The organism is Micromonospora reichwaldensis (genome assembly GCF_031845925.1).
Lineage (GTDB): Bacteria > Actinomycetota > Actinomycetes > Mycobacteriales > Micromonosporaceae > Micromonospora > Micromonospora reichwaldensis.
Map to the genome: position 1 here is coordinate 57,672 of NZ_JAVRFL010000002.1, position 57,671 is coordinate 115,342.

7 protein-coding genes (2 of these 7 cut by a window edge) are annotated in these 57,671 nt (G+C 76.5%); all 7 read left to right on the plus strand.

What is annotated here, in order from left to right; genetic code table 11:
- On the plus strand, nt 1–274 hold the final stretch of the coding sequence (locus RM555_RS01850) for a PrsW family intramembrane metalloprotease (protein WP_311410117.1). 1,097 nt of this gene lie to the left of the window's left edge; 274 of the gene's 1,371 nt are visible here — the last part of the coding sequence; its start codon lies beyond the left edge, outside the window; the stop codon is at nt 272–274.
- Nucleotides 275–331: 57 nt separating this feature from the next.
- Complete coding sequence (locus tag RM555_RS01855) at nt 332–1,075, plus strand: hypothetical protein (RefSeq protein ID WP_311410118.1); 744 nt, start codon at nt 332–334, stop codon at nt 1,073–1,075.
- A gap of 867 nt (nt 1,076–1,942) precedes the next feature.
- A complete protein-coding gene (locus tag RM555_RS01860; protein WP_311410119.1) occupies nt 1,943–12,016 on the plus strand; it encodes a type I polyketide synthase in 10,074 nt (3,357 codons plus the stop codon).
- 43 nt (nt 12,017–12,059) lie between these two features.
- Nucleotides 12,060–26,669: a type I polyketide synthase gene (locus RM555_RS01865; RefSeq protein WP_311410120.1), complete on the plus strand. Its 14,610-nt coding sequence runs from the start codon at nt 12,060–12,062 to the stop codon at nt 26,667–26,669.
- 41 nt (nt 26,670–26,710) lie between these two features.
- Entirely contained in the window at nt 26,711–37,894 is an 11,184-nt protein-coding gene (locus tag RM555_RS01870) for a type I polyketide synthase (RefSeq protein ID WP_311410122.1), read from the plus strand.
- 61 nt (nt 37,895–37,955) lie between these two features.
- Nucleotides 37,956–52,088: a type I polyketide synthase gene (locus tag RM555_RS01875; RefSeq protein WP_311410123.1), complete on the plus strand. Its 14,133-nt coding sequence runs from the start codon at nt 37,956–37,958 to the stop codon at nt 52,086–52,088.
- An 11-nt stretch (nt 52,089–52,099) separates the two neighbouring features.
- A protein-coding gene (locus tag RM555_RS01880) for an SDR family NAD(P)-dependent oxidoreductase (RefSeq protein WP_449560137.1) crosses the window boundary here: on the plus strand, nt 52,100–57,671 show its 5' portion. The gene runs 5,411 nt beyond the window's last position; only the first 5,572 of its 10,983 coding nucleotides appear in the window; it begins with the start codon at nt 52,100–52,102; its stop codon lies off the right edge, out of view.

A 57,671-nucleotide genomic window follows, 5' to 3' on the forward strand; every position in this document is an offset into this window, starting at 1 on the left:
CCCGCGCGGCGCGATCACCCCGGCCGAGGTGCCCGTACTGGTGAATCCGTCGCTGCGCCTCCGGATGCGGCTACAGGCGCTCCTGCGTGGTGACCGCCCGGCCTACAGGCGGATGAAGCGTCTGCACTCCGCGCAACTGGACCTGGCATTCGCCAGATGGCGTCGCCACCGGGGCGACCCACAGTCGCCAGGTGCCGAAGACACGCTGCGGCGGCGGATCCGCGATCTCAGGACGCAATCCTCTCCGGTCCCGCCGGCCGCCGGCCAGCGGTAACTTCGGCACGGGCAGGGAATCTGGCCGTCCCTAGTGGAGCTGTGCCACACTGCCCGGGTGACGCTGCCTCCGACGTCCGATGTGCCTGACGACCAGGGTGTTACCCCACCGGGACCCGGCAACGCGGCACCACCGCCACCGCCACCGCTGCCACCGGCGCCGCCGACGAAGAACAACGGACCTCTCATCATCGGTGTCATCGCCGGGGTGCTGGCACTGTGCCTGCTCGGTACCTGCGTGGTCGCGGCCGGTGCGCTGGTCGTCGCCAACAGGGGCGACGACAGCCGGCCGGTGGCCGTCGCGGACGGAACCTCTCCCGTGCTGTCGCCGACGGCACCCCCACCACCGTCCACGCGGGAGACGTACTCTCCGCCTGTGGCGCCGCCCACGACCGAGGCGGCCCCACCACCGCCGCCCGCGAAGATCGGGCAGTGCATCGTCGTCAGCGAGTACGGCGACTTCCTGGGTGTCGGCAACTGCAACGGCACGCGGGGCACCTATCGGGTGGTGTCGGTGGACTACGACCAGGGCGCGTGCGCTGATCCCAAGTCCGCGTACATCGGGGAAGGCGGCTATCGCCTGTGTCTCGAGCGCCATCTGGTGCGCAACTACTGTTACAAATTCCCAAAGGGCAATGGCTGGATCGTCGGCGCGTCGAAGTGCAAGGCGAAGGGCACGGTGCACATCGTCGACATCGTCCCAGGGGCGGCCAACGACAGAAACTGCACGCGGGACTACCGGTGGAACCGCTGGTACCGATTCACGCATCCGACTGTCGTCTATTGCGTGATGCAGTACTAGCGGGTTTCGGTGACGATCCCACGGAGTCGTTGGTTCTGGTGATGACGACAGTTTCGTTGGCTTCGCAGCACACCTGACGGCCCATTCCGCGACACGCCGCGGGCGACGGTCGACGGCGGTTCACGCGAAGCGGCCGCCCGCCGCTGGATTACCCGGCCTTCCGGTGGGCGTCCTGGCCGCCCTGCCCGGGACGCTTGCGGCCCTGCTCGCAGGCGAGGCGTGTCCCGGCGGTCAACTCCCGGGGTCGCCTGCCAGCCCGTGCCCCGGTGACGACGCCACACCGGCGCCGAACCAGCGGTACGAGGTCCGCCACGGCGCGAACCCCCCGGGCTGATCCCGCCCGGGGCCCGGTCCGGACCGTCGCATGGCCGGCATCGAGGTGGTCGGCGAGGCGGCCTGCCGGACCCCGTCGATGATCTGCCGTTTCGTCCGGTATGGCGGAGGCCCTCGGCCCGACACCCGCAGGCCGGACGAGCCGCAGCCACGCCCACCGGGCGTCGTGCACGTCATGACGCCCCGCAGCCGCTACCCTGGCGCCAGGTCGCCGGTCGGTCGTCGATTCGCTCGGTGGCAAACCGATCTGCCGGAGCGCCGCTCTTATCGATCACCGCCACGCCGGGCCCACCTCCCCGCCCGGCAGTCCCTAACGAAACACGGGCTAGGGGCACCCGTAGGGGCACGCTAGGGGTTGTGACCGCCGTCCGCCGACAATTACCTTTCGTCCGGCGCGTAAGACCTGGTGGGGGCTGAAACGCTTTTTGTCTGGCAATTCGTGGTCGGCTGAATGGGCTTAGATCTTCGCGGCTTGTGGCGTCTGTGGACGGTATTGGGTCGCCTGTTTCTTTCCGGCCCGAAGAGGTGGCGTCAATGGCGACTGAAGATACGCTCCGGGAGTACCTGAAATGGGTGACGGCGGACCTTCACCAGACCAGGAGGAAGCTCGGCGAGCTTGAGGCGGCCAACCGGGAGCCGATCGCCATCGTCGGCATGGCCTGCCGGTTCCCGGGCGGGGTGGGCTCGCCCGAGGAACTGTGGGAGCTCGTCGACTCCCGCCGCGACGCCTTCTCCGCGTTCCCCGCCGACCGCGGCTGGGACCTGGCGCGGCTGTTCCACCCGGACCCCGACCACCCCGGCACGTCGTACGTCGCCGAGGGCGGCTTCATCGACTCCGCCACCGAGTTCGACGCCGCGTTCTTCGGCATCTCGCCGCGCGAGGCGCTCGCCATGGACCCGCAGCAGCGGCTGCTGCTGGAGGCCGCCTGGGAGGCGTTCGAGCACGCCGGGCTCGACCCCTCGGTGTTGCGCGGCCACCAGGTGGGAGTGTTCGCCAGCACCACCGGCCAGGACTACGTGGGTCTGCTCCAGCAGCCACCGCCCGGCACCGAGGGCTACATCCTCACCGGCACCGCGGCCAGCGTCGTGTCCGGCCGGATCTCGTACGCGCTCGGCATCGAGGGCCCCGCCGTCACCGTCGACACCGCCTGCTCGTCGTCGCTGGTCGCCCTGCACCTGGCCTGCCAGGCGCTGCGGCAGGGGGAGTGCACCCTGGCGCTCGCCGGCGGCGCCACCGTCATGTCCACCCCGTCCGCCTTCATCGGCTTCAGCCGCCAGCGGGGCCTGGCCATGGACGGCCGGGTCAAGTCGTTCGCCGCGGCCGCCGACGGCACCGCCTGGGGCGAGGGCGTCGGCCTGCTGCTCGTCGAGCGGCTCTCCGACGCGCGGCGCAACGGCCACCCCGTCCTCGCGGTCGTACGCGGCAGCGCGGTCAACCAGGACGGCGCGAGCAACGGGCTGACCGCCCCCAACGGCCCGTCCCAGCAGCGGGTCGTGCTCCAGGCGCTGGCCAGCGCCCGGCTCGCCCCGGAGCAGGTCGACGTCGTGGAGGCGCACGGCACCGGCACCACCCTCGGCGACCCCATCGAGGCGCAGGCGCTGCTGTCGACGTACGGGCAGGGTCGGCAGCCGGACCGACCGCTCTGGCTCGGCTCGGTCAAGTCGAACATCGGGCACACCCAGGCCGCCGCCGGCGTGGCCGGGGTGATCAAGATGGTGATGGCGCTGCGGCACGAGACCGTGCCGGCGACGCTGCACGTCGACGAGCCCACCCCCAACGTGGACTGGACGGCCGGCGCGGTGTCGCTGGCGACCGAGCCGCAGCCGTGGCCCGCCGGGGAGCAGCCCCGCCGCGCGGGCATCTCCTCCTTCGGCATGAGCGGCACCAACGCCCACGTGATCATCGAGGAGGCGCCCGCCGCCGACCCGGCCGCGGTGGACGCCCCGGACGGTGCCGCCGCCGCGACCGACGCGGGCACCGTGCCGGCCGCCGCCGACACCGCCCCGGTCGACGGGGCCGGCCTCGTGCCGGTGCTGGTCTCCGCCCGCGACGCCGAGTCCCTGGCCGCGCAGGCGACCCGCTGGGCCGACTGGCTCGACGGGCGCCCCGAGCTGCGGCTGACCGACGTCGGCTGGTCGTCGGCGCGGACCCGGGCCAGCCTCGAGCACCGGGCCGTGCTGCTCGCCGCCGACCGCGCCGGCCTGGCCGACGGCCTGCGCGCGCTCGCCACCGGCGGCGACGCCCCGGGCCTGGTCACCGGCGCCGGTCCGCGCGGCGGCAAGCTCGCGTTCCTCTTCTCCGGGCAGGGCGCGCAGCGCAGCGGCATGGGCCGCGAGCTGGCCGCCGCGTTCCCCGTCTTCGGCCGGGCGCTCGCCGAGGTCTGCGCCGAGCTGGACCGGCACCTGCCCCGACCGCTCACCCCGGTGCTCTTCGCGCCCGAGGGCGACGAGGCCGCCGGGCTGCTCAACCAGACCCTCTACACCCAGGCCGGCCTGTTCGCCGTCGAGGTCGCGCTGTTCCGGCTCCTGGAGAGCTGGGGGATCGTCCCGGACGTCCTGCTCGGCCACTCGATCGGCGAGCTCTCCGCCGCGCACGCGGCCGGCGTGCTGTCGCTGCCCGACGCCGCCACCCTCGTCGCCGCCCGGGGCCGGCTGATGCAGGCCCTGCCTGCCGGCGGCGCGATGCTGGCCGTCCAGCTCCCCGCCGACGCCGTCCGGGCCGCCCTGGCCGGCGTCGAGGACCGGGTCGCCGTGGCCGCCGTCAACGGGCCCACCGCGGTGGTCGTCTCCGGCGCTGCCGACGCCGTCGAGGAACTCGAACGCCGCTGGGCCGACCAGGGCGTACGCACCAGGCCGCTGCGCGTCAGCCACGCCTTCCACAGCCCGCTGATGGAACCCATGCTCGCCGAGTTCGCCGCCGTGGTGCGCGGGCTGGAACTGCACCCGCCGACGCTGCCGATCGTGTCGAACCTGACCGGCACGGTCGCCGACCCCGACGAGATCCGCACCGCCGAGTACTGGGTGCGGCACGTGCGGGAGGCCGTCCGGTTCGCCGACGGCGTCGACCAGCTGCGCGCCCTGGGTGTGCGTACGTTCCTGGAGGTCGGCCCCAGCGGCGTACTCACCGCGCTGGCCCGTGACGTCCTGACCGCCGCCGGCGCCGACGACGACACCGCCGCCGTGGCGCTGCTGCGCCGCGACCGCCCCGAGCCCGCCTCCGCCCTCACCGCCCTCGCCGAGCTGCACGTCGGCGGGGTCGAGGTCGGCTGGGCGGAGCTGTTCGCCGGCGCCGACACCGCGCGGGTGCCCCTGCCCGCGTACGCCTTCCGCCGGCAGCGGTTCTGGCCCGAGCCACCGCCCGCCGCCCCCGACACCGTGGCGGCGGACGGCGACGACGAGTTCTGGACCGCCCTGGAGCAGGCGGACGCCGACACCCTGCGCGGCGAGCTGGGCGACGACGACGAGCAGGTCCGGGCGCTGCTGCCGGCCCTGCCCGTGCTCACCTCCTGGCGCCGCTCCCGGCGGGAACGCTCCCTCGTGGACGGCTGGTCGTACCACGTGACCTGGCAGCCCGTGCCGGTCGAGGACGGCGACGGCCCGGCGGGCCGCTGGCTGGTCGTGCTGCCTGCCGACGACGCGCCGGCGTGGGCCGACGGCCTGACCGGGCTCTTCGGCGACGACGAGCCGCTGGTGCTGCGCGTCGGCGCGGCGGACCTCGACCGCGCGGCGCTCGCCGCCCGGCTGCGGGACCTCCTCGACGGCCGGCCGGTCGACGGCGTGCTCGCCGTGGTCGCCGGCCAGGACCGGCTGCTGACCGAGCACCCCGGCGTGACCCTCGCCGCGGCCAACACCCTCGCCCTGGTCCAGGCGATGACCGACCTGGACCTGGTGGCGCCGCTGTGGTGCGTCACCAGCGGCGCGGTGGCGGCGGCCCCGGGCGACCGGGTCGCGCACCCGTTGCAGACCGAGGTCTGGGGCCTCGGCCGCGCGGCGGCCGTCGAGCAGCCGCACCGCTGGGGCGGCCTGGTCGACCTGCCGGCCACCGTTGACGACGCCACCACCCGGCGGCTCGCCGCCGTGCTGGCCGGTCACGTCGGCGAGGACCAGGTGGCCGTCCGGCCCGGCGGGACCTGGGCCCGCCGGCTGACCCCGGCCCCGCCCGCGGCGGACGAGCCCCCCGCCGGCGACTGGTGCTCCGGCACCGTCCTGGTCACCGGCGGCACCGGCGCCCTCGGCGGCCACGTCACCCGCTGGCTGCTCGGCCGCGGCGCCGGGCGGGTGGTCCTGGCCAGTCGCCGGGGCACCGCCGCCCCGGGCATGGCGGACCTGCTCGACCGGTACGGCGCCGACGGGCGGGTCACCGTTGCCACCTGCGACGTCACCGACCGGAGCTCCGTGGCGGACCTGGTGGACGCGCTGCCCGACCTGACCGCGGTCGTGCACGCCGCCGGCACCGACCAGCTCACCCCGCTGACCGACACCACCCTCGACGAGTTCTCCCACGTCGTCGCGGGCAAGGTGCTCGGCGCCCTGCACCTCGACGCCTGCCTCGCCGAGCGCGAACTCGGCGCGTTCGTCATGTTCTCCTCCATCTCCGGCGTGTGGGGCAGCGCCGGGCAGTGCGCCTACGGCGCCGGCAACTCCCTGCTGGACGCCCTGGCCGTCAACCGGCGCGACCGGGGCCTGCCGGCCACCGCCGTCTCCTGGACGGCCTGGGGCGGCGAACACGGCATGGCCGCCGAGAACGTGGCCACCGAGCAGCTCAACCGGATGGGCCTGCCGCCGATCGACCCGGAGAAGGCGCTCGTCGCCCTCGACCGGGCGCTGCGCCGCCCGACGCCCTGCGTGACCGTCGCCGACGTCGACTGGAGCCGGTTCCACCCCGCGTTCACCGTGGCCCGGCCCAGCCCGTTCCTCGGCGGCGTGCCGCAGGTGCGGGCGCTCGTCGCGCAGGAGGAGGAGGCCGCCGCGCCCACGGGCGGGGTCGCCGCGCCGCTGCGCCACCTCGCGGCGCTGCCGGCGGCGGAGCAGGAGCGGGAGCTGCTGCGGCTGGTCAACGAGCAGACCGCGGCGGTGCTGGGCCACGCCACGCCCGACGAGCTGCGCGGACGCCCCTTCAAGGACCTCGGCTTCGACTCGCTGACCGCCGTGGACTTCCGGGGACGGCTGAACGCGGCCACCGGCCTGCGGCTGCCCACCACGCTGGTCTTCGACTACCCCACCCCCGCCGAGCTGGCCGCGCACCTGCGCGAGCTGGTCTCCGGCGCCGCCCCGGCCGACGCCCCGCAGACCGTCGTCGTCGACGCCGACGAGCCCGTCGCGATCGTCGGCATGGCCTGCCGCTACCCCGGCGGAGTCGACGGGCCGGAGGCGTTCTGGCGGCTGGTCGCCGACGGCGTGGACGCCATCTCGCCGTTCCCCACCGACCGGGGCTGGGAGATCCCCGAGCCGGCGGAGGGGACCCACCCCCCGGCGGGCGGCTTCCTCTACGACGTGGCGGACTTCGACCCCGCCTTCTTCGAGATCTCGCCCCGCGAGGCCCTCGCCATGGACCCGCAGCAGCGGCTCACCCTGGAGACGTCCTGGGAGGCGCTGGAGCGGGCCGGGGTGGACCCCGCGTCGCTGCGCGGCACCCGTACGGGCGTCTTCGTGGGCGCCTCCACCTCCGGCTACGGCACCGGGCTCACCGAGGTCCCCGAGGGCGTCGAGGGCTACCTGATGACCGGCGCCGCGCACAGCGTGATCTCCGGCCGGGTCGCGTACGCCCTCGGGCTGGAGGGACCCGCCGTCACCGTCGACACCGCCTGCTCCTCGTCGCTGGTGGCGCTGCACCTCGCCGGGGCGGCGCTGCGGCGCGGCGAGTGCGACCTGGCGCTGGCCGGCGGCGTGGCCGTGATGGCCACCCCCACGGCGTTCCAGGAGTTCTCCCGCCAGGGCGGCCTCGCCTCCGACGGGCGGTGCAAGTCCTTCGCCGCCACGGCGGACGGCACCGGCTGGTCCGAGGGCGTCGGCATGCTGCTCGTGCAGCGGCTCTCCGACGCCCGGCGGCAGGGCCGGCGCATCCTCGCCGTCGTACGCGGCTCCGCCGTGAACTCCGACGGCGCGTCGAACGGCCTGACCGCCCCCAACGGCCCCTCCCAGCAGCGGGTGATCCGGCAGGCCCTCGCCAGCGCCCGGCTGGCGGTCACCGACGTGGACGTCGTCGAGGCCCACGGCACCGGCACCGTCCTCGGCGACCCGATCGAGGCGCAGGCGCTGCTGGCGACGTACGGGCAGGACCGGGGCGACGCGGGCCCGCTGCTGCTGGGCTCGGTCAAGTCGAACATGGGCCACGCGCAGGCCGCCGCCGGCGTGGCCGGCGTGATCAAGATGATCCTGGCGATGCGGGAGGGCACCGTCCCGGCGACGCTGCACGTGGACGAGCCGTCGCCGCACATCGACTGGTCGGCCGGCGACGTGGAGCTGGTGACCCGGTCCCGGCCGTGGCCGGCGGTCGACCGGCCCCGCCGCGCGGCGGTCTCCTCGTTCGGCATCTCCGGCACCAACGCCCACGTGGTCGTCGAGCTGCCCACCGACGCGCCCGCCGACGCCGAGGCGGCCGACACCCCGACGCCGCCGGCCGCCGATGCGCAGGCGCGGGAACGCGCCGCCGGGCTGGTCGCCGCCGACGTGGTGGTGTGGCCGGTCTCGGCCCGCTCGACCTCGGCCCTGGCCGCGCAGGCGTCCCGGCTGGCCCGGCACCTGAGGGCCCACCCCGGCCTCGCCCCGGCAGCGGTCGGCTGGTCCCTCGCCGCGACCCGCTCGGCGTTCGACCGGCGTGCCGCGGTGCTCGGCGCGACCCCCGGCGAGCTGCTGGCCGGCCTGGACGCGCTCGCCGCCGGCACCCCGGCCGGCAACGTGCTGACCGGCACCGTCGCCAACCACGGCGCGGGACCGGTGTTCGTCTTCCCGCACACCACCCCGGCCGGCGCGGCGGCCGGACTCGTGGGCCGCTGCCCGGTCTTCGACGACACCCTCGCCGAGTGCCGGCAGGCCCTCGCCCCCTGGGTCGACGTCGACCCGGCCGCCCTGCTGACCGGCGCGGACGCCTCCTGGGGCGAGCGGCCGGAGCTGGCCCGGCCCGTGCTGTTCGCCGTCGGGGTGGCGCTCGCCGCCGTCTGGCGGCACGCCGGGCTCACCCCGGCCGCGGTCGTCGGCGACGGCGACGGCGAGGTCGTGGCCGCCCACGTGGCGGGCCTGCTGTCCCTGTCCGACGCCGCCCGCACGGTGGCGCTGCGGGCCCGGGCCGCCGCGGGCGAACTGGACCCCGACGGCCTCCGCGTCGCCCTGGCGGGGCTCGCCCCGCAGCCCGGGACCGCCCGGCTGGCCTCCACCGTCACCGGGGACTGGGCCGACGCGGCCACCCTCGGCGCCGACCACTGGGCCGGCGTGGCCGGGGGACCGGAGCAGCTCGACGCCGCCCTGCGCGCCGCCGTCGACGCCGGACACGTGACCTTCGTGGAGATCTCGCCGGAGCCGGCGCTGACCGACCGGGTCGCCGCCGTCCTCGACGCGACCGGCGTCACCGGCCACGTCCTGGAGACCCTCGCCGGGTCGGACGACGCCGCCACCCGGCTGCTGACCGGCCTCGCCACCGCGCACACCCTCGGCCTGGCGGTGGACCAGCGCCGGTTGCTGCCCGAGGCCGAGCCCGTCGACCTGCCCACGTACGCCTTCGACCGGAACCGCTACTGGCTGGAGCGCACCGGCGCGCACCGCTCGGTCCTGCCCGCCGTGGGCCTCGACGTGGTCGACCACCCGCTGCTCAGCGCGGTGGCCGACCTGCCCGGCGACGAGGGCCTGCTGTTCACCGGCCGGATCACCCTCGCCACCCACCCCTGGCTGGCCGACCACGCCGTGCTGGGCACGGTGCTGCTGCCCGGGACGGCGCTGGTGGAGCTGGCGTCCTGGACCGGCCGGCAGGCCGGCGCGGCGACCGTCGCCGAGCTGAACCTGGAGGCGCCGCTGGCGATCCCCACCGAGGGAGGGATCGACCTGCGGGTCCGTGTCGGCCCGCCGGACGAGACCGGGCACCGGCCCGTCGCCATCCACACCCGGCGCGACGACGACACCGGACCCGACGGTTCCCGCGCCTGGCAGCGGCACGCCTCCGGCCAGCTCGCCGACACCGTCGACCCGGAGCCCGCTCCGGCCGCCGTGTGGCCGCCCGCCGACGCCGAGCCGATCGCCCTCGACGGGCTCTACGCCCGGCTCGCCGCCCAGGGCTACCACTACGGCCCGGCCTTCCGGGCGCTGCGCGCCGCCTGGCGGTCGGGCCCGGACATCCTCGCCGAGGTCGCCCTGGACGCCGACGCGTCCACCGACACCACGGCCTTCTCGGTGCACCCGGCCCTGATGGACGCGGCGCTGCACGCCATCGGCGCCAGCGCCACGGCAGGCGCCACCGACGCCACGGCCGGCGACCCCGCCGGTGGCGCGTCGGGCACCGAGGGCGGCCCCGACATCCGCCCGGGTCTGCCGTTCACCTGGTCGGGCGTGACCATCCGGCCCACCCGCGCCCGCGAGCTGCGGATCCGGCTGCGCGCCACCGACGCCTCATCCGTGGCCCTGACCATCACCGACACCGGCGCCACCCCGGTCGCCTCCGTCGACGGTCTGGTCCTGCGGCCCATCTCCGGCGAGCAGCTCAGCGCCGCCCGCCGGTCGGCCAGCCGGTCCCTGCACCGCCTCGACTGGGTCGCCCCCGCCACCGGCCGCGCCGACGGCACGTCCCGGCTCGTCGCCCTCGGCGACGACTGGCCCGGCGTCGACCGGCACCCGGACCTCTCCGCGCTGGTCGCCGAGGTGCGCGCGGGCGGTCCGGTGCCCGACGCGGTGCTGGTGACCTGCGCCGGACCGGCCGCCGACGAGCCGCACCCGGCCGCCCAGGCGCACCGCGTCGCCCACCGCATGCTCGCGCTGGCCCAGCAGTGGCTCGCCGAGGAGTCCCTCACCGCCGCCCGGCTGGTGGTGGTCACCCGCGGCGCGATCCGGGTCGACCCGGACGAGCGGATCGCCGACGTGCCGGCCGCCACCGCCTGGGGCCTGGTGCGCTCCGCCCAGTCGGAGAACCCCGACCGGATCGTGCTCCTCGACGTCGACGACGACGCCTCGGCCGCCGCGCTGCTGCCGGCGGCCCTGGCCACCGGCGAACCCCAGCTCGCGGTACGCGCCGGCCAGCTCCGGGTGCCCCGGCTGACCCGGCTCGGGCCGCCCCCGGCCGAGGCGTCCGGCCCCGACCTGGCCGCCGGCACCGTCCTGGTGACCGGGGCGACCGGCCTGCTCGGGCGGCTCGTGGCGCGACGGCTGGTGACCCGGCACGACGTACGGCACCTGCTGCTGGTCAGCCGCAGCGGAGCGGACGCCCCGGGCGTCGCCGCGCTGGTCGACGAGCTGGCCGGACTGGGCGCCACCGCCCGGGTGGTCGCCTGCGACGTCACCGACCGTGACGCGCTCGCCCTGCTGGTTGACCAGCTCCCCGCCGACCTGCCGCTGACCGGCGTGGTGCACGCGGCCGGGGTGCTCGACGACGGCGTCCTGCCCGCGCTCACCCCGGACCGCTTCGACACCGTGCTGCGCCCCAAGGTCGACGCGGCCTGGCACCTGCACGAGCTGACCGAGAAGCTGGACCTGGCCGCGTTCGTGCTCTTCTCCTCGGCGGCCGGCCTCTTCGGCGGCCCCGGGCAGGCCAACCACGCGGCGGCGAACTGCTTCCTCGACGCCCTCGCCCAGCACCGGCGCGACCGGGGACTCCCGGCGCTCTCGCTGGCCTGGGGGCCGTGGGTCAACGACACCGGCGACGGCCAGACCGGGCACGTCGACGAGGCCCGGATGAACCGGGGCGGCTTCGTCCCGCTCGGCGCCGAGGAGGGCATGGACCTGTTCAGCGAGGCGCTGCGCTTCGCCGAGCCGGTGGTCGTACCGGTCAACCTGGACCTCGCCCTGATCGGCCGGCACGGGCCGGCGGCGGTGCCGCCGGTGCTGCGGTCGCTGGTCCGGCCGGCGACGACCGGCGCGGTACGGGCTGCCGAACGCGATCCCGCCGAGGCGCTGCGGGAGACCCTCGCCGCCACGGCGGAGGCCGACCGCGACCAGGTGCTCTCCGACCTGGTGCGCACCCACGCCGCCGCGGTCCTCGGCTACGCGTCGATCCGCTCGATCGACGTCGAGCGCGGCTTCGTCGAGCTGGGCTTCGACTCGCTGACCGCCGTCGAGTTCCGCAACCGGCTCAACGCGGCCACCGGGCTGCGGCTGCCGTCCACGCTGATCTACGACCGGCCGACCACGGCCGCGCTGGTCGAGTACCTGCGGGGCGCGCTGCTGGCGGAGCGGAGCACGTCCGCGCTGACGGTGCTCGGCGAGCTGAACAAGCTGGAGCACGCCATGCGGGCGGTGGCCTCCGCCGACACCGACCGGGCCGCCGTCGGCGCCCGGCTGCGTGAACTGCTCTCCCTGTGGACCTACACCGAGTCCGGTGCGGACTCCGCCGCCGACGAGGGCGCCAGCCTCGAGTCGGCCTCCGCCGAGGAGATCTTCAGCCTGCTGGACGAAGAGTTCGGCTCGGCCTGATCCGGCATGTCGCACACCTCGAACCCCGATACGGAGTGGCCCGATGCCCACTGAGGCAGAGTTCCTCGACTACCTCCGGCGTGCGACTGCCGACCTGCGCGATGCGCGTCGGCGGGTGCGCGAGGTGGAGGCCAAGGACCGCGAGCCGATGGCCGTCATCGGGATGGCGTGCCGGTTCCCGGGCGGCGTGTCCAGCCCGGCCGAGCTGTGGGACCTCGTCGACCGGGGCGGCGACGGGGTGGGCGACTTCCCGGCCGACCGGGGCTGGGACCTGGAGCGGCTCTTCAACGTCGACCCGGACAACCCGGGCACGTCGACCAGCAGCCAGGGCGGCTTCCTCTACGACGCGCCGCAGTTCGACCCGGGCTTCTTCGGCATCAGCCCCCGCGAGGCCCTGGCGATGGACCCCCACCAGCGGCTGCTGCTGGAGACCTCCTGGGAGGCGTTCGAGCACGCCGGCATCGACCCGCAGCGGCTGCGCGGCAGCCGGACCGGCGTCTTCGCCGGGGTGATGTACCACGACTACGCGTCGCGGGTGCTGGACCTGCCCGACGGCGTCGAGGGCTACATCGGCACCGGCAACTCCGGCAGCGTGGTGTCCGGGCGGGTGGCGTACACCTTCGGGCTCGAGGGCCCGGCGGTCACGGTGGACACGGCCTGCTCGTCGTCGCTGGTCGCCGTGCACCTCGCGACGCAGGCGCTGCGCCAGCGCGACTGCGACTTCGCGCTCGCCGGCGGCGTGACGGTCATGTCCACCCCGGGCACGTTCGCCGACTTCTCCCGCCAGCGGGGCCTGGCCTCGGACGGCCGGTGCAAGTCGTTCGCCGCCGCCGCCGACGGCACCGGCTGGTCCGAGGGCGTCGGCGTGCTGCTGTTGCAGCGGCTCTCCGACGCCCGCCGCGACGGCCGGCGCATCCTCGCCGTGGTCCGGGGCAGCGCCGTCAACCAGGACGGCGCCAGCAGCGGGCTCACCGCCCCGAACGGCCCGTCGCAGGAGCGGGTGATCCGGCAGGCCCTCGCGAACGCCCGGCTGTCCCCGGCCGACGTCGACGTGGTCGAGGCGCACGGCACCGGCACCACCCTCGGCGACCCGATCGAGGCGCAGGCGCTGCTGGCCACGTACGGGCAGGACCGGGGCGAGGGCGGGCCGCTCTGGCTGGGCTCGGTCAAGTCGAACCTGGGCCACACGCAGGCCGCCGCGGGCGCCGCCGGACTGATCAAGATGATCGAGGCGATCCGGCACCGGACCATGCCCGCCACCCTGCACGTCGACGAGCCGTCCCCGCACATCGACTGGTCCGCCGGGCAGGTGTCGCTGCTGACCGAGGCACGCCCGTGGTCGGCCACCGACCGGCCGCGCCGGGCCGCCGTGTCGTCGTTCGGCATCAGCGGTACGAACGCGCACGTCATCCTGGAGGAGGCGCCCGTCGACGACGCCCCGTCCACCGACGAGGCCCCGTCCGCCGCCGACGCGCCGGTGGCGCTCCCGCTCGCCCCGGTGTTCCTCTCCGCCCGTACGCCCGAGGCGCTCGCCGGGCAGGCCGGCCGCTGGGCCGACCACCTCGCCCGCGTCGACTCCCCGCGCCCGGTCGACGTCGCGGCCTCCTCGGTCAACCGCGCGGGGCTCGAACACCGCGCGGTCGTCCTGGCCGGCGACGCGGACGACCTGCTCGCCGGGCTGCGGGCCCTCGCCGCCGGCGAGCCGACCGGCACCGTCACCACCGGGGCGTCGGCCCCGCGCGGCCGGGTGGCCTTCCTCTTCTCCGGCCAGGGCGCGCAGCGCGCCGGCATGGGTCGCGAGCTGTACGCGGCCTTCCCGGTCTTCGCCGCCGCCCTCGACGAGGCGTGCGGGCACCTCGACCCGCTGCTGCCGCGCGCGCTGCGCGAGGTGCTGTTCGCCGGGGCGGGCACGCCCGAGGCGGAGCTGCTGGACCAGACGGTCTTCACCCAGGCGGGGCTGTTCGCCGTCGAGGTGGCGCTGTTCCGGCTCGTCGAGTCGTTCGGGGTCGCGCCGGACCTGGTGGCCGGGCACTCCATCGGCGAGATCGCGGCGGCGCACGTGGCGGGCGTGCTCTCCCTGGCCGACGCGTGCGCGCTGGTCGCCGCGCGGGGCAGGCTCATGCAGGCCCTGCCGGCGGGCGGCGGCATGCTCGCCGTGGCGGCCGACGAGGCCGCGGTGGCCGCCTCCCTGGCGGGGCTGCCCGGCCGGCTGGACGTGGCCGCCGTGAACGGCCCCGCCGCCGTGGTGGTGGCGGGCGACGTCGAGGCCCTCGCCGAGGTGCAGCGGGTGTGGTCCGAGCGGGGCGTGCAGACCCGCCGGCTGCGGGTCAGCCACGCCTTCCACAGCGCGCGGATGGACCCGATGCTGGCCGAGTTCGCGGCCGTCGCCGAGGGACTGACGTTCCGGCCGCCGACGATCCCGGTGGTGTCGAACCTGACCGGCCGCGTCGCCGACGCCGACCAGCTCTGCGACCCGGGCTACTGGGTGCGCCACGTACGCGGCACGGTGCGCTTCGCCGACGCCGTCGACTGCCTGCGCGCCGAGGAGGTCGACACCTACCTGGAGGTGGGGCCGAACGGCGTCCTGACCGCCATGGCCCAGAACTGCCTCGCCGAGCGGGCGGAGGACGACACCGCGCCCCTGCTGGCCCCGGTGTCGCGCCACGACCGGCCCGAGCCGCAGGCCCTCCTGGAGGCCCTCGCGCTGCTGCACGTGCACGGCGTGACCGTCGGCTGGGCCGACCTGCTCGACCGGGCCGGCGGCCGGCACCTGGACCTGCCGACGTACGCCTTCCAGCACCAGCGCTACTGGCTGGAGCCGGCGGGCCGGTGGACGGACGTCTCCGGGGCCGGCCTCGGGGCGGCCGGACACCCGCTGCTCGGCGCGGCCGTCTCCGTGGCCGGCGAGGACATGGTGGTGCTGACCGGCCGCCTGTCCACGTCGACGCACGCGTGGCTCGCCGACCACTCCGTCTCCGGCGCGGTGATCGTGCCCGGTGCCGCCCTGGTCGAGTTGGCGGTGCGGGCCGGCGACGAGGTGGGCGCGTCGCGGGTGCGGGAGTTGACCGTGGCGGCGCCGCTGGTGCTGCCGGAGGCCGGCGCGGTGCGGGTGCAGGTGCGCGTCGGCGCGGCCGACGAGGCGGGCACCCGGTCGGTGACCGTGCACTCCCAGCCGGAGGAGGCCGTCGACCCGGAGTGGGTCCGGCACGCGGAGGGTGTGCTGGAGCCGGCGTCGGCCGACGAGCCGGGCCTGGGGGAGTGGCCGCCGGCCGGCGCGGCCGAGGTGGACGTGGCGGGCTGGTATCCGGCGCTGGCCGAGCGCGGCCTGGCGTACGGGCCGGTGTTCCGGGGGCTGCGCCGGGTGTGGACGGCCGGCGGCGACGAGGTGTTCGCCGAGGTGGCGTTGCCGGACGAGGTGGCCGGCGACGCGGCCGGCTTCGGCGTGCACCCGGCGCTGCTGGACGCCGCCCTGCACCCGATCGGGCTGCTGCACGGTGCGGAGGGTTCGGGCGGGGCGCGGGTGCCGTTCGCCTTCGAGGGTGTGCAGGTGCACGCCTCGGGTGCGCGGGTGCTGCGGGTGCGGCTGTCGCGCGCGGGCTCGGCGGTGCGGCTGGTCGCGTGCGACGAGTCGGGTGCGGCCGTGGTCTCGGTGGACTCCCTGGCGCTGCGGGAACTGACCGGGGTGTCGTCGTCCCCGGACGCGTCGGCCCGGTCGCTGTTCGAGGTCGCCTGGCAGGCCCAGGAGGTCACCCCGGCCGGCGAGGTAGCCGGGTGGGCGCTGGTGGGCTCGCCCGCCGCCGCCGACCTGCCGGCGTACGCCGACGTCGAGGCGGTGACCGCGGCCGCCGGGCCGTCGGGCGTGACGCCGCGCCTGCTGCTGGTGCCGGCGGGCAGCCTGCGCCGATCCCACCACGCCGGGACGGAGACCCTCCCGGTCCACCGTGAGGCGCACGACGAGACCGCCGACCTGCCGGTGGACGCCGCCGACAACGACCCCGACGCGGTAGGCGCGGCGACCACGGCCGTGCTGGCGACCGTCCGGTCCTGGCTGGCGGCCGACGCGCTGGCGGAGTCGCGGCTGGTGGTGGTGACCCGGGGCGCGGTGGCGGTTGCGGCGGACGACCGGGTGTCCGATCTGGGTGCTGCGGCGGTGTGGGGTCTGCTGCGCTCGGCGCAGTCGGAGCACCCGGGTCGCATCGTGCTGGCGGACGTCGACGGTGACGTGGACGCCGGGCTGTTGGGTGTGCTGGCCACGGTGGCTGACGAGCCGGTGGCGTTCGGTGGTCAGGTTGCGGTGCGTGCGGGTGGGGTGTTCGTGCCGCGTCTGGTGCGTGCGGTCGCCCCGGCGTCGGACACGCCGGTCGTGGGTGACGGTGCGGTGCTGGTGACCGGTGGTACGGGTGCGCTCGGTGCGCTGGTGGCGGAGCACCTGGTGTCGGTGCACGGGGTGCGGTCGCTGGTGCTGGTGTCGCGGCGTGGCCCGGAGGCCGCGGGTGCGGGCGAGCTGTCGGAGCGGTTGTCGGCGCTGGGTGCGTCGGTGCGGATCGCCGCCTGCGACGTGACGGACCGGGACCAGGTCGGCGCTTTGGTTGCCGAGGTCGCCGCCGAAGGTCGGCTGGCGGGTGTGGTGCACACCGCCGGCGTCCTGGACGACGGGATCGTGGAGGGGCTGACGGCCGAGCGGCTGGCCGGGGTGCTGGCGCCGAAGGTGTCGGCCGGGTGGTTCCTGCACGAGGCGACGGTGTCGCTGGATCTGGATCTGTTCGTGGTGTTCTCGTCGGTGGCGGGTGTGCTCGGTTCGCCGGGTCAGTCGGCGTACGCGGCGGGCAACGCCTTCCTCGACGCCCTGGCGGTCCACCGGCGGCAGCTCGGGTTGCCGGCCGTCAGCCTGGCGTGGGGCATGTGGGACACCCCCGGCATGGGCGCCTCCCTCGACGAGGCGGACCGGGCGCGATCGACCCGGGGCGGCGTCACCGCGATGAGCGCCGAGACCGGGCTGCGGCTGTTCGACGCCGCCCTGACCGCCGACCGGCCGGCCCTGGTACCGGCCGTGATCGACCTGGCCGCCCTCCGGGCCGCGGCCGGCGCCGGCCTGGTGCCGCCGATGCTCCGCAACCTGGTCGGTACGACCACGACGCGCCGCCAGGCGGGACAGGGCACCACCTGGGCGACCCGCGTCAGCGGCCTCGCCGCCGACGAGGCGCGGGCCCAGATCGACGTGCTGGTACGCGGCCTCGTCGCGCAGGTGCTCGGGCACGGCGGCGCGGAGGCCGTGCCGGCCGACCGGGCGTTCCGGGAGCTGGGCTTCGACTCGCTGACCGCCGTCGACCTGCGTAACCGCGTCAACGCGGCCACCGGTCTCCGGCTGTCCTCGACGCTGGTGTTCGACTACCCGACGCCCCAGGCGCTCGCCGCCCACGTGCACGCCGAACTGGCCGGCGCCGCCGCCGTTCCCGCCGCGTCCGGGGCGCGGGCCACGGCCGGATTCGACGAGCCCATCGCCATCGTCGGCATGGCCTGCCGCTACCCCGGCGGCGTCGAGACGCCCGACCAGCTCTGGGCGCTGCTGGCCGCCGGCGGCGAGGGCATCGGGGAGTTCCCCACCGACCGCGGCTGGGACCTGGAGAGCCTGTTCGACCCCGACCCCGACCACCCCGGCACGTCGTACACGCGCCACGGCGGTTTCCTGTACGGCGCCGGCGAGTTCGACCCGGGCTTCTTCGGGATCTCGCCGCGCGAGGCCCTGGCGATGGATCCGCAGCAGCGGTTGCTGCTGGAGGCGTCGTGGGAGTCGTTCGAGTCCGCCGGTCTCGATCCGCAGCGGCTGCGGGGCAGCCGGACGGGTGTCTTCGCCGGCGTCATGTACCACGACTACGCGTCGCAGCTGATGGAACTGGCCGGCGAGGTCGAGGGCTACGTCGGCACCGGCAACTCGGGCAGCGTGCTGTCCGGCCGGGTGGCGTACACGTTCGGCCTGGAGGGCCCGGCCGTCACCGTGGACACCGCCTGTTCCTCCAGCCTCGTCGCGCTGCACCTCGCCGCGCAGGCGCTGCGCAGCGGCGAGTGCGATCTCGCCCTGGCCGGTGGCGTGACCGTCATGGCCACGCCCGGCACGTTCATCGAGTTCTCCCGCCAGCGGGGTCTGTCGCAGGACGGCCGGTGCAAGTCGTTCGCCGCCTCGGCCGACGGCACCGGCTGGTCCGAGGGCGTCGGCGTGCTGCTCGTGCAGCGGCTCTCCGACGCCCAGCGGGAAGGCCGGCGCATCCACGCCGTGCTGCGGGGCACGGCCGTGAACCAGGACGGCGCCTCGAACGGGCTGACCGCCCCGAACGGCCCGTCGCAGCAGCGCGTTATCCACCAGGCACTCGCGAACGCGCGCCTGACCCCGGCCGACGTCGACGCTGTCGAGGCGCACGGCACCGGCACCACCCTCGGTGACCCGATCGAGGCGCAGGCCCTGCTGGCGACGTACGGGCAGGAGCGTCCGGGGGACCGGCCGTTGTTGTTGGGGTCGGTGAAGTCGAACATCGGGCACACGCAGGCGGCTGCCGGTGTGGCTGGTGTGATCAAGATGGTCATGGCGATGCGGCACGGTCTGGTGCCGGCGACCCTGCACGTCGACGAGGCGTCGCCGCACGTGGACTGGACGGCCGGGGCGGTGGCCCTGGCGACGGAGGCGACTCCGTGGCCGCAGGTGGGTCGGCCGCGTCGGGCGGCGGTGTCGTCGTTCGGGATCTCCGGCACCAACGCGCACGTGATCATCGAGCAGCCGCCCGCCGAGCCGGTCGACGCACGCGCCGCCGACCGTCCGCGCGCCGGCGTCGTACCCCTGCTGCTCTCCGCCGTGGACGCGCCGGCGCTGCGCGAACAGGCGGCCCGGCTGGGTGCGCACCTCGCGGCGCACCCGGAGCTGGAACCGGCCGACGTCGCGCACGCCCTGGCGACCACCCGGGCCGCGTTCGGGCACCGCGCCGTCGTCCTCGGCCGCGACACCGTCGGCCTGACGCGGGCCCTGGAGTCGCTCCGCCTGGGCGAGGCCACCCCCGCCACGGTCACCGGCACCGCGCTGCGCGGCGGCGACCCGGTCCTCGTCTTCCCCGGCCACGGCGACCCGTGGCCCGCCACGGCCGTCGAGCTGCTGGACCGGTCGCCGGAGTTCGCCGCCGCGATCGCCGCCTGCGAGGCGGCCCTCGCACCCCACGTGGACTGGTCGCTCACCGCCGTGCTGCGCGGCGCGGACGGCGCCCCGCCCGCGACGGACCCCCGGGTGACGCACCCCGTCCGGTGGGCCGTGGCGGTCTCGCTGGCCCGCTGGTGGCGCTCGCTCGGCGTCCGGCCCGCCGCCGTGGTCGGGCACGCCCACGGCGAGGTCGCGGCCGCCTGCGTGGCCGGCGCGCTGTCGCTGGAGGACGCGGCGAGGACGATCGCCCTCGGCAGCCGGGCCGACGCCGACCCGGACGCGCTGGCCGGGACCACCCTCGGGGCGGCCGAGGTGCCGCTGTACTCGGCCGCGACCGGCGGACGGGTCGACACCGACGGCCTCGACGCCGCCCGCTGGTACCGGGGGCTCGCCGACGGCGTCGACGTCGACCCGGTCGTGCGCGCCCTGCTCGACGAGGGCCACCAGGTCCTCGTCGAGGCCGCCACCGGGCCCGTGCTCGCCGCCCGGATGGGGGAGACCGCGCAGGCCGCCGACGCCGTCGTGGTGGCCGCCGCCGACACCGACGCCGGCGGTTGGCCCCGGATGCTGACCGTCCTCGCCGGGCTGCACGTGCACGGCGTGCCCGTGGACTGGACGGCCGTCCTGGGGGCCCGCACCGGCCCGCCGGTGGAGCTGCCGACGTACGCCTTCCAGCGCCAGCGGTACTGGCCGCAGGCGCAGGTCACGACCGGCCCCGCCCCCGCCGGCCAGGACGAGGCGGACCGGCACTTCTGGGAGGCCGTGGAACGCGCCGACCCACAGGCGTTGGCCGCCGCCATGCGGATCGACGAGACGGCGGCCCGGTCCCTCGACCCCGCGCTGCCGCTGCTCTCCTCGTGGCGCCGACGCCGCCGCGACGAGTCCACCGTGGACTCCTGGCGCTACCGGGTGACCTGGAAGCCGGTGACCGTCGCGCCGGAGGCCGCCCTGTCCGGCGCCTGGCTGCTGCTGGTGCCGGCGGACGGCGCCGCGCACCCCCTGGTCGACGGCGTCGCCCGGGCCATCACCGAGGGCGGGGCCGAGGTCGTCCGGATCGACGTGCCGGAGACGGACCGGCAGGCGCTGGCCGAGCGGCTGGCGCGTACCGGGGCCGTCGCCGGCGTGCTCTCCCTGCTCGGCCTGGACGACGTCGCGCACCCGACCCACCCGGTGGTGCCGGCGGGCCTCGCCGGCACGTACGCCCTGGTCCAGGCCCTCGGCGACGCCGGTGTCACCGCCCCCCTGTGGTGCGCCACCACCGGCGCGGTCTCCACCGGCCGGGCCGACCCGCTCGACCGCCCCCGCCAGGCGATGCTCTGGGGCCTCGGCCGGGTGGTCGCCCTCGAACACCCGGACCGCTGGGGCGGCCTCGTCGACCTGCCCACCGAGCTGGACGACCGGGACCGGGGCCGGCTCGTGGCGGTGCTGGCCGGCGTCGACGCCGAGGACCAGCTGGCGCTGCGCCCCTCCGGGGTGTTCGCCCGGCGACTGGTCCGGGCCCGCGCCGAGCGCAGCGCGACGGGGGACTGGCGTCCCGCGAGCGGTGCCGTCCTGGTCACCGGCGGCCTCGGGTCGATCGGGGCCCAGGTGGCGCGCTGGCTGGCCCGCGAGGGCGTCGGCGAGCTGGTGCTGACCGGCCGTCAGGGCCCCGCCACGCCCGGCGCCGACGAGTTGGCGGACGAACTGCGCGCCGCCGGCGCCACCGTCACCGTGGCCGCCTGCGACGTCGCCGACCCCGCCGCCGTGCGGGCCCTCGTCGAGCGGCTCGCCGGGCAGGGCACCCGCATCGGGGCCGTGTTCCACACCGCTGGCGTCGCCCACGCCGCACCGGTCGCGGCCACCGACGTGGCCGACCTCGCCGACGCCCTGCGGGCCAAGGTGGCCGGCGCGGTCAACCTCGACGAGGTGTGCGGCGACGAGCTGTCGGCGTTCGTGCTCTTCTCCTCCGGCGCGGGCGTCTGGGGCGGCGGGCACCAGGGCGGCTACGCCGCGGCCAACGCCTTCCTCGACGCGCTCGCCGAGGACCGGCGACGGCGCGGTCGGGCCGCCACCGCCATCGCCTGGGGCGCCTGGGACGGCGGCGGCATGGTCGACGCCGAGGGCGCCGCCGACCAGATGTTCCGCTCGGGCGTCCGGGCCATGCGCCCCGACCTCGCGGTCTCCGTCCTGGCCGAGGCGCTCGACCACGGCGACACCACGCTCACCGTGGCGGACATCGCCTGGGACCGGTTCCTCCAGACCTACACGCTGGCCCGCCCCCGGCCGCTGATCGCCGACGTCCCCGAGGTGGCCCGGCTGCTCGCCGCCGGGCAGCGCGACGGTGACGGGCCCGACGCGGCCTCGCCGCTGCGTGGCCGGCTGGCCGGACTCGCCGCACCGGAACGGCGCCGCGTCCTGCTCGACCTCGTACGGGTCCACGCGGCGGCGGTGCTGCGCCTGTCCTCGCCGCAGGCGTTGGCGGCGGACCGGTCGTTCCGGGAGATCGGCTTCGACTCGCTCAGCGCCGTCGAGATGCGCAACCGGCTCGCCGAGGCGGTGGGGCTGAACCTGCCGGCGACCCTGGTCTTCGACCGCCCGACGCCCGACGCCCTCGCCGAGCACCTGGCGACCCGGCTCACCGGCGACGACACCCCGGCGGCCGAGCCCGTGCGGGCCGCCACCGCGCTGGACGAGCCGATCGCCATCGTCTCGATGAGCTGCCGTTACCCCGGTGGCGTCGCCGGCCCCGAGGACCTGTGGCGACTCGTCGCCGAGGGGCGCGACGGCATCGCGGAGTTCCCGGCCGACCGGGGCTGGGACCTGGCGGCCATCTACGACCCCGATCCCGACCGGCCCGGCACCTCGTACGTGCGGGAGGGCGGCTTCCTCACCGACGCCGCCGGCTTCGACGCCGCCCTCTTCGGCATCTCCCCGCGCGAGGCGATGGTGATGGACCCGCAGCAGCGGGTGCTGCTGGAGAGCGCCTGGGAGCTGTTCGAGCGGTCCGGCATCGCGCCGGCCGACATGCGGGAGACCAACACCGGCGTCTTCGTCGGCACCAACGGCCAGGACTACGCGACGCTGCTGATGGCCGCCCGGGTCGAGACCGAGGGCTACCAGGCCACCGGCAACGTCGCCGCCGTCATCAGCGGTCGGCTGGCGTACCACTTCGGGTTGCAGGGCCCCGCCGTCAGCGTCGACACCGCCTGCTCGTCGTCGCTGGTGGCGCTGCACCTGGCCTGCCAGTCCCTGCGGCAGGGCGAGTGCGACGTCGCCGTCGCCGGCGGCGTGACGGTGATGGCCACCCCCGGCCCGTTCCTGGAGTTCGCCCGGCAGCGGGGGCTGGCCCTCGACGGCCGGTGCAAGTCGTTCGCCGGGGCCGCCGACGGCACCGGCTGGGGCGAGGGCGTCGGCCTGGTGATGTTGCAGCGGCTCTCCGACGCCCAGCGCGACGGCCGCCGGATCCTGGCCGTCGTGCGCGGCTCGGCGATGAACCAGGACGGCGCCAGCAACGGGCTGACCGCCCCCAACGGACCCGCGCAGGAGCGGGTGATCAGCCAGGCGTTGGCCAACGCGCGGTTGACCGCCGCCGACGTGGACGCCGTCGACGGGCACGGCACCGGCACCCGCCTCGGCGACCCCATCGAGGCGCAGGCGCTGCTGGCCACGTACGGGCGGGACCGGCCCGCCGACCGGCCGCTGCTGCTCGGCTCGGTCAAGTCGAACATCGGTCACACCCAGGCTGCCGCCGGCGTCTCCGGCGTGATCAAGATGGTGATGGCGCTCCAGCACGACCTGCTGCCGCCCACCCTGCACGTGGACGAGCCCTCGCCGCACGTGGACTGGTCGGCGGGCGCGGTCGCGCTGCTGACCGAGGCGCAGCCGTGGCCGGAGGCGGACCGGCCGCGCCGGGCCGGCGTGTCGTCGTTCGGGGTCAGCGGCACCAACGTGCACGTCATCCTCGAACAGGCGCCCGCCGCCGCGCCGGCCGACACCGGGACGCCCCGGCCGGCCGACGGACCGCCGGTGCTGCCCTGGGTCGTCTCGGCCGACACCGCCGGCAGCCTGCGGGCCCAGGCGGCCCGGCTGGCCGACTGGCTGCCGGGCACCGCGACGCCCGCCGCCGACGTGGCCCGGGGACTGGCCACCGGACGCTCCCCGCTGCGGCACCGCGCGGTGCTGCTCGCCGCGGACGCCGACGCGGCCCTCGCCGGCCTGCGGGCACTCGCCGCCGGCGACGAGCACCCCGGACTCACCCGGGGCGTCGCCGAGCCCGGCGGCGCGCTGGCGGCGCTCTTCTCCGGCCAGGGCGCCCAGCACGCCGGGATGGGCCGTCGCCTGTACGAGACGTTCCCGGTCTTCGCCGCGACGGTCGACGCGGCGTGCCAGCACCTGGACGCGTACCTGCCGCGGCCGCTGCGCACGGTGCTCTTCGCCGAGCCTGGCACCGCCGAGGCCGACCTGCTCGACCAGACGGCCTTCACCCAGGCCGGGCTCTTCGCCGTCGAGGTGGCGCTGTTCCGGCTGCTCGAACACTGGGGGATCCGGCCCGACTTCGTGGCCGGGCACTCCGTCGGGGAGATCAGCGCGGCCCACGTGGCCGGGGTCCTCGACCTGCCCGACGCCTGCGCGCTCGTCGGCAACCGGGGCCGGCTGATGCAGGCCCTGCCCGCCGGCGGCGGAATGCTCGCCGTCGCCGCGCCCGAGGTCGACGTGCTGCGGGCGCTGGACGGCACGTCGGGACAGGTCGCCGTCGCCGCCGTGAACGGGCCGGCCGCCGTCGTCGTCGCCGGGGCGCAGGACGCGCTGACCGGGCTGGCCGACCACTTCGCCGGCCTCGGCGCGCGTACGAAGCGGCTGCGGGTCAGCCACGCCTTCCACAGCCCGCTGATGGAGCCGATGCTCGCCGACTTCGCGGCCGTGGCGGCGACCCTGTCGTACGCCCCGCCGACGGTGCCGCTGGTGTCGAACCTGACCGGCGCGGTCATCGACGCCGAGCAGCTCTGCACCCCCGACTACTGGGTCCGGCACGTCCGCGAGGCGGTCCGCTTCGCCGACACCGTCACCCACCTGCACGCCCACGGGGTGACCCGGTTCCTGGAGATCGGGCCGGACACCGTGCTGACCGCCCTGACCGCCGACGCGCTGCCGGCGGACGCCCCGGTCATGGTGACCGGCGTGCAGCGGCCCGGCCAGGACGAGGTGGCCACCCTGTTCGGCGCGGTGGCCCGACTGCACTGCCACGGCGTGGCCGTACGCTGGTCGCGGCTGCTGCCCGGCGCCGGCCCCGTGGACCTGCCCACGTACGCGTTCGACCACCAGCGGTTCTGGCCGACCCTCGACGCGGCGCCGGCGCACGCCCCCGCCGCCGCGCACGACGACGTCGACTCGGCGTTCTGGCGGGCCGTGGCGTCGGGCGACGGCGACGCGCTCGCCGGGCGGCTCGGCCTCGACGCGGACCGGCCGCTGCGGGAGCTGCTGCCGGACCTCGACCGGTGGCGGCGCCAGCAGCAGGAGGACACCCTCGCCGGCGGCTGGCGCTACCGGGTCACCTGGCGTCCGCAGGCCCTCGCTCCGGGTGCCGTCGACGGCACGTGGACCCTGGTCCACAGCGGCACGGACCAGCCGGTCGTCGACCGGCTCGCCGAGCTCGTCACCGCCCGGGGCGGCACCGTGCGGCAGCTCGCCGTCGACCCGGCCACGGCCGACCGCACGGCGCTCGCCGCGCAGCTGGCCGGCGCCGCGCCGACCCGGATCGTGTCGCTGCTCGCCCTCGACGAGCGACCGCAGCCCGACCACCCCGCCGTGCCGCTGGGCCTGACCGCGAACCTCGCCCTGGTGCAGGCGGTCACGGACGCCCTGCCCCCGGTGCCGCTGTGGCTGCTCACCCGGCAGGCCGTCGCCACCGCCGACGGCGACCCCGTCGTCCGCCCCGCCCAGGCCACCACGTGGGGCCTCGGCCTGGTGACCGCACTGGAGCACCCCCGGCACTGGGGTGGGCTGCTGGACCTGCCCGCGACCCTGACCCCGGCCGCCGCCGAGCACGTCCTGGCGGCGCTCACCGCCGCCGGGCACGAGGACCAGCTCGCGGTGCGCGACTCCGGCACGTACCTGCGCCGGCTGGCCCGCGCGCCCCGCGCCGAGGCGGCGGCCGACTGGCAGCCGCCGGGCACCGTCCTGGTCACCGGCGGCACGGGCGCCGTCGGCCGGTACGCCGCGGCCTGGTTCGCCCGGCACGGCGCGCGGCGACTGCTGCTGGTCAGCCGGCGCGGCGCGGCGGCCCCCGGCGCGGACGAGGCGGTGGCGGAACTGGCCGCGCTGGGCGCCGAGGCCCGGGTGCTGGCCTGCGACCTGGCCGACCGGGACGCGGTCGCCGAGCTGGTCCGTGGCCTGCGCGCCGACGGCGAGACCGTGCACGCGGTGGTGCACGCCGCCGGGGTGGGTCGGCTCAACCCGGTCGCCGCGGTGACCGGGGCGGAACTCGCCGACGTCGTCTCCGGCAAGATCGCCGGCGCCCGGCACCTGGACGAGTTCCTCGACCCGGAGCCGCTCGACCTGGTCGTGCACTTCTCCTCCATCGCCGCCGTCTGGGGCGTCGGCGACCACGGCGCGTACGCCGCCGGCAACGCCTTCCTGGACGCCTGGGCGCAGTCCCGGCCGGCCGGGGGTCCCCGGCACCTCTCGGTGAACTGGGGACCGTGGGCCGGCGGCGGCATGGTGACCGACGCGCACGCGGCGGCCATGAGCCGGCGCGGGGTGTCCCTGCTGGACCGGGAACCGGCGATGGCGGCCCTGCGCGCCGGCCTCGACGGCGACGACACCGCCCTCACCGTCGCCGACATCGACTGGGACCGCTTCGCGCCGGTGTTCGCCTCCGCCCGGCCCCGGCCGCTGATCAGCGAGATCGCCGAGGTGGCCGCCCAGGCCGCGGCGGCGCGGGCCGACGCCGAGGACGGCGACCAGGTCGCCGGCGAGCTGCGCAAGCGGCTCGGCGAGCTGTCGCAGGCCGAACAGGCGCGGCTGCTGGTGGACCTCATCCGCACCGCCGCCGGCGAGGTCATCGGCCACGACAGCCCGTACGCCGTCGAGGCCGGCCGGCCCTTCCGGGACCTCGGCTTCGACTCGCTGACCGCCGTGGAGCTGCGGGGCCGGCTGGCCCGCTCGACCGGGCTGAGCCTGCCCAGCTCGGTGGTGTTCGACTACCCGACGCCGCAGGCGCTGGCCGAGCACCTGCGGGCCGAACTGCTCAGCGAGGCCTCGGTGGAGGCCCTGCCGACGCTGGCGGAGCTGGACCAGTTGGAGAGCGCCCTCGCGCTGCGCGACCCGGACGACATCGGCCGGGTGCGGATCACGATGCGGCTGCACAGCCTGCTCGAACGACTCGGCACCGCCGAGGAACGTCGGGAGGGGACCGCCGAGGTCGCCGACCGGCTGCGGGTGGCCAGCAACCAGGAGCTGTTCGACCTCATCGACCAGGACCTCGGGCTCTCCTGAGCCGCCCGCAGACCTGTGGTGTCACGAGAAAGCGAGATGTCATGGCGGACGAAGAGCGGCTGCGCGAATACCTGACGCGGGTCGTCGCCGAACTTCAGCAGACCCGCCAACGGCTGCGTGAGGTCACCGCCGAGGAGTCCGAGCCGGTGGCGATCGTGGCGATGAGCTGCCGCTACCCGGGCGGCATCAGCTCGCCCGAACAGCTGTGGGAGTTCGTCTCGTCCGGCGGGGACGCCATCGGCGACTTCCCCACCGACCGGGGCTGGGACCTGGAGCGGCTCTACCACGCCGACCCGGACAACGCCGGCACCTCGTACACCACCTCCGGCGGGTTCCTGCACGACGCGGGGCGCTTCGACGCCGCCCTGTTCGGCATCTCGCCGCGCGAGGCGGTCGCCATGGACCCGCAGCAGCGGCTGCTGCTGGAGGTCACCTGGGAGCTGTTCGAGCGGGCCGGCATCGCCCCGCTGTCGCTGCGCGGCAGCCGCTCCGGCGTCTTCGTCGGCACCTCCGGGCAGGACTACGCCGCCGTGCTGCACCGGGCCCCCGGCGTCGAGGGGTACGTGCTGACCGGCACCGCCGCCAGCGTCGTCTCCGGCCGACTGGCGTACACGTTCGGGCTGGAGGGCCCGTCGGTCACCGTGGACACCGCCTGCTCGTCGGCGTCGGTCGCCATCCACCTCGCCTGCCAGGCGCTGCGCCAACGCGAGTGCGGCCTCGCCCTGGCCGGCGGCGCGACCGTGCTGGCCACCCCCGGCCCGTTCGTCGAGTTCTCCCGGCAGCGCGGCCTCGCCGCCGACGGCCGGTGCAAGTCCTTCGCCGCGTCCGCCGACGGCACCGGCTGGTCCGAGGGCGTCGGCATGCTGCTGCTGGAACGGCTCAGCGACGCCCGCCGCAACGGCCACCCGGTGCTCGGCGTCATCCGCAGCTCGGCGGTCAACTCCGACGGCGCGTCCAACGGCCTGACCGCCCCCAACGGCCCGTCCCAACAGCGGGTCATCCGGCAGGCCCTGGCCGGCGCGAAGCTCACCCCCGACCTGGTCGACGTGGTCGAGGCGCACGGCACCGGCACCACCCTCGGCGACCCGATCGAGGCCCAGGCTCTGCTCGCCACGTACGGCCGGGAGCGCGGCGACGCCGCGCCGCTGCTGCTCGGCTCCATCAAGTCCAACATCGGCCACACCCAGGCCGCCGCCGGCATCGCCGGGGTGATCAAGATGGTGCAGGCGATGCGGCACGGCGTCGTGCCGGCCACCCTGCACGTCGACGAGCCCACCCCGCACGTGGACTGGGCCGCCGGCGCGGTCACCCTGGTCACCGAGGCCACGCCGTGGCCCGCCGTGGACCGGCCGCGCCGCGCCGCCGTCTCCTCCTTCGGCATGAGCGGCACCAACACCCACCTCATCCTCGAACAGCCCGAGCCGGCCCGCGCCGAGGCCGACCGGCCGCAGCCGCCCGCGCCCGCGCCGGTGCTGCTCACCGGCCGCACCCGCGCCGCGCTGCGCCACCAGGCCGAGCGCTGGTCGCGGTACGTCGCCGACGACCCGGACGTGCGCCCGGCCGACGTCGCCTGGACCTCGGTGGTCTCCCGCTCGCCCCTGGAGCACCGGGCGGTCGTCCTCGCCGACGACCGCGACGGCCTGCTCGCCGCCCTGCACGCCCTCGCCGACGACCGGCCCGCCCCCGGCCTGGTCACCGGTGCCGCCGCCGAACGCGGCGGGGTCGCGTTCCTCTTCTCCGGCCAGGGCGCGCAGCGCGCCGGCGCCGGCCGGGAGCTGTACGGGACGTACCCCGTCTTCGCCGAGGCCCTCGACGAGGTCTGCGCCCACCTCGACCACCGGCTGCCCCGGCCGCTGAAGCCGCTGCTGCACGCCGAGCCCGGCACCGACGAGGCGGCGCTGCTCGACCAGACCGTCTTCACCCAGGCCGCGCTCTTCGCCGTCGAGGTGGCGCTGCACCGGCTGCTCGGCTCCTGGGGGCTGGCCCCGGACATGGTCGCCGGGCACTCCGTCGGCGAGCTGACCGCCGCCCACGTCGCCGGTGTGCTCACCCTCGACGACGCGTGCGCCCTCGTCGCCGCCCGGGGCCGGCTCATGCAGGCCCTGCCCGCCGGCGGCGCGATGCTCGCCGTCGCCGCCGACGAGGCCCGGGTCGCCGAGTCGATCGCCGCGCTGACCGACCGGGTCGCCGTCGCGGCCGTCAACGCCCCCGGCGCCGTCGTCGTCTCCGGCGACGGCGCGGCCATCGACGAGCTGGCCGACCTCTGGACCGGCCGGGGGGTGAAGGTGCGGCGGCTGCGGGTCAGCCACGCCTTCCACAGCCCGCTGATGGAGCCGATGCTCGCCGAGTTCGCCGCCGTCGCCGCCGGCCTCGACCTGCGCGCCCCCACCCTGCCGGTGGTGTCCAACCTGACCGGCGAGCTGGCCGACCCGGCGCAGCTCACCGACCCGAACTACTGGGTGCGCCACGTCCGGGAGGCGGTCCGCTTCGCCGACGGCGTACGCACCCTGCGCGCCCACGGCGTCGGCACCTTCGTGGAGGTCGGCCCCGACGCCGTCCTCACCGCCGGCATCCAGGAGACCCTCGCCGGGGCCGAGGCCGGCGACGCCGCCCCCGCCGTGGTGGTGCCGGTGCTGCGGCGGGACCGCCCGGACCGTCGCGCCCTGCTCGCCGCCCTCGCCCAGCTCCACGTCGCCGGCACCCCGGTGCGCTGGGCGGACCTCCTCGCCGACCGGCCCGGCCGGCTCGTCGGCCTGCCCACCTACCCGTTCGAGCGGCAGCACTACTGGGTGCCGGCCGAGGCGCCCGCCGACGACACCACGACGGGCGGGGCCGGCGCGCTCGACCGGCGGTTCTGGGCGGCCGTCGAACGCGCCGACCTCGACGCGCTGCGCGACACCCTCGCCGTCACCGACACCGCCGCCGCCGAGTCGCTGCGTACCCTGCTGCCCGTCCTCGCCGACTGGCGGCGGCAGCGGCAGGAACACTCGGTGCTCGACGGCTGGCGGTACCGGGCCGACTGGCAGGTGACCGGAGAACCCGCCCCCGCCCGGCTGGCCGGCACCTGGCTGCTGGCGCTGCCCGCCGGCGGCGCCGACGACCCGGCGGTGCAGACCGTCCGGGCCGCGCTGACCGGCGCCGGCGCCGACGTGCTGCCGCTGACCGTGGAGCCGGACGCCGACCGGGCCGGCCTCGCGGCGTCCCTCGCCGGCACCGAACCCACCGGCGTCGTCTCCCTGCTCGCCGCCGAGCCGCCCGCCGCCGACAGCACCGTCCTGCCCGGCCTGGCCGCCACCCTCGCGCTCGTGCAGGCGCTCGGCGACGCCGGCCTGGCCGCGCCGCTGTGGCTGGTCACCCGGGGCGCGGTCGCCGCCGCCTCGTACGACCGGCTCGCCGACCCGGCGCAGGCCGCCATCTGGGGCCTCGGCCGGGTGGTCGGCGTCGAGGCGCCGCACCGCTGGGGCGGCCTGGTCGACCTGCCGCCGGAGCCCGACGACCGGGCCGCCACCCGGCTCGCCGCGATCCTCACCGGATCGACCGGCGAGGACCAGCTCGCGGTACGCGGTCCCGGCGTCTTCGCCCGCCGCCTGGTCCGCGCCGCCCTCGGCGACCGCCCGCCGGCGCGCCGGTTCACGCCCGCCGGCACCGCCCTGATCACCGGCGGCACCGGCGGACTCGGCGCCCGCGCCGCCCGCTGGCTCGCCGCCGCCGGAGCCGAGCACGTCGTGCTGGTCAGCCGGCGCGGACCCGACGCCCCCGGCGCCGCCGAGCTGGAGGCCGAGCTGACCGGCCTCGGGGCCCGGGTCACCGTCGCCGCCTGCGACATCGCCGACCGGGCCGCCCTCGCCGAGCTGCTCGACCGGGTCGAGGCCGACGGCCCGCCCGTGCGCACCGTCCTGCACACCGCCGGCATCGCGCAGGCCACCCCGCTGGCGGAGGTCACCCCCGCCGAGCTGGCCGAGGTGACCGTCGGCAAGACCGCCGGTGCCGCCCACCTCGCCGACCTCCTCGCCGACCGGGAACTGGACGCCTTCGTCGTCTACTCGTCGATCGCCGCCACCTGGGGCAGCGGCGGGCAGGCCGGGTACGCGGCCGGCAACGCCTACCTCGACGCGCTGGTGCAGCGGCGGCGGGCCGAGGGCCGGGCCGGCACCGCCATCGCCTGGGGGCCGTGGTCCGACGGCGGCATGCACGCGGCGGACGCCGAGCGCAACCTGCGCCGCCGGGGCCTGCCCGCCATGGACCCGACCGTCGCCATGGGCGCGTTGCAGCAGGCCCTCGACCACGACGACGTGACCGTGACGGTGGCCGACGTGGATTGGGCCCGGTTCGCCCCCGCGTACGCCTCCGCCCGCCGCCGGCCGCTGCTGGAGGGCGTACCGGAGGCGCGGGCCGCCCTCGACGGCGGCGTCGCGGTCGACGACGGCGACGAGGGCCCGGCGGCGACCCTGCGCCGGCGGCTCACCGGGCTGGCCGCGGCCCGCCGCGAGGAGGCCGTCGCCGACCTGGTCCGGGAACTCGCCGCCGACGTGCTCGGCCACGACGGCGGGGCCGCGGCCATCCCGGCGACCACCGCGTTCCGGGACCTCGGCTTCGACTCGCTGACCGCGGTGGAGCTGCGCAACCGGCTCGTCGCCGCCACCGGGCAGGCGCTGCCCACCACCCTGGTCTTCGACCACCCCACGCCGGTCGTGCTGGCCCGGCTCCTGCTCGCCGGCCTCTTCGGCGCCGACGCCGACGCCGGGCCGGCCCCCGTCGCCGCCCCGGTCGCCGTCGACGAGCCGGTGGCCATCGTCGCCATGGCCTGCCGCTACCCCGGCGGCGTCGACGACCCCGAGCGGCTGTGGCGCCTCGTCGCGGACGGCGTGGACGCCATCGGCGACTTCCCGACCGACCGGGGCTGGGACCTCGACCGGCTCTACGACCCCGACCCGGCCAACCCCGGCACCACCTACACCGACAAGGGCGGTTTCCTCGACGGGGCGGCGGAGTTCGACCCGGGCTTCTTCGGGATCTCGCCGCGCGAGGCGGCGGCGATGGATCCGCAGCAGCGGTTGCTGCTGGAGGTTTCGTGGGAGGCGGTCGAGCGGGCAGGGGTTGAGCCTGGGGTCCTCCGGGGTTCGCGAACAGGGGTGTTCGTGGGCACGAATGGTCAGGACTATGGGGCCCTGCTCATGGCTGCGGGGGAGCAGGCCGAAGGGTTCGGGGCCACGGGCAACGCCGCCAGTGTGGTGTCGGGTCGGGTGGCGTACGCGTTGGGGTTGGAGGGGCCGGCGGTGTCGGTGGACACGGCGTGTTCGTCGTCGTTGGTGGCGTTGCACCTGGCGGTGCAGTCGCTGCGGCGCGGCGAGTGCGACATGGCCCTCGCCGGTGGCGTCACGGTCATGGCCACCCCCGGCACCTTCTTCGAGTTCTCGCGGCAGCGTGGGCTGGCCGCCGACGGCCGGTGCAAGGCGTTCGCGGCGGCTGCGGACGGCACCGGTTGGGGCGAGGGCGTGGGCATGCTGCTCGTCGAGCGGCTGTCGGACGCCCGGCGCAACGGTCACCGCGTCCTGGCGATCGTGCGGGGCAGCGCGGTCAACCAGGACGGCGCCTCCAACGGGTTGACGGCGCCGAACGGCCCGTCGCAGCAGCGGGTGATCCGCCAGGCCCTCGCGGGTGCCCGGCTGGGCGCCGCCGACGTGGATGTGGTCGAGGCGCACGGCACGGGCACGACCCTGGGTGACCCGATCGAGGCGCAGGCGCTGCTGGCCACGTACGGGCAGGGCCGCGAGGGGCACGAGCCGCTGCTGCTCGGCTCGATCAAGTCGAACCTCGGGCACACCCAGGCCGCCTCGGGCGTGGCGGGTGTGATCAAGATGGTGCTGGCGATGCGCGAGGGCGTGGTCCCCGCGACGCTGCACGTGGACGAGCCGTCCCCGCACATCGACTGGTCTGCCGGCGCCGTCGAGTTGGCGATCGAGTCGCGGCCGTGGCCGGCGGTGGAGCGGCCGCGTCGGGCGGCGGTGTCGTCGTTCGGCATGTCCGGCACGAACGCCCACGTGATCATCGAGCAGGCCGACGAGCCGGAGGCCGTCGCCCCCGCCGTGGCCGGCCCCGGACTGGTGGCGTCGGGCGTCGTGGTGTGGCCGGTGTCGGCGCGGTCGAAGGCCGCCCTGGCGGGCCAGGCGGCCCGGCTGGCGCAGTACGTGCGGGAGCGCGCCGAGGTCGATCCGGTGGCGGTGGGCTGGTCCCTGGCGACGACCCGGTCGGTGTTCGACCAGCGGGCCGCCGTGGTCGGTGCCACCTCCGCGGAGCTGCTGGCGGGGCTGGACGCCCTGGCGTCCGAGACGCCGGCCGGGAACGTCGTCGCCGGTACCGCCACGCCCCACGGCGCGGGCCCGGTGTTCGTGTTCCCGGGTCAGGGTGCGCAGTCGGCGCGGATGGCGGCCGGCCTGGTGGGTCGGACGCCGGTGTTCGACGCGAAGTTGGCGGAGTGCCAGCGGGCCCTCGCCCCGTACCTGGACGTGGACCTGATCTCGGTGTTGACCGGTGACGACGAGTCGTGGCTGGCGCGGGTCGAGGTCGTGCAGCCGGTGCTGTGGGCCGTCGGCATGGCCCTGGCGGCGGTGTGGCAGCACGCGGGTGTGGTTCCGGCTGCGGTGGTCGGTCACTCGCAGGGCGAGATCGGCGCGGCCTGTGTCGCCGGGATCCTCAGCATCGAGGACGCGGCTAAGGCCGTGGCGCTGCGCTCGCGGGCACTGACCGTGCTGCGGGGCACCGGCACGATGGCCTCGGTCGACCTCTCCGCCGACGCGGTCGCCGAGCGCCTCACTGCGTTCCCCGGTGTCGGGGTGGCGGCGGTCAACGGCCCGTCCACGGTCGTGGTGTCGGGTCCGCCGCAGCCGGTCGCCGACCTGGTGGAGTCCTGCCAGGCCGACGGGGTGCGCGCCCGACTGATCCCCGTGGACTACGCCTCGCACTCGGCGGCGGTGCAGGAGGTCGCCGAGCAACTGCGTGCCGACCTGGCCGACGTGACGCCGCAGCCGGGCCACACCCGGCTGGTGTCGACGCTGACGGGGGACTGGGTCGACCCGTCGTCGATGACCGCCGGCTACTGGTACGACAACCTGCGGCAGACCGTCCAGTTCGACGCGGCCGTGCGCGTGGCGGTCGCCGCCGGGCACACCACGTTCGTGGAGATCAGCCCGCATCCGGTGCTGACGATGCCGGTCACGGCGATCCTGGACGACGCCGGCGCGAGCGGGCACACGCTGGGCAGCCTGCGGCGGGGTGACGACGACGCGACGCGGCTGCTGACGAACCTCGCCACCGCCCACACGATCGGCCTGCCCGTCGACCTGACGGCCGTGCTGGCCCGCACCGACGCCGTCGCGCTGCCCACGTACGCCTTCGCGCACGGACGCTTCTGGCTGGACGCCCCCGCGCACCGGGTACGCGACGTCGGCTCCGCCGGCCTCCAGGACACCGACCACCCGCTGCTCAGCGCGGCCGTGCCCGTCGCCGACGACCAGACGGTGGTGCTGACCGGGCGGCTGTCGGTGCGTACCCACCCGTGGCTGGCCGACCACGCCGTCGGCGGGGCGGTGATCGTCCCCGGCACCGGGCTGGTCGACATGGTGGTCCGGGCCGGCGACGAGGTCGACGCCGGCCAGGTGGGCGACCTGACGCTGATCAACCCGCTGGTGCTCCCGCCGGCCGGCGCGATCCAGGTGCAGGTACGCGTGGGCCCGCCCGGCGACGGCGGCGAGCGGAGCGTCACCGTGCACTCCCGTCCCGAGGAGGACACCGACGCCGAGTGGACCCGGCACGCCGAGGGCCTGCTGCTGCCGCACCTGCCCGCCCCGATCGCCGTACCGGGGCAGTGGCCGCCGGCCGACGCCGTCGAGGTCGACGCCGACCTGGACGCCTGGTACGCGCAGATGGCCGAGGGCGGCCTCGGCTACGGCCCCGCCTTCCGTGGCCTGCGCCGGGTGTGGCGTGGCGACGGCGAGGTCTACGCCGAGGTGGCCCTGCCCGAGGAGGCGACCGCCGACGCGTCCCGCTTCGGCCTGCACCCGGCCCTGTTCGACGCGGCCCTCCAGGCGAGCGGGGTCACCGCCCTGCTCGGCGACGCCGCGGACACCTCCGGGGCGGGCTGGATGCCGTTCGCCTTCCGCTCGGTCGCCCTGCACGCCCACGGCGCCACCCGGCTGCGGGCGCGGCTGCGGTCGCTCGGCCCGGACACCGTCGCGGTCACCCTCGCCGACACCGCCGGCCAGCCGGTCGCCACCGTCGAGTCGCTGACGTTCCGTCCGGTCGCCGCGGGCCGGGCCGACGAGGCCGCCGCCCTGCGCCGCACCTCGGTGTTCCACCTGGACTGGACGCCGCTGCCGGGCACCGACGCGGCGGCGGGGCAGGCCCGCTGGGCGCTGCTCGGCGACGACACCCTCGGCCTCGCCGGGGCGCTCGCCGCCGCCGGGCACCCGGTGCGGACCCACGCCGACCTGGCGGCACTGGTCGCGACGTTCGAGGAGTCCGGGGACGTACCCGATGTGGTGCTGGACCTGCGCTCCGGCGCGGAGACGGACCCGCAGCGGGCCGGCGAAGCCGCGCACGACGCGGCCCGCGACGCGCTCGCGCTGGTGCAGCAGTGGTTGGGCGAGCCCCGGCTGGAGCGGTCCCGGCTGGTGCTGCACACCCGGGGCGCGGTCGGCGCGGCCCCGGGCGAGGCCCCGCGCGACCTGGCCCGGGCGAGCGTGTGGGGGCTGGTGCGTTCGGCGCAGTCCGAGCACCCCGGCCGGTTCACGCTGCTCGACACCGACGACGCCGCCGCCTCCCTGGCGACCGTCCCGGCGGCCGTCGCCTCCGGCGAGCCGCAGCTCGCGCTGCGTGACGGCGTGCCGCTGGTGCCCCGGCTGGCCCGCGCCCGCGACGCCGGGGTGCTGCCGCTGCCCGCCGACGAGGTGCCGTGGCGCCTCGACGTCACCGAGAAGGGCACGCTGGAGAACCTGGCCCTGCTGCCCGCCCCCGAGGTTTCCGGGGAGCTGCCGGCGGGCCACGTCCTGGTGGGGATGCGTGCCTCCGGGCTGAACTTCCGCGACGTGGTGCTGGCCCTCGGCATGGTCCCCGACCAGGAGGTGCTGGGCAACGAGGGCGCCGGCGTGGTGCTCGGCGTGGGGCCGGGGGTCACCGACCTCGCCCCCGGCGACCGGGTGCTGGGCATCTTCTCCGGCTCGTTCTCCTCGGCGGCGGTCACCGACCGCCGGCTGCTCACCCGCATCCCCGACGGCTGGTCGTACACCGACGCCGCCGCCGTGCCCGTGGTCTTCCTGACCGCCTGGTACGGCCTGGTGGAGCTGGCCCGGCTGCGCGCCGGGGAGTCCGTGCTCGTGCACGCGGCGGCCGGCGGCGTCGGCATGGCCGCCGTGCAGATCGCCCGCCACCTCGGCGCGGAGGTCTACGGCACGGCCAGCCCCGGCAAGTGGCCGGCGCTGCGCGCCACCGGCTTCGACGACGCGCACCTCGCCTCCTCCCGCAGCCTCGACTTCGCCGACGAGTTCGCCCACCGCACCGGCGGGCGGGGCGTCGACGTGGTGCTCAACGCGCTCAGCGGCGAGTACGTCGACGCGTCGCTGCGGCTGCTCGCCGACGGCGGCCGGTTCGTCGAGATGGGCAAGACCGACAAGCGGGACCCGCAGCGGGTCGCCGCCGACCACCCGGGGGTCAGCTACCAGGTCTTCGACCTGATCGAGGCCGGCCCGGCGAAGATCGGCGCGATGCTGGCCGAGCTGATGGCGCTCTTCGCCGCCGGTGCGCTGCGGCCCCTGCCCCGGCGCACCTGGGACGTCCGGCGCGCCCCCGAGGCGTTCCGCTTCCTCAGCCAGGCCCGGCACGTCGGCAAGCTCGCCCTGAGCGTCCCGCAGTCGCCCCGGCTCGACGGCACGGTCCTGGTCTCCGGGGCGACCGGCACCCTCGGCGCGCTGCTCTGCCGGCACCTGGTCACCGCGCACGACGCCCGGCAACTGCTCCTGGTCAGCCGGCGCGGCCCGGACGCCGAGGGCGCCGACGAGCTGCTCGCCGACCTGAAGGCGCTCGGCGCGGACGTGTCGATCGTCGCCGCCGACCTGGCCGACCCGGACGCCGTGGCGGACGTGCTCTCCATGGTGGACCGGCGGCACCCGCTGCGCGCCGTCGTGCACGCCGCCGGCGTCCTCGACGACGCCACCGTCGAGTCGCTCACCCCGGACCGCCTCGACACGGTGCTGCGGCCCAAGGTCGACGTGGCCTGGAACCTGCACCGGGCCACCCTCGGCCACGAGCTGAGCGCGTTCGTGCTCTTCTCCGCCGCCGCCGGCGTGTTCGGCGGACCGGGCCAGGGCAACTACGCCGCCGGCAACGCGTTCCTCGACGCCCTCGCCGAGCACCGGCGGGCCCTCGGCCTGCCGGCCGTCGCGCTGGCCTGGGGCCGCTGGGCGCAGGCCAGCGGCATGACCGGGCACCTCGACTCGGCCGACATCCGCCGGCTCGACCGGGGCGGCATGGCGGCGCTGTCCAACGAGGAGGGCCTCGCCCTGTTCGACGCGGCCTGGCGCTCCGAGCGGGCGACGCTGATGCCCGCGAAGATCATCACCGGGGTGGCCGCGCCCGGTGCGCCCGTGCACCCGCTGCTGGCGAACCTGGTCCGCGCCGCCGGCCGCCGGGCCGCGGCCGGTGAGGCCGCCGACGGGCAGGCGTACGCCGAGACGCTGCGCGCCCTGCCCGTCGACAAGCGGGTACGCGCCCTGCGCGACCTGGTGCTGTCGCACGTGGCGGTCGTCCTCGGCCACGGCGACCCGGCCGGCATCGAGCCGACCCGCGCGTTCCGGGAACTCGGCTTCGACTCGCTCACCGCCGTCGAGCTGCGCAACCGGCTCGGCGCGGCCACCGGGCTGCGGCTGCCGGCGACGCTGGTCTTCGACAACCCGACGCCCGAGGCGCTCGCCACCCACCTGGCCGGTCAGTTCGCCCCGGCGACCCCGGCGGGCGAGGCGTCGACGGCCGGCCGGGAACTGGACCGGCTGGAGGCGGCGCTCGTCGGGCTCGACCCGACCGACGACGAGTTCCGCCGCATCACCGACCGGCTGCACGGCCTGCTGGGCCGGCTGACCGAGCGGCAGGCGGACGCGGACGGCGACGACGACCTGGAGTCGGCCACCGCCGAGAACATCTTCGACCTGATCGACCGCGAGCTGGAGACGTCGTGACCACCAGCCGCAACGACATCAGCCGCAACGACATCGGCATGCCGAGTGAGGTAGGTCCACGGTGAGCAACGAGGACGAGAAGTACGTCGAGTACCTGAAGCGTACGACCTCGGAGCTGCGGCGTACCCGGCGGCGGCTGCGCGAGCTGGAGACCCGGGACTCCGAGCCCATCGCCATCGTGGCGATGAGCTGCCGCTACCCGGGCGGGGTCGACAGTCCCGAGGCGCTGTGGCAGCTCGTGCGCGACGGCGGCGACGGGATCGGGCCGTTCCCCGCCGACCGGGGCTGGGACCTGGATAACCTCTTCCACCCCGACCCCGACCACCCGGGCACCAGCTACGTGCGCGAGGGCGGCTTCGTCTACGCCGCCGCCGACTTCGACGCCGACCTGTTCGGCATCTCGCCGCGCGAGGCCGTCGCCATGGACCCGCAGCAGCGGCTGCTGCTGGAGACCTCCTGGGAGGCGTTCGAGCGGGCCGGGCTGCCGCTGCCGGCCGTACGGGGCAGCCGTACCGGCGTCTTCGTCGGGGCGTCCTCGCACGGCTACGACGGCATGATGGCGCAGGCCGAGAACGGCGAGGGGCACCTGCTCACCGGCAACGCCACCAGCGTCATCTCCGGCCGTGTCGCGTACACCCTCGGGCTGGAGGGGCCGGCGGTCACCGTCGACACCGCCTGCTCGTCCTCGCTGGTCGCCGTCCACCTGGCCGCCCAGGCACTGCGCAACGGCGACTGCGAGCTGGCCCTGGCCGGCGGCGTGACGGTGATGCCCACCCCGGCGGTCTTCGTCGGCTTCAGCCGGCAGCGCGGCCTCGCCGCCGACGGCCGGTGCAAGGCGTTCGCCGCCGGCGCGGACGGCACCTCGTGGTCCGAGGGCATCGGCATGCTGCTGCTCACCCGGCTCTCCGACGCGCAGCGGCACGGCTACCCGGTGCTGGCCGTGGTGCGGGGCAGCGCGGTCAACCAGGACGGCGCGTCCAACGGGCTCAGCGCCCCGCACGGCCCGTCCCAGGTCCGCGTGATCCGCCAGGCCCTCGCCAACGCCCGGCTCACGCCCGAGCAGGTGGACGTGGTCGAGGCGCACGGCACCGGCACCCGGCTCGGCGACCCGATCGAGGCGCAGGCCCTGCTCACCACGTACGGGCAGGACCGCGACGAGGCCGCACCGCTGCTGCTCGGGTCGGTCAAGTCGAACATCGGGCACACCCAGGCCGCCGCCGGCGTCGCCGGCGTGATCAAGATGGTGATGGCGATGCGGCACGGCGTCGTGCCGCCCACCCTGCACGTCGACGAGCCGTCCCCGCACATCGACTGGACCGCCGGGGCGGTCACCCTCGCCACCGCCGCCACGCCCTGGCCGGCCGTGGACCGCCCGCGCCGGGCCGCCGTGTCGTCGTTCGGCGTCTCCGGCACCAACGCGCACACCATCATCGAGCAGGCCCCGGCTCCCGCTGAGGTCGAGACCGAGACCGACACCGAGCCGAGGGTTCCGGCGGCCCGCACCGTGGCCCCCGTGCTGCTCTCCGCCCGCTCCGACGCCGCGCTCGCCGCGCAGGCCGGCCGCTGGGCCGCCCGCTTCGCCGCCGACGAGACCCTGCGGCCGCTGGACGTGGCGTTCTCGTCGGTCACCTCCCGCTCCACCCTGGACCGGCGCGCCGTCGTCTCGGCGACCGACCGCGACGACCTGCTCGCCGCGCTGCGCGCCCTCGCCGCCGGGGAGCCGGCCGGCACCGTCGTGCGCGGCGCCGGGTCGCCGCGCGGCCAGCTCGCGGTGCTCTTCTCCGGCCTGGGCGCGCAGCGCGCCGGCATGGGCCGGGACCTGTACGCCGAGTTCCCCGTCTTCGCCGCCGCCCTCGACGAGGCGTGCGGGTACCTGGACCGGGCCCTGCCGCGCCCCCTGCGCGAGGTGCTCTTCGCCGCCGAGGGCTCGGCCGACGCCGAGCTGCTGGACCGGACGGTGTTCACGCAGGCCGGCCTGTTCGCCGTCGAGGTGGCGCTGTTCCGCCTCGTCGAGTCGTTCGGCATCGCCCCCGACCTGGTCGCCGGCCACTCGATCGGCGAGGTCACGGCCGCGCACGTGGCCGGGGTGCTGTCGCTGGAGCACGCGTGCGCGCTGGTGGCGGCGCGGGGCCGGCTGATGCAGGCGCTGCCCACGGGCGGCGGGATGCTGGCCGTCGCGGCCGCCGAGGCCGACGTCCTCGCCACGCTGGACGGCCTGGCCGACGTGGGGATCGCGGCCGTCAACGGGCCGACGTCGGTCGTGGTCTCCGGTGCCGTCGCGGCCCTGGACGAGGTGGAGCGGCTCTGGAAGGACCGGGGCGTACGCACGCGCCGGCTCACGGTCAGCCACGCGTTCCACAGCCCGCTGATGGAGCCGATGCTCGCCAGGTTCCGCGCGGTGCTCGACAAGCTCACCTTCGCCGCGCCGTCGCTGCCCGTCGTGTCGAACGTGACCGGCGCGCTCGCCGACGCCGAGGAGATCCGCACGGCCGACTACTGGGTGCGCCACGTGCGGGAGGCCGTCCGTTTCGCCGACGGGGTCGCCGCGCTGCGCGCCGCCGGGGCGGACACGTTCCTGGAGGTCGGGCCGCGCAGCGTGCTGACCGCGATGGTCGGCGACGCCCTGCCGGACGGGGACGGCGTGCTCGCCGTGCCGGCGCAGCGCGGGGACCGGCCCGAGGCCCACGGGCTGCTGGCCGGGCTGGCCGAGCTGCACGTGCGCGGGGTGGCCGTCGACTGGCAGCCGTGGTTCGCCGACACCGGCGCGCGGCGGGTGGACCTGCCCACGTACGCGTTCCAGCATCAGCGCTACTGGCCCGAGATCGGCGGCACCGCCGCGGCGACCGCGCCGACCGACACGGCCGAGGGGGACTTCTGGGCGGCCGTGGAGCGCGGCGACCTGACCGGGGTCGCCGCCCACCTGGCCGTGCAGGACGACCCCGCGGCGGTCGAGGCCCTCGCCCCGGCCGTACCGGTGCTGTCGTCGTGGCGACGGGCCCGGCAGCGTGACGCCGTGGTGGACGGCTGGACGTACCGGGTCGAGTGGGAGCCCGTACGCCCCGCCGCCGCGCCCGCGCTGACCGGCCGCTGGCTGGTCGTCACCGCCGACGCCGACGACGCCGGGGTGGCCGGCACGCTGACCGGCGCCGGCGCCCACGTCGACACCCTCACCGTCGCCCCCGGCGCCGACCGCGCCGAGCTGACCGGGCTGCTGCGCGGCCACGGCGACCAGGGCTGGGCCGGCGTGCTCTGCGTGCTGCCCGCGACCGACCGGGCGCTGCCGGACGCCCCGGCCGTCTCCGTCGGCGCCGCGCTGCTGCTCACCCTCACCCAGGCGCTCGCCGACGCCGGCCTGCCCGGCCGGCTCTGGTGCCTCACCCGGGGCGCCGTCCGCGTCGGCGGCGACACCCCCGCCGACCCGTGGCCCGCCCTGGCCTGGGGCCTGGGCCGGGTCGTCGCCCTCGAACAGCCGGACCGCTGGGGCGGCCTGGTCGACCTGCCCGCCCGCGCCGACCGGACCGCCGCCGACGCGCTGCTCGCCGTCCTCGCCGACGCCGGCCACGACCAGGTGGCGATCCGCCCGCAGGGCGTCCTCGGCCGGCGGCTGGTGCCGGCCGCGCCGCCCGCCGGGTCGGGTTGGCGGCCCGCCGGGACGGTGCTGGTGACCGGCGGTACGGGTGCCCTCGGTCGGCACGTGGCCCGCTGGTTGCTGGCCAACGGGGCGGCCGAGGTGGTGCTGGCCTCGCGGCGGGGCCCGGCGGCGCCGGGCGCGGCCGAGCTGGTCGACGAGCTGGGTGCGGTGCGGGTCGTGGCGTGCGACGTCACCGACCGGGCCGCCGTCGACGCCCTCGTGGCGGACCTGCCCGGGCTGACCGCCGTCGTGCACACCGCCGGCGTGGTCGACGACGGCGTCCTCGACGGGCTCGACCTGGCCCGGATGCAGGCCGTCCTCGACGGCAAGGTCCGCGCCGCCCGTGTGCTGCACGAGGCCACCGCCGACCGGAACCTCGACGCGTTCGTGCTCTTCTCCTCCCTCGCCGGGGTCATCGGCAGCGCCGGACAGGGCAACTACGCCGCGGCCAACGCCTACCTCGACGCGTTCGCGGCCTGGCGACGCGAGCAGGGCCTGCCCGCCACCGCCATCGCCTGGGGCGCCTGGGCCGAGGACGGCATGGCCGCGGCGCTGACCGCCCGGCTCGCCCGGGGCGGGGTCGACGCGCTCCCCGTCGCCGAGGCCGTCACCGCCCTCGGCCGGCTGGTCAACACCGCCGAGCCGGCCGTCACCGTCGCCGACGTCGACTGGGGACGCCTCGCCGCCTCCTGGGGCCGCCCGACGCCACTGATCGCCGCCCTGCCCGGCGTGCCCGCCGTGCCCACCGGCCCCGCCCGCGCCGTGGTGGTCGGCCGGTCCCTGCCGCAGCTCGCCGACCTCGTGCGCACCCAGGCCGCCGTCGTGCTCGGCTACCCGGCCGGCCAGCCGCTGCCCGAGCGCACCTTCCGCGACCTCGGCTTCGACTCGCTCACCGCCGTCGAGCTGCGCAACCGGCTCACCGCCGAGACCGGCATGACCCTGCCCGCCACGCTGGTCTTCGACCACCCCACGGTCGCCGAACTCGCCGCGCACCTGCACGGCCTCACCGCCGGGCACACCACCGGCGAGGTGGTCGCCGACGGCACCGGCCGCGACCGCGAGCCGATCGCCATCGTCGCGATGAGCTGCCGCTTCCCCGGCGGCGTCACCTCTCCCGAGCAGCTCTGGGACCTGCTGGCCACCGGCACCGACGCGCTGAGCCTCATGCCCGGCGAACGCGGCTGGAACCTCGCCGAGCTGTACCACCCCGACCCCGAGCACCTCGGCACCAGCTACGTCCGCGAGGGCGGCTTCGTCGCCGGGGCCGGCGAGTTCGACCCGGCGTTCTTCGGCATCAGCCCCCGCGAGGCCCTCGCCATGGACCCGCAGCAGCGGCTGCTGCTGGAGGCCACCTGGGAGGCGTTCGAGCGGGCCCGGATCGACCCGACCGCCCTGCGCGGCAGCCGCACCGGCGTGTACGTCGGCACCAACGGCCAGGACTACGGCTCGCTGCTGATGGCCGCCGGGGACGTCGACGAGAACTACCTCGCCACCGGCACCTCCGCCAGCGTCATCTCCGGCCGGCTGGCGTACACCTTCGGGCTGCACGGCCCGGCCGTCACCGTCGACACCGCCTGCTCGTCGTCGCTGGTCGCGATGCACCTGGCCGCGCAGGCCCTCCGCACGGGCGAGTGCGACCTCGCCCTGGCCGGCGGCGCCACCGTGATGGCCACCCCCGGCATCTTCGTCGGCTTCTCCCGCCAGCGCGGCCTCGCCGCCGACGGCCGGTGCAAGCCGTTCGCCGGGGCCGCCGACGGCACCGGCTGGGGCGAGGGCGTCGGCCTGCTGGTGCTCCAGCGCCTCTCCGACGCCCGCCGCGACGGCAACCCGGTCCTCGCCGTGCTGCGCGGCAGCGCCGTCAACCAGGACGGCGCCTCCAACGGCCTCACCGCCCCCAACGGCCCCGCCCAGCAGCGGGTCATCCGGCAGGCGCTCGCCAACGCGGGCCTGACCGCCGACCAGGTGGACGCCGTCGAGGCGCACGGCACCGGCACCACCCTCGGCGACCCGATCGAGGCGCAGGCGCTCATCGCCACGTACGGGCAGGACCGGCCCGCCGACCGGCCGCTCTGGCTCGGCTCGATCAAGTCGAACATCGGGCACACCCAGGCCGCCGCGGGTGTGGCCGGGGTGATGAAGATGGTCCTGGCCATGCGGCACGGGGTGCTGCCGCCCACCCTGCACGTGGACGAGCCCACCCCGCACGTCGACTGGAGCGCCGGCAGCGTCGAGCTGCTCACCTCCGCCCGCCCGTGGGAGCCGGCCGACGGCGTACGCCGCGCCGCCGTCTCCTCGTTCGGCATCAGCGGCACCAACGTGCACACCATCCTCGAACAGGCCCCGGCCGACGAGCCGGAGCCCGAGCCGGCGGCCGACGGGCCGACCGGGGAGCTGCCCTGGGTGCTCTCCGGGCGCACCGTCGACGCCCTCACCGCCCGCACCCGGGACCTGCTCGACCACCTCGACACCGTCGACGACGGCGTCCTCGCCGACGTCGGCTGGTCGCTGGCCGCCACCCGTGCCGCCCACGACCACCGGGCCGTCGTCTTCGCCGCCGACCGCGACGACCTGGCCGCGTCCCTCGACGGGCTCGCCGCCGGCCGGCCCACCCCGCAGACCGTCACCCGCGCCCCCGGCACGCCGGGCGAGGTCGCCTTCGTCTTCCCGGGCCAGGGCTCCCAGTGGGTCGGCATGGCCGCCGAACTGCTCGACACCGCCCCGGTCTTCGCGGAGAAGTTCGCCGCCTGCGCCGAGGCGCTGCGCCCGTACGTCGACTGGTCGCCGACCGACGTGGTGCGCGGCGCGCCCGACGCCCCGTCGCTGGAGCGCGTCGACGTCGTGCAGCCCACCCTGTTCGCGGTCAGCGTCTCGCTCGCCGCGCTCTGGGAGTCGTACGGGGTGCGCCCCTCCGCCGTCGTCGGCCACTCACAGGGCGAGATCGCCGCCGCGCACGTCGCCGGCGGCCTCACCCTGGACGACGCGGCGGCCGTGGTGGCCCTGCGCAGCCGGATCATCGCCGGCATCGCCGGGGACGGCGGCATGGTCTCGGTCGCCACCACCGCCGACGAGGCCACCGCGACGATCACCCGCTGGGCCGGCCGGGTCGCCCTGGCCGCCGTCAACGGACCCACCTCCGTCGTGGTCTCCGGCGACAGCGCCGCCCTCGACGAGCTGGTCGCCCACTACGAGTCCCGCGAGGTGCGGGTGCGCCGCGTCCCCGTGGACTACGCCTCCCACTCCGCCCACGTCGAGCAGCTGCGCGAGCAGCTCCTGGACCTGCTCGCCGGGCTGCGGCCCCGTACCGGCGAGGTCCGGTTCCGCTCCACCGTCGAGGGGGACTGGCTCGACACCGCCGCCCTCGACGCCGACTACTGGTACCGCAACCTGCGGCAGACCGTCCGCTTCGACGACGCGGTGCGCAGCCTCGTCGCCGCCGGCTACCAGACCTTCGTCGAGGTCAGCGCCCACCCGGTGCTGACCATGGCCGTGCAGGAGAGCGTCGAACTGGCCGCCGCCGACCCGGACGCGGTCACCGTCACCGGCAGCCTGCGCCGGGGCGAGGGCGGCCTCGGCCGCTTCCTGCGCGCCCTGGCGGAGGTCTGGACCGGGGGTACGCCGGTGGACTGGCGGCCCGCCTTCACCGGCCTCGCCGGACGCCGCCTCGACCTGCCCACGTACCCGTTCCAGCGGCAGCTCTACTGGCCGCAGCCGTCCGCCGCGCCCGCCCCGGCCGCCGGCGTCGCCGGCCCGGTGCAGGACGACGAGGTCGACGCCCGGTTCTGGGCGGCCGTCGAGGCGGAGGACCTGACCGCGCTCACCGCCGAACTCGCCAGCGCGACCGAGGCGGAGCCCGTGCCGGACGCCGCGTTCGCGGACGTGCTGCCGGTCCTCGCCGCCTGGCGTCGCCGGCACCGTGACCAGGCCACCGTGGACTCGTGGCGGTACCGGGACAGCTGGACGCCGCTCGCCGGTGACGCCGCCGGCGAGCCCGCCGTCACCGGCACCTGGTGGCTGCTCACCGGCCCCGACGACACGAGCGCTGCCGAGGCCGCCTTCTGCGCCGAGGCGTTGCGGCGGCACGGCGGCACCGTCGTACCGCTGGCGCTGGACGCCGACCGCACGGACCGCGCGGCGCTCGCCGCCCGGCTGCGCGACCTCGCCGACGGCGGCACGCCCGCCGGGATCCTGTCGCTGCTGCCGCTCGACGAGACGCCCGCCCCGGCGCACCCGTCGGTGCCGGTCGGCTTCGCCGGCACCGTGACCCTGGTGCAGGCGCTCGGCGACGCCGGCGTCCGCGCGCCGCTGTGGTGCCTCACCCGGGGTGCCGTCGCCACCGGCCCGGCCGACCCGCTGCCGCACCCGCTCCAGCAGCTCACCTGGGGCTTCGGCCGGGTCGCCGCGCTCGAGCACCCGGACCGCTGGGGCGGCCTCGTCGACCTCCCCGACGAGCTCGACGACGCGGCCGGCCGCCGGCTGGTCCGCGTCCTCGCCGGCGCCGACGGGGAGGACCAGGTCGCGCTGCGGTGGGCCGGCGCCTTCGGCCGGCGACTGCTGCACGCCCCGCTCGGCGACGCCCCCGCCCCGCGCACCTGGCGGCCCTCCGGCACCGCCCTGGTCACCGGCGGCACCGGCGCGCTCGGCGGACACATGGCCCGCTGGCTCGCCGCCAACGGCGCCGCGCACCTGGTGCTGGTCAGCCGGCGCGGCCGGCAGGCCGAGGGCATCGCCGACCTCGAGGCCGAGCTGGTCGCACTGGGCGCCCGGGTCACCGTCGCCGCCTGCGACGCCGCCGACCGCTCGGCGCTCGCCGCCGTCCTCGCCGACCTGCCGCCCGAGCACCCGCTGACCACCGTCGTGCACACCGCCGCCGTGCTCGACGACTCGGTGATCAACTCGCTGACCCTGGAGCAGGTCGACTACGCGCTCAGCGCGAAGGTCACCACCGCGCTGAACCTGCACGAGCTGACCCGCGAGCTGGACCTCGACGCGTTCATCCTGTTCTCCTCGATGGCCGGCACCGTCGGCAGCTCCGGCGTGGGTAACTACGCCCCCGGCAACGCCTTCCTCAACGCCCTCGCCGAGCACCGGCGGGCCCTCGGCCTGCCCGCCACCTCGATCGGCTGGGGCGCCTGGGGCGGCGGCGGCATGGCCGACGGCGAGTTCGGCCGGATGCTGCACCGCCACGGCGCGCCCGAGATGCCCCCGCGCCTCGCCGTCGCGGCCCTGCACCAGGCCGTGGAGCACGACGAGACCTTCCTGACCATCTCGAACATCGCCTGGGACCGGTTCTTCGTCGCGTTCACCGCCACCCGACCCGGCCCGCTGATCTCGGAGATCCCCGAGGCGCAGCGGTTGCAGGCCACCAAGGGCCTCGCCGAGGCGAAGGAGACCGACGAGGCCGGCCCCGCCGGCGCGTTCACCCGGATGAGCGCCGCCGAGCGCCAGCAGGCGCTGCTCGACCTGGTCCGCGACCAGGCGGCCGCGGTCCTCAAGTACGCCGACGGCCAGGCCGTCGACCCGCATCACGCGTTCCGGGACCTCGGCTTCGACTCGGTGACGGCGGTGGAGCTGCGCAACCGGCTCGCCACCGCCACCTCGCTGCGGCTGCCGGTGACCCTGGTCTTCGACTACCCGTCGCCGACCGCGCTCGCCCGGCACCTGCACGAGGAGCTGGGCGGCGAGGCCGCCGTGGCCGTCGAGGCCGCCCCGGTGACGCTCGGCGACGACGAGCCGGTGGCCATCGTCGCCATGTCCTGCCGCTTCCCCGGCGGGGCGAACGACCCCGAGCGGTTCTGGCAGATGCTGCACGCCGGCCGTGACGCCGTGTCCGACCTACCCGGCGATCGGGGTTGGGACGTCGAGAAGCTCTACGACCCCGACCCCTATTCCACCGGCACCTCCTACGTCCGCAGCGGCGCCTTCCTCTACGAGGCGGCGGAGTTTGATGCCGGTTTCTTCGGGATTTCCCCCCGCGAGGCGTTGGCCATGGATCCGCAGCAGCGGTTGCTGCTGGAGGTTTCGTGGGAGGCGGTCGAGCGGGCAGGGGTTGAGCCTGGGGTCCTTCGGGGTTCGCGAACAGGGGTGTTCGTGGGCACGAATGGTCAGGACTATGGGGCCCTGCTGATGGTGGCGGGGGACGAGGTGGAGGGCTTCGCGGGCACGGGCAACGCCGCGAGTGTGGTGTCGGGTCGGGTGGCGTACGCGTTGGGGTTGGAGGGGCCGGCGGTGTCGGTGGACACGGCGTGTTCGTCGTCGTTGGTGGCGTTGCACCTGGCGGTGCAGTCGCTGCGGCGCGGCGAGTGCGACCTCGCCCTCGCCGGCGGCGTGACCGTGATGTCGACCCCCGGGCTGTTCGTGGAGTTCTCGCGGCAGCGTGGCCTGGCCGCCGACGGCCGGTGCAAGGCGTTCGCCGCAGGCGCGGACGGCACCGGTTGGGGCGAGGGCGTGGGCATGCTGCTCGTCGAGCGGCTGTCGGACGCCCGGCGCAACGGCCACGAGGTGCTGGCGATCGTGCGGGGCAGCGCCGTCAACCAGGACGGCGCCTCCAACGGTCTGACCGCCCCGAACGGCCCTTCGCAGCAGCGGGTGATCCGGCAGGCCCTCGCGTCGGCGCGGCTCTCCACGGCCGACGTGGACGTGGTCGAGGCGCACGGCACGGGCACGACGCTGGGCGACCCGATCGAGGCGCAGGCCCTGCTGGCCACGTACGGGCAGGAGCGCGAAGAGCCACTGTTGCTGGGGTCGGTCAAGTCGAACATCGGCCACACCCAGGCCGCCGCCGGCGTCGCCGGCGTGATCAAGATGGTGCTGGCGATGCGCGAGGGCGTGGTCCCCGCGACGCTGCACGTGGACGAGCCGTCGCCGCACATCGACTGGAACTCCGGGGCCGTCGAGTTGGCGATCGAGTCGCGGCCGTGGCCGGCCGTGGGCCGGGCGCGCCGGTCGGCGGTGTCCTCGTTCGGCATCTCCGGCACCAACGCCCACGTCATCATCGAACTGCCCGAGGACCTCCCCGCCGAGAGCGCCGAGCCCGACGGCGAGGCCACCGTGGGCCGCAGCCCGGGGCTCGTGGCCTCCGACGTCGTCGTCTGGACGGTGTCGGGGCGGTCGAAGGGTGCGCTGGCCGGTCAGGCCGCCCGCCTGGCCCAGCACGTCCGCGCGCACGCCGACCTCGACGCGGCGGCGGTGGGCTGGTCCCTCGCCGCCACCCGTTCGACGTTCGACCAGCGGGCCGCCGTCGTCGGGGCCACCGTGGCCGAGCTGGTGGCGGGGCTCGACGCCCTGTCCGCCGGCGCGCCGGCGGGGAACCTCGTCACGGGTACGGCCTCCGGAACCGGTGCGGTGTTCGTGTTCCCGGGTCAGGGTGCGCAGTCGGCGCGGATGGCCGCCGGCCTGGTCGGTCGGACGCCGGTGTTCGACGCGCGGCTGGCCGAGTGCCAGCGGGCCCTCGCCCCGTACCTGGACGTGGACCTGGTGTCGGTGTTGACCGGTGACGACGAGTCGTGGTTGGCGCGGGTCGAGGTCGTGCAGCCGGTGCTGTGGGCCGTCGGCATGGCCCTGGCGGCGGTGTGGCAGCACGCGGGTGTGGTTCCGGCTGCGGTGGTCGGTCACTCGCAGGGCGAGATCGGCGCGGCCTGTGTGGCCGGGATCCTCAGCCTGGACGACGCGGCGAGGGCCGTGGCGCTGCGCTCGCGGGCACTGACGGTCCTGCGGGGCACCGGCACGATGGCGTCGGTGGACCTGTCGGCCGACGCGGTGGCCGAGCGGCTGCCGGCGTTCCCGGGTGTGGGGGTGGCGGCGGTGAACGGCCCGTCCACGGTGGTGGTGTCGGGTCCGCCGCAGCCGGTTGCCGACCTGGTGGAGTCCTGCCAGGCCGACGGGGTGCGCGCGCGGTTGATCCCGGTGGACTACGCGTCGCACTCCGTGGCGGTGCAGGAGGTCGCCGAGCAGTTGCGCGCCGACCTGGCCGACGTGACGCCGCGACAGGGCCACGTCCGACTCGTCTCCACGCTCACCGGGGACTGGGTGGACCCGACGTCGATGACGGCGGACTACTGGTACGACAACCTGCGGCAGACCGTCCAGTTCGACGCCGCCGTGCGCGTGGCCGTCGAGGCGGGTCACACCACGTTCGTCGAGATCAGCCCGCATCCGGTGTTGACGATGCCGGTCACGGCGATCCTGGACGACACCGGCGCCACCGGGCACACCCTCGGCAGCTTGCGGCGTGGTGACGACGACGCGACGCGGTTGCTGACGAACCTCGCCACCGCGCACACGATCGGCCTGCCCGTCGACCTGACCACGGTCCTCGCCGAGACGGACCCGGTCGCGCTGCCCACGTACGCCTTCGACCGCAGCCGCTTCTGGCCGACCGCGGTGACCGGGCAGGGCGACGCCGAGGAGACCCCGAGCGGCGTCGACTCCGCGTTCTGGGCGGCCGTCGAACGCGAGGACCTGGCGGCGCTCGCGGAACTCACCGAGCAGGAGGCGGCGGAGTCCCTGGAGCGGCTGGGCGCCGCCCTGCCGGTGCTCGCCTCCTGGCGGCGGCAGCAGCGCAACCGGTCCGGCCTCGACGACCTGCGGTACCGCAGCGTCTGGCAGCCGTACACCGGGACACCGGTCAGCTTCCTGCCCGGCGCCTGGTGGGTCGTCGCCGACGAGCGGCACCCGGAAGAGGGCGAGGCCGCGGTGGTCGAGCTGACCCGCCGGGGCGCCGACGTCCGACTGGTGCTGGTGCCGGAGAACCTGACCGACCGGGCCGCCCTCACCGCGCACCTGAGCGGTGCCGTCCGCACCCCCGACGGCGTACCGGCTCCGGTGGACGGGGTGCTGTCGCTGCTCGCCCTCGCCGACGGCGCGGTCGACGACACCCAGCCGGTGCCGCCCTTCCTCGCCCGCTCGCTGGCGCTGATCCAGGCGCTCGGGGACCTCGACGTCGCCGCGCCGCTGTGGTGCGTCACCCGGGGCGCCGCCGGCACCACCCGCAGCGGCGCGCCCGGCCGGCCGGAGCAGTCGCTGCTCTGGGGCCTCGGCCGGGTCGTGGCCCTCGAACACCCCGAGCGGTGGGGCGGCCTGGTCGACGTGCCGGCCACCTTGGACGACCACGGCTGGGACCTGCTCTGCGCCGCGCTCGCCGGCCTCGACGGCGAGGACCAGCTCGCGGTCGACGGCGCCACCATCCTCGTCCGCCGGCTGGTGCGGGCGCCCGGCGGTGAGCCGACCACCGACGAGGCCGGCTACCCGGGCACGACCCTGGTCACCGGCGGCACCGGCGCGCTCGGTGCCGAGGTGGCCCGCTGGCTGGCCGCCCGGGGCGCCGAGCACCTGATGCTGGTCAGCCGTCGCGGCGCGGACGCCCCCGGCGTCGCCGAACTCGTGAGCGAGCTGACCGGGGCGGGCACCCGGGTGACCGTCGCGGCCTGCGACGTGGCCGACCGGGCGGCGCTGGCGAAGCTGCTCGACGAGGTACCCGCCGACGCGCCGCTGACCAGCGTGGTGCACGCGGCCGGCGTCCTGGAGGACGGGGTGCTCGACGGGCTCACCGCCGACCGCCTCGCCACCGTCCTGCGACCCAAGGTGCTCGGCGCCCTGCACCTGCACGAGCTGACCGTCGGGCGGGAACTGCGCGCGTTCGTGTTGTTCTCCGCGCTGGCCGGTCAGCTCGGCGCCGCCGGTCAGGGCAGCTACGCCGCCGCCAACGCCTACCTCGACGCCCTGGCCGAGCAGCGGCACCGGCAGGGCCTGCCAGCCACGTCGGTCGCCTGGGGCCCCTGGGCGGCCGGCGGGATGGCCGCCACCGACCAGGCCGTGGAGGAGCGCCGCCGCCGTACCGGCGTCGCGCGCCTCGACACCGAAGCCGCGCTCACGGCGCTCGCGCAGTGCGTCGCGCGGGGTGAGCCGGCGACCATGGTGGTCGGCATCGACTGGGCCCGCTACGTGCCCGGGTTCGTCGCCGTGCGGCCCAGCCCGCTCATCGCGGGCGTGGCCGAGGCGCGCCGGGCCGTCGCCGAGCGGGCCGAGGACACCGGCGTCTCCGCGGAGTCCCTGGCCGCACTGCTCGCCGGGCAGACCGACGCCGAACGACGCAAGACGCTGCTGGAGCTGGTACGCGGGCAGGCCGCCGCGGTGCTCGGCCACGCCTCGATGGACGCCGTCGAGCCGGACCGGGCGTTCCGCGAACTCGGCTTCGACTCGCTGACCGCCGTGGAGCTGCGCAACCGGCTCACCGCGGCGACCGGCGTCCGGCTGCCCGCCACGGTCGTCTTCGACTACCCGACCGCGGCAGGGCTGGCCGAGTACGTGCGGGCCGCGATCGTCGACGGCGGCGTGGTCGGGGTCGCACCGGTCTTCGGTGAGCTGGACAGGTTGGAAGCGGCGCTCTCCGGCTCGGCGCCGGACCGCAGCGCCCGAATTCGGATCACCGAGCGGCTGCGGGCGCTGCTGGCCTCCCTCAACGAGGCCGACGCGCCGGCGGACGGCGACACCGTCGCCGAGAAGCTCCAGGACGCGACGCCGGACGAGGTCTTCGACTTCATCGACCGCGAGCTGGGGATGTCCTGACGTGATCGCTGCTGCGACGACGGGTCAACACAAGGAGTGCGCGGTCCATGGCTGACGAGGCGAAGCTTCTCGACTACCTCAAGCGGGTCACCGCTGACCTGCACCAGGTGCGCCAGCGCCTGCGCGAGGTGGAGGCCGGCGAACAGGAACCGGTCGCCATCGTCTCCATGAGCTGCCGCTTCCCCGGCGGGGTGCGGTCGCCCGAGGACCTGTGGGAGGTCGTCGCGTCCGGCCGGGACGTGGTCTCCGACTTCCCGGAGGACCGCGGCTGGGACCTCGGGTCGCTCTACGACAGCGACCCCGAGCAGAGCGGCACGTCGTACACGCGGCAGGGCGGCTTCGTCCACGACCTGGCCGACTTCGACCCGGGCTTCTTCGCGATCTCCCCCCGGGAGGCGCTGGCGATGGACCCGCAGCAGCGCTGGCTGCTGGAGACCTCGTGGGAGGCCCTGGAGCGCGCCGGCATCGACCCGCACTCGCTGAAGGGCAGCCGCACCGGCGTCTTCGCCGGCAGCACCGGCCAGGACTACGGCACCGTGCTGATGGGCGCCGCGCAGGGCCTCGAAGGGCACCTGATGACCGGCAACGCCGGCAGCGTGGTCTCCGGCCGGATCGCCTACACCTTCGGGCTGGAGGGGCCGGCGGTCACCATCGACACCGCCTGCTCGTCGTCCCTGGTCGCCCTGCACCTCGCGGGGCAGGCGCTGCGGCAGCGGGAGTGCACCCTGGCCATCGTCGCCGGGGTCACCGCCATGTGCACCCCGGCCGCCTTCGTCGAGTTCTCCCGGCAGCGCGGCCTCGCCGCCGACGGCCGGTGCAAGGCGTTCGCCGCCGCCGCCGACGGGACCGGCTGGTCCGAGGGCGTCGGCGTCCTGGTGCTGGAGCGGCTGTCGGACGCGCAGCGCAACGGCCACCCCATCCTCGCCGTGGTGCGGGGCAGCGCGGTGAACCAGGACGGCGCCTCCAACGGCCTGAGCGCCCCGAACGGGCCGTCGCAGCAGCGGGTGATCCAGCAGGCCCTGGCCAACGCCGGTCTCGCCGCCGGTGGCGTGGACGTGGTGGAGGCGCACGGCACCGGCACCCGGCTCGGCGACCCGATCGAGGCCCAGGCGCTGCTCGCCACGTACGGGCAGGACCGGGGGGACTCGGCGCCGCTGCTGCTCGGGTCGGTCAAGTCGAACATCGGTCACGCCCAGGCCGCCGCCGGCGTCGCCGGTGTGATCAAGATGGTCATGGCGATGCGGCACGGCGTCGTCCCGCCCACCCTGCACGTGGACGAGCCGACGCCCGAGGTCGACTGGTCGGCCGGCGAGGTGTCGCTGGTGACCGAGGCGACGCCGTGGCCGGCGGTGGGCCGCCCGCGCCGCTCGGCGGTCTCCTCGTTCGGGGTGTCCGGCACCAACGCGCACACCATCCTGGAGCAGGCCCCGGCGCCCCAGCAGCCCCCGTCGGCCGCCGCCGCGCCGGTGGTCGAGCGGCCGGTCGTGCCGGTGCCGGTGTCGGCCCGGGACGCGGCCGGCCTCGCCGCGCAGGCGGGCCGCTGGGCCGCCCGGATCGCCGCCGACGAGACCCTGCGCCCCCTGGACGTGGCGTTCTCGTCGGTCACCTCCCGCTCCACCCTGGACCACCGGGCCGTGGTCTCCGCGACCGGCCGCGAGGACCTGCTGGCCGGGCTGCGCGCCCTCGCCGCCGGGGAGCCGTCGGGCGCGGTCGTCACGGGCCAGGCCGGCGGCCGGGGATCGCTGGCGGTGCTCTTCTCCGGCCAGGGCGCGCAGCGCGCCGGGATGGGTCGGGAGCTGTACGCCGAGTTCCCGGTGTTCGCGACCGCGCTGGACGAGGTGTGCGTGTACCTGGACGCGCTGCTGCCGCGCCCGCTGAAGGAGGTGCTGTTCGCTCCCGAGGGTTCCGCGGAGGCGGAGCTGCTGGACCAGACCGTGTTCACCCAGGCTGGGCTGTTCGCCGTCGAGGTGGCGCTGTTCCGGCTCGTGGAGTCGTTCGGGATCACGCCGGACTTCGTGGGTGGGCATTCGATCGGTGAGGTCGCGGCCGCGCACGTGGCCGGGGTGCTGTCCCTGGCGGACGCGGCGGCGCTGGTGGCGGCGCGGGGCCGGTTGATGCAGGCGCTGCCCACCGGGGGTGGGATGCTGGCCGTGGCGGCGGCCGAGGTCGACGTGCTCGCCACGTTGGATGGTCTGGCCGACGTGGGGATCGCGGCGGTGAATGGGCCGACGTCGGTGGTCGTCTCCGGTGCCGTCGAGGTGCTGGACGAGGTGGAGCGGGTCTGGCGGGAGCGGGGCGTGCGTACGCGTCGGCTGACGGTGAGCCACGCGTTCCACAGTCCGCTGATGGAGCCGATGCTCGCCGAGTTCCGCACCGTCCTGGCCGGGTTGGCGTTCGCTGCGCCGGCGCTGCCGATCGTGTCGAACGTGACCGGGGCGCTCGCCGACGCCGAGGAGATCCGCACCGCCGACTACTGGGTGCGCCACGTGCGGCAGGCCGTCCGTTTCGCCGACGGGGTCGCCGCGCTGCGCGCCGCCGGGGCGGACACCTTCCTGGAGATCGGGCCGCAGAGCGTACTGACCGCGATGGCGGCGGACATCCTGCCCGGCGACGACGGCGTGCTGGCCGTCGCCGTGCAGCGCAAGGACCGGCCCGCCGTGCACGGGCTGCTGGCCGGGCTGGCCGAGCTGCACGCGCACGGGGTGGCCGTCGACTGGCAGCCGTGGTTCGCCGACACCGGCGCGCGGCGGGTGGACCTGCCCACGTACGCGTTCCAGCACCAGCGCTACTGGCCCGAGGCGGGCGCCGGGTGGACCGGCGACGTCACCGCGTTCGGCCTGCGGCCCGCGCAGCACCCCCTGCTCGGGGCCGCCGTCGGCGTCGCGCACGCCGAGGGCTTCCTGTTCACCGGCCGGCTGGCCCGGCGTACCCACCCGTGGATCTCCGACCACGTCGTCTTCGACACCGTGCTGCTGCCCGGCACCGGCTTCGTCGAACTCGCCCTCCAGGCGGGCGCGCACGTCGGCGCGGACCACGTCCGCGAACTCACCCTGGAATCGCCGCTGATCCTGCCGGAGACCGGGGGCGTCGACATCCAGCTCTGGATCGGCCCGGCGGACGAGACGGGCTGCCGGTCCGTGTCGCTGCACTCCGCCCAGGACGGCGAGCCGGCCGAGGGCGAGCGGGCCTGGACCCGCAACGCCAGCGGCGTGCTGGCCAGCGGCCCGGCCGTGCCGAGCGGCCCCGCCGGCTGGTCCGACCTGACCACCTGGCCCCCGCCGGGCGCGACCGAGGTCGGCACCGACGACCTCTACCTGAACCTCGCCGCCCAGGGCTACGACTACGGCCCGTCGTTCATCGCCCTGCGCTCCGCCTGGCGGCGCGGCGACGACCTCTTCGCCGAGCTGGCGCTGCCCGAGGCCCCCGCCGCCGAGGCCGGCGGGTACGGCCTGCACCCGGCCCTGCTCGACGCGGCGCTGCACACCCTCGGCCTGACCACGCCGGCCGGGGAGCCGTCCGGGGCGGACATGCCCCCGGGGTACGGCCGGCTGCCGTTCTCCTGGAACGACGTCGCCCTGCACGGCGCCGGGGCCGCGGCGGCCCGGGTCCGGGTCTCGCACACCGGCCCCGACAGCATCTCGCTGCTGCTCACCGACGTCACCGGGGCGCCCGTCATCTCCGTCGGCTCCCTGGTCCTGCGGCCGGTCTCCGCCGACCAGCTCCGCACCGCCGGGGGCGGCGGCGCCGAGTCGCTGTTCCGGGTGGAGTGGGCCCCGCTCGCGCTGCCCGCCGGCCCGTCCACCGTCGACTGGGCGGTCATCGGCGACGCGGCGGCGCTCACCGACGCGGTCGCCGCCACCGGCACGACCGTGACGGCGTACGCCGACCTGACCGCCCTCGCCACGACGATGGACGACGGGACGGGCGCACCCGGCGTGCTGCTCGTGCCGTTCCTCGACCCGCCCGCGTCGGCGGACGTGCCCGGGGCCGTCGCCGAGGTGACCCACCGGGCGCTCGCCGTGCTCCAGCAGTTCCTCGCCGAGGAGCGCTACGCGGACTCCCGGCTGGTGGTGCTGACCTCGGGCGCGGTCGCCACCGAATGGGACACCGACCTGACCGACCTGGCCGGCGCCGCCGTGATCGGCCTGCTCCGCTCCGCCCAGTCGGAGAACCCCGACCGGTTCGTGCTGGTCGACGTCGACGACATCGCCGGCTGCGCCGCCGCGCTCGTCCCGGCCGTCGCCACCGACGAGCCGCAGGTCGTGATCCGCGCGGGCGTCGCCGCCGGCGCCCGGCTCACCCGGGTCCCCGCCCCGAGCGAGCCGCCGGCCGTCCCGTTCGACTCCGACGGCACCGTCCTGATCACCGGCGCCACCGGCACCCTCGGCCAGCTCATGAGCCGGCACCTCGTGGGCACGTACGGCGTCCGGCACCTGATCCTCACCAGCCGGCGCGGCCGGGCCGCCGGGGGCGTCGCGGAGCTCTGCGCCGAGTTGGAGGCGCTCGGCGTGAGCGTCACCGTCGCCGCCTGCGACGTCGCCGACCGCGGCGCCGTGGCCGAGCTGCTGGCCGGCATCCCGGCGGCGCACCCCCTCACCGCCGTCATCCACGCCGCCGGCGTCCGCGACGACGGCGTCATCTCCTCGCTCACCCCCGAGCGGATGGACGGCGTGCTGCGGCCCAAGGTCGACGCCGCCTGGCACCTGCACGAGCTGACCGCCGACCTCGACCTGAAGGCGTTCGTCTCGTACTCCTCGCTCGCCGCCACCGCCGGCGGCCCGGGCCAGGGCAACTACGCCGCCGCCAACGCGTTCCTCGACGGGCTGGCCCAGCACCGCAAGGCGCGCGGCCTCGCCGCGCTCACCCTCGCCTGGGGCCTCTGGGCCGACCGCAGCGGCATGACCACCGAGCTGGACGACGTCCACCTCAACCGGATCTCCCGCTCCGGCGTCGCCGCCATGGAGGCCGAGGAGGGGCTCGCGCTCTTCGACGCGGCCTGCCGCACCACGGACGCCGCGCTGGTCCCGGCCCGGCTGGACCTCGCCGCGATGAAGGTGCAGTTCGCCGGCGGGAGCATCCCGCCGCTGTACCGGGCGCTGATCCGCATGCCCGCCCGCGCCGCCGCGGCCACCACCGGCGCCTCGCTCGTGCAGCAGCTCGCCGGGCTCGGCGACGCCGAGCGGGCCGCCGCGCTGGTCGAGATCGTCCGGGGGCAGGCCGCTGCCGTGCTCGGCTACCCCGACCCGGCGGCCATCGAGCCGCGCCGGGCGTTCAGCGAGTTCGGCTTCGACTCGCTCACCGCCGTCGAGATGCGCAACCGGCTCAACAACGCCTTCGGGATGCGGCTGCCGGCCACCCTCGTCTTCGACTACCCGACCCCGCACGACCTGGCGGGCTTCCTGGGTACGGAGATCGCCGGCACCCCGGTCCCCGTGCGGCCCACGACGACCGCCGTGTCGGTCGGCGACGACGAGCCCCTCGCGATCATCGGCATGGCCTGCCGGCTGCCCGGCGGCGTGTGGTCGCCCGACGACCTGTGGCGGCTGGTGGTCGACGGCGTCGACGCGATCAGCGACCTGCCGA

Excerpts from the sequence above, each read along its gene's own strand:
- RM555_RS01860 (WP_311410119.1), top strand. The coding sequence starts at position 1,943 with ATGGCGACTGAAGATACGCTCCGGGAGTACCTGAAATGGGTGACGGCG.
- RM555_RS01865 (WP_311410120.1), top strand. The coding sequence starts at position 12,060 with ATGCCCACTGAGGCAGAGTTCCTCGACTACCTCCGGCGTGCGACTGCC.
- RM555_RS01870 (WP_311410122.1), top strand. The coding sequence starts at position 26,711 with ATGGCGGACGAAGAGCGGCTGCGCGAATACCTGACGCGGGTCGTCGCC.